This is a genomic window from Hyphomonas oceanitis SCH89, from assembly GCF_000685295.1.
Taxonomy (GTDB): Bacteria; Pseudomonadota; Alphaproteobacteria; order Caulobacterales; family Hyphomonadaceae; genus Hyphomonas; species Hyphomonas oceanitis.
Genome location: NZ_ARYL01000018.1, coordinates 1 through 57,158, shown reverse-complemented (window position 1 = coordinate 57,158; position 57,158 = coordinate 1). Strand labels below are relative to the sequence as shown.

The following is a 57,158-nucleotide window of genomic DNA, read 5'->3' as shown; positions in this document are numbered from 1 at the left end:
CCGTTGGATTTCTGCGGGCGTGCCAGAGAAGCGCGGCGCTGGCGCTGGCTGCATCACCCCCTCGACTTCGACGAATGTCTGGCGCTCGGCATTATGTGGGTGGTTCGGGGCTTCAGCCATGGAAAGGACCGGCGCAAAGCAGATATCGGTGCCCTCCATGATGGCGCACCATTCATCGCGCGTCTTCGTTTTGAACAGCGCCGTCAGCTTGGCTTTGAGATCGCCCCACTTGGAGCGGTCCATCTGCGCCTTGAATTCCGGATCGGTAATCTCGGCCTTTTCCAGCAAGAGTGCATAAAATTGCGGCTCGATCGAACCGATAGAGACCCATTGGCCATCGCCACATTCATATGTGTCGTAGAAGTGGGCACCGCCATCGAGCAGGTTCGATTCGCGGTCATCGGTCCAGACGCCCATGGCTTTCATACCAAAGAACATGGTCGCGAGAGAGGCCGCGCCATCCGTCATGGCCACATCAATCACCTGACCCTTGCCTCCATTCTTGACGTTCACGATGCCGGCGAGGAGCCCCATCGCCAGGTAGAGGGCTCCGCCGCCATAATCACCGACAAGATTCAGGGGCGGGCTCGGACGCTCGCCCTTCCGGCCCATCGCGTAAAGGGCGCCTGTAAGGGAGATGTAATTGAGATCGTGCCCGGCCGCTTGCGAGAGCGAGCCATATTGCCCCCACCCCGTCATGCGACCATAGACGAGCTTGGGATTACGACCGAGTACGACATCCGGACCAAGACCGTTGCGTTCCATCACACCGGGGCGGAATCCCTCTATCAAGCCATCAGCCCTTTCCATCAGCTTCAGGGCGGTCTCGACATCAGCGGGATCCTTGAGATTCAAGCTGATGGAGCGTCGGCCACGGCTCATGACATCTGCCGCGCGTCCCGGCTTGCCATCGCCGGGGCGGTCTATCCGGATAACGTCTGCGCCCATATCGGACAGCAACATGCCGCAGAACGGCCCGGGGCCGATCCCTGCAAACTCAACAATCCTGACACCGTCCAGTGGCCCGCTTGCCATCATTCTCTCCCGTTCAATTAGGGCCCTTTGGGCCTGATTAGCGGAACATTAAGTGTCGAACGCGCAAAAGAAAGGGGTGTCCTAGCGTCGCCCTTCGAAGCGTTTTGAGTGTTTCATGTCTGATACGTCCTATCTGGACCCACCTATCGAAATCGCTGCGACCAGTCCTCGCCTCGAAATGATCCTTGCGCGCATGCGATCAAGCGGAATGAGGCCCTATCCTGCCAGCCAACCGCTAGATTTCAATTCAACCGGCCCTCTCCTCGTCGATATCGCAAGTGTGACGCGGATGACGCTGGAACATTGCGCCCGGGCATGTGCTGCAGGTCTGTCCCGTCCGATGGCGATTCTCGATGTGGCAGATACTGGCCTCAATCTTTCAGACGTCATCACGCTGCGGCGTGACCGCGACCTTACAATGCTCAAGGGGCGGCTTGCTGCGCTGTCGCGGCGCGAATCCCGCAATATGGAAGTGTCCATCCGCGCAGAAACGGCCCGCGAATTCGGGTTGGCGCCGCCCGTCACCCCCGGTGACGCGCGTCCCGAACTTATCTATGTCGGCGAAGGTTCACCCATATTCCTGTCTCTGCAGGGCGCCCTAAAGGCGCGCGGACTGTCGCTGACGGCCGCGATTTCCCGAAGCACGGTCCGGGACTACCTGTCGAGCCGAAGGTTCGCCGCAGCGCTATTCGACCTTACTTCCGAAGAAGCGCTTGAGACGGCTTACATCGAAGGCCCACCATCCGGCGACATGCTGAACAATGTTCCGATCTTTGCCCTCGTAAACGGTGAGAGCCAGACATCCGAGGCCATGAAATCAATTCAAGCCTACGCAGACGAAATCATTGAGTGCCAGGATAAGGCCTCCCTCGTCGCAAATCGTATAGACGTGCTGGCGCGCCGCTATAATGCGATGCGGCCCATCACGCCCTCGACGGCACTTGCCCCGGCGGCCCGAGACCTGGCGACAGGGCTCTTTTCCCGCCGGTTTCTTGAATCACATCTTGAGCGGCAAATAGAAGTGGCAGAGCAGCGAGCCGAGCCCCTAAGCTTAGTCATGCTGAAACTGACCGGTGAGCGCCGCAGTGAAAGAAGGGTGCTGAAAACCCTGGCTGATTGTCTACAACCGCTACTGCGGGAAACAGACTGCGCGGCCGCTCTTTCGGCAGGTATCCTTGGCATCTCCTTGCCAACGACACCTTATCGCGGCGGAGCCCGGCTTGCGACGCGGATAGCAACTCATGTCGCAGACCTGGACACGCTGTCTGACGTTGTTCTGAACTGGCGTGTCGTCGAAAAGCGCGCCTATCATTCCGCAAAAACGTTCCTTGATTCTGGCCTGCAGGGACCGTTCATGCGTCTCGAAGCCGCCTAGGCCGATACGCGGCCCACAACGGCCTCCAGTTCCTTCAGGAATGCTTTAACGGCCACAAGACGTCGCTCGGGCTCTCCGCCCAGGCCGGAGTGGACCAGTTTTGAATCCGCCGGACGCAACTTCAGAACATTAGGGCGTGTCCGGACGAGTTCCATAAGGCGTGCGGGGTCCATGATCGTATCAGGGCGGAAAGCGAACACCGCGCCTTTAACACCTGAATCCAGCTTGGAGATACCCAGTGCCTTGCACTGAACCTTGATCGCAGTGACTTCCAGCAGCTGCCGCGTCGGCTCCGGCAACGGTCCGAAACGGTCAATCAGTTCAGCAGCGAAGGACTCGCGTTCCTCGGCCGTGCTGATGTCTGCTAGACGCCGGTAAAGCGAGAGACGGATCGTGAGATCCTCGACATAGTCTTCGGGGATCAGCACCGCGACGCCAAGATTGATCTGTGGCGACCAGTCATCCACGACTTCGTCTTCGTCCCGCGCACCGGCCTGAAGCGCCTTGACGGCATCTTCGAGCATGGACTGGTAGAGTTCCACACCCACTTCCCGGACCTGGCCAGACTGCTGGTCGCCCAGCAGGTTACCCGACCCGCGCATGTCGAGATCGTGGCTGGCAAGCTGGAAGCCGGCGCCGAGACTGTCCAGCGACTGGAGAATCCTCAAACGCTTCTCGGCCATCTCAGTCACAACCCGGTCACGCGGCGTGGTGAAATAGGCATAGGCGCGTAGTTTGGAGCGTCCGACGCGGCCACGCAGCTGGTAAAGCTGGGCCAGACCGAACATGTCGGCGCGGTGGATGATAAGCGTGTTGGCGCGAGGTATATCCAGGCCGCTTTCGACAATCGTGGTCGACAGAAGAACATCATACTTGCCCTCATAAAAGGCGTTCATGATGTCTTCGAGTTCGCCCGCCGCCATCTGGCCGTGCGCCACAACGAAGGATACTTCGGGAACCTGCGTCGACAGGAACTGCTCCAGCTTGTCGAGGTCCTGGATACGTGGTGCGACGAAGAAGGCCTGGCCACCGCGATACTTTTCGCGCAGCAGTGCTTCGCGCAAAGTGACCGTGTCCTCTTCCGTGATATAGGTCCGAACCGACAAACGATCCACGGGCGGCGTGGCGATAATGGAGAGATCGCGGATACCCGTGAGTGCCATCTGCAGTGTGCGGGGAATTGGCGTTGCAGAGAGCGTTAGCACATGCACATCGGCCTTCAGCTCTTTCAGGCGTTCCTTGTGCTTCACGCCGAAGCGCTGCTCCTCATCGACGATCAGGAGGCCAAGGCGTTTGAAGTCCATGCCCTTTGCGAGCAGCGCGTGCGTTCCCACAACGACGTCCACGCTGCCGTCTGTGAGGCCGTCGCGCGTTTCCACAGATTCCCGTTGACCCACCAGCCGTGAGAGATGGCGAACCTTGAGGGGCCAGCCAGCAAAGCGTTCGGAGAATGTCTTGAAGTGCTGACGCGCGAGCAAAGTTGTTGGCGCAATGACCGCAACCTGCTTTCCGCTCATCGCCGCCATAAAAGCGGCGCGAAGAGCGACCTCGGTTTTGCCAAAGCCCACATCGCCGCAGATAAGACGATCCATTGGGCGACCGGAGGCCAGATCCCCAAGCACATCTTCGATCGCGTTTAGCTGGTCATCCGTTTCCTCATATGGGAAGCGCGCCGCGAATTCTTCGTACATGCCCTGCCCTGCCGACAGCGCTTCTGCGCGTTTCAGGGCTCGTTCGGCAGCGACAGCCATGAGTTCAGCCGCCATCTCAAGGATGCGTTTCTTGGCCTTGGCCTTGCGCGTCTGCCAGCCCGCTCCACCGAGGCGGTCCAGCTGGCTCTCAGACTCTTCAGAGCCATACCGGCTGATCAGGTCGATATTCTCTACCGGCAGGAAGATCATGTCGCCGCCAGCATACTCGAGCTGGAGGCAGTCGTGGGGAGCGCCTGTCAGCTCCAACGTTTTCAGGCCGACATAGCGTCCAACACCATGATCGACGTGCACGACAAGATCATCAGGCGATAGCGCGGTTGCATCAGTGATGAAACTGGCAGATTTGCGCCGACGGCGCGGGGCTGCGAGGCGGTCACCGAGTATGTCGGCCTCGGAGATGACTGCAATCTCGGGGGAAACAAAACCGGACTCGAGCGGTATTTCGACAACGGTGAAGTCTGTCTTGCAGGCCGCTTCGAGCGAATGAACCTGCGCAAGATCCGGCAATCCGTGGTCCGCCATGACATTGATGAGGCGATCAGTCGAGCCAGCAGACCATGCGGCGAAGGCAACTGGCTTACCCGACGCATAGAGCGCACGGGCATGCGCTATAGCAGATTCGAAGATGTTCTGGTCGGACCGCAGCCGTTCGGGCGCAAAGTCCCGACCAATGCGGGCACCCATGTCATAGGCCCCACCTGACGCTTCAGCCGGGCTGAATTTCACGACAGCATGCGTTGCAAGCAGTTGATCTACTTCGTCTGGTTCCAAATAGAGGGTCGAGGGTGCGAGCACACGCGCTGAGTGAGCATCGCCGCCCGCAGCATCGAGCCGGGCGTTATAATAATCGAGTGCTTGAGAGAGGCGCTCAAAAGCCGATTCAGGCGCGAGGTGTCCGAGCCCTACGAGGGCGTTCTCGCCAACATAATCGAACAAGGTTTCCAGATGGTCGTGAAAAAGCGGAAGCCAGGCCTCGACGCCTTGCCGACGGATGGAAGCGCGAGCCGACTCGTACATCTGATCACCCGATGGCGGTCCAAACGTGGCCAGATAGCGCTCCCGAAAACCACTCAGGATCTTATCATCGAACAGGACTTCGCTGACAGGCGCGAAGGCGACTGAACGCGCGTCCCCTGTCGAGCGCTGGGTTTCGGTGTCGAATGTGCGCAGAGTCTCCAGCGTATCGCCGAAGAAGTCGAGCCTGTAGGGTTCTCCAGCCGTCGGCGGAAAGATATCAATAATGCCGCCACGGATCGCGAATTCGCCCTGCTCGCGCACTGTGCTCGCGCGAACGTACCCATTCACGGCGAGATAATCTGTAAGGTCTTTTTGAGCGACAGACTGTCCGATTGAAACGGAGAACGATGCGCGGCGAAGCGTGGCAACGGGAGGCGCGCGCTGGACGAGCGATGTCGCCGTTGTGACCACCAAGAGGGGCCCTTGCGAGTTGTCATGCCGGGCGACCCGGGCCAAGCCTGCGCATCGGCGTGCCGCGACACTAGGGGATGGACTGATCCGGTCATAGGGCAGTGTGTCCCAACCGGGTATGTCGATACTATCGAGGCGCGGCGTGATAAATTGTGCAAGGCGCCGAGCCGTGTTGGCGCTCTTGTCGTCGCGCGTGACGTAGAGTCCGATACCGCCCCTTGCGACCAAGGCATTACAGAATGCAATCAGGTCCGTACCGAAGGGTGCGCCGGCAAAGCTGGCGGGGCCGCTCAAGGACTTGAGAAGGTCGGCGGGTGTCATCCTGATCTTTTGCAGAGAATTTGGTTGAGGCGCAGGGACTGACTCGTTCAGCCTGCCTGCGGGGCGTAGCGGAAAGCGATCAGCTGGTCCAGCACTGGGCCCTTGTGATTGTCAGGGACTTCTTGCTGACCAATCAGCCATGCGTAAACTTCCCAATCCGGGACATCCAGCAGGCGCGCGAATTCGTCCAGTTCAGCCTCATTGAAATCCGGAAGGAATTTATCCGCGAACGAGCCCATATAAAGGTCCATTTCGCGGAAACCGCGCCGCCAGGCCCGGAACGTGAGTTTTCGGCGTCTTGTTTCCATGAATAGCTCCAGACCAGTCTGCTTCGGAGGATATAGGCGGTGGGAGGGACAGGTAAACCACGCATTGTGTGCGCGGGCGGGCACGCCTAGAGTTTTGAGATGCGAGACGAGCGACTTTTTCCCATGTTTGCAGGGCTGGAAACACTTTCCGGTGTTGGACCGAAGCTCAAGCCGCTGCTCGAAAGGCTGGTGGGGGGCGATACGCTTTGGGACCTATTGTTGCATTTGCCCGAGCGCTGGGTCGACCGGCGCGTCCGCGAAGGTTTTGATCAGGTCGTCTTTGGCGAGGTCGCGACCGTAAGCGGCGAAGTCCATGCCTATCAGGCGCCCTATTCTGACAAGGCCCCCCACAGAATCCAGCTATTCGACGGAACAGGATTCCTGACGCTGGCATTCTTCCGCGCCGATGGGCGTTGGCTTCAGGGACAATTCCCGATCGGCGCCACGCGCATCGTCTCCGGCCGTGTCGACGATTTCAATGGCGAACGCCAGATGACTCATCCCGACTACATTGTAGACCCCAAGAGGGGCGATCCGCCGCCGGAGGTCGAACCGATCTACGGACTAACTGCGGGTCTGACCAACAAGCGCGTGCATACGCTCGCTATTCAGGCACTGGAAAGCGTTCCGGATGACCTGCCTGAATGGGGCGACCGTCATCTCGTGGCTCAAAGAGGATGGCCGAGCTTTCGCAGCGCTCTGAGCGGGCTGCATGCCCCCGTGCGATACGACGAAGCCGCATTTGAATCAGCCCGGACAAGGCTGGCCTATGATGAAGCCATCGCGCGTGAATCGGCCTTTGCGCTGGCGCGTGCCAGCCGCAAGCGTCGCAAGGCGCCGCCAATACCCAAAGCCCCAGTCGAACAATCACGGCTGGCGCGCTCCCTGCCCTATCAGCAAACCGGCGCGCAGGTGCGCGCCGTGGCTGAAATCAGCGAGGATATGTCAGGCCAGTCCCCCATGCGGCGCATGCTTCAAGGTGATGTGGGCGCGGGCAAGACGCTCGTAGGAGCGATGGCGGCCGTACAGGCGGTATCCGGGGGCTTCCAGTCCGCCTTTATGGCGCCAACCGAAGTGCTCGCCCGACAGCAATATGAGACGCTTACAAATCTTCTGGCGCCGCTCGGTTATTCCGTGGCTTCGCTCACCGGGCGCGACAAAGGGGCGGCCCGTGAGGGGACGCTGATGGGCATCGCTGACGGCTCAATCCAGATTGTTGCCGGTACGCATGCCCTCTTTCAGGAATCTGTGTCTTTTCGGAATCTGGGGCTGATTATCGTCGATGAGCAGCATAGGTTCGGCGTGCAGGATCGCATGCGGCTCGTCGGCAAGGGTGTCTCCCCGCACATGCTGGTGATGAGCGCCACCCCGATCCCTCGTACCATGGCCCAAGCCGTCCATGGCGACCTCGACGTAACAATCCTTGATGAAAAGCCGGCAGGTCGGAAACCCGTTGAGACGCGCGCAATACCCGACACGCGAATTGATGAAGTCATCGACGCGGTGGGACGCGCCATTCGCCGCGGCGAACGCGCCTTCTGGGTCTGCCCAAAGGTGGATGTGGATGACGATGATTCCACAGCCGTAGGGCGCCATGCTGCCTTGATAGACCAGCTGGGCGTGCCGGTCGGCCTGGTTCACGGACGCTTGAAGCCGACCGAAAAGGATGCCGCGCTGGAAGACTTCCGCACGGGGCGCACAAAGATCCTGGTTGCGACCACAGTGATCGAGGTCGGCGTCGATGTGCCGGAGGCCACGATCATGGTCATAGAACGTGCCGAAGGCTTTGGTCTCGCCCAGCTACACCAGCTTCGCGGCCGGGTTGGGCGCGGCGACAAGCCGTCCTTCTGCCTGCTCCTCTATCGCCCTCCACTTGGGGAGACAGCGCGCGAACGACTGGAGACTCTGCGTCGCACAGAAGACGGTTTCGAAATCGCCGAAGCCGACTTCAAACTGCGTGGCCCTGGCGACATGCTGGGACTGCGTCAGGCCGGCGCCACGGACTATCGCGTGATTGAGCTGTCACGCCACGCTGATCTGCTCGCGATTGCAAAGACAGATGCAACGGCTGTCGTTGAGGCTGATCCGGATCTCGCCGGGCCACGCGGGCAAGCCCTGCGGCTGGTCCGGGAGCTTCTGACACCCAAGATCGAAACGGGTAGCGGTAGCTAGGACGCGCGTAGACCTTAAGGCAGGATTTTCTTTGGCGCTTTCGGATCGGGTTTGGGCGCAGGCGGAAATTCGGGAACAACGAGGCCGGCTGAAAGGATCATCTTCGCCCCCTCTTCGACCGTCATTTTCAACCTGATAACTTCCTTTGAATCGACGTACATAAGGAAGCCCGAGGTCGGGTTCGGTGTCGTCGGTACGAATACACCCAGATACTCCCCGCCAAGCGTCGCCCCGATCTCGCCCTTGGCTGGGGACGACACGAAACCGAGGCACCATGTTCCTGTCTTGGGATATTCAATCAGGACAACTTCGCTGAACTGGTCAGTATTGTCTTTCGCGAAGACTTCAACCAGCTGCTTGAACGCCGAATAGAGCGAACGGACGATCGGCACCTGGCTGAGAATGCGGTCACCCACACTAATAACCGACCGCCCGATCAGGTTTGTGGCGATGCCCCCGAGAATGGTCAGGAAAACGACCAGAACGATCAGACCAAAGCCCGGAACGGCGTATTTGAGATAGGTCTCAGGGTTAAGCGCAGCCGGTATCAGCGGCACGACGCGCTTGTCGATCTCGCCGATGAGGAATTGGAGGATGAGGAACGTCACCGCGATCGGCGCGGCGATCACCATGCCCGCAAAAAAGCGCCCCCTGAGCCATGCAAAGAGACTTTGCGTCGGGGCCTTGTCAGGTGGCGGCAGGCCACCCTCGGGGTCTTTCCTTCGAGCCATGAGGCATCTCCGATAGGCAATTCTCAAGGTTACTCTGGGTCAGACCTTGGCGATTCACTTGTTCCGCGTAATTGTGGCCAAGATGGGAAGTAATGAACAGATTGAAAGAGCTTTGGAAAGCTGGGCGCGCCGGGATTTCGGCGATGCGGCCCGTATAGCTGACTTGAAGCGCTTGTCCGGAGGCGCAAGTCAGGAGACTTGGGCCTTTGAAGTGGTCGTGGCCGGAAAGACCAGCCGCCTGATTTTGCGTAGAGCGCCCGGTGGGGAAGCCGTGGCGCGGTCGTCTGAGGCTATTACCTTGCGTATGGAATCCATGCTGCTGGCGTGCGCAGACGCCGCCGGTGTGCCCGTGCCGGGCGTCCTCGGTGTTTTCGAGCCCGGAAGCGATCTGGGCGAATCATTCATCATGCGCCGAATCGATGGTGAAACCATTGGGCGGAAGATTTTACGCGATGCCGTTTATGAGACGGCCCGTACCCAACTCTCCGAGCAATGTGGTGCAGCGCTTGCGGCTATCCATGCAATCGACATGGAGAAGCTGCCAGACCTGCCGCGTAGCGATGGCATGGACCAAATCCGCAAATATGAGACGATCTATCGAAACTTCGACCTGCCCCGGCCGGTCTTTGAACTGGCGTTCGCCTGGCTCAAGGAACACCAGCCTGCGCCCCAGCCGGCCGTGCTTGTCCATGGCGATTTCCGGCTGGGCAACCTGATCGTTGATGCGCAAGGTCTGGCGTCCGTCCTGGATTGGGAACTCGCTCATATAGGGGACCCTCGCGAGGACATTGCTTGGATTTGCGTGAATTCCTGGCGGTTCGGCCAGATCGAAAACCGTGTGGGCGGTTTCGGCCAGCTGGATGCTCTACTTGAAGCATATGCCGCCGCTGGCGGCACCCGGTTCGAGCCGCGAGACATCGACTGGTGGGAAATGCTGGGCAGCCTCAAATGGGGCATCATGTGCATGATCATGTACGAAGCCTACCGCTCCGGTGGTGACCCAAGCGTGGAGCGCGCCGCTATCGGGCGGCGGGTTTCGGAAACTGAAATTGACCTCCTGAATCTTCTCGAAAGGGCTGTTTGATATGCATGATGCGCCCTCCCCCACCGAACTGGTCGCCGCTGTAAAGTCCTTCATTGATGATGCGGCTGCCCCTCAATTGACAGGTCACGCTGCCTTTCATGCGAGAGTGGCCTCCAATGTGCTCGCAACGCTCTTGAGAGAGCTTGAGCAAAGGCCGGCTGCTGAAGCGTCTGAAGCCGAACGTCTTCGCAACCTGCTGGATGCCCCGGAGAATGCTGATCTCGCTGCGATGAACAGGGACCTCTGCGCCCGCATACGGGATGGTCAATTTGATGCTGCGACGCCAGGCTTGTTCAAGCATCTAAAAACAACCACAATCTCCCAGTTGGCTATAGATCAACCAAACTATTCCGGACTCAAGGCGGCGCTTTCCTAACCCCGCTAACAGTCTCGCGACAGGCAGGGAACCAACATGAAACGCACGCTTCTTATCGTCGGAATCATTGTTGCACTTGGTGTCGGACTGGGGCCGTGGGCTTACAGAACCTTCCGCGATCAAGGTGAGCTGATCGCCTTGCCCGCCTTTGACTACAGGACCAATGACAGCTGGGCTGCGCTTCCGGCGCAAATGCCTCCTGCCGTTTGGGCCGAGGGTTGGGGCGTGGACGTTATCTTGGTCGGTCCGGATGACAGCCTCGCGCCTCGGTCACAAGCCCAGATTGCCTCACAAACCGATCGTGCTGTCGAGCAATCCAAGCGGCTCGCCGAGTCGCTATCGGTTATTGGACCGGTCTATGCGCCGCTTTATCGCAACGCCAACGCTGCAACTGACCTCTCCGCCGCCTTAAAGACTTATCTTGACGATCATAATCGGGGCCGCGCCTTCGTCATTGCAACCGACCATCCACTGCCCCCGGAAATGCTCGCTCCCATCCGTGCCGACGAAAGCCTGAGAGAGAGATTTGGGGGTTTCCTTCGCCTGACACGCGCTCGGGGCGATGCCGCGTTATTCTCGTCCGTCGCCGGTGTGGAAAATTCAGCGAGCGACATCCTGGCCTATTGCCCGCCCCAATATACCGAATCTGCGACGTGCCAGCCAGTTGTCGAAATCGGACGCCAGGATGGGATGATGATCGTGTCCCAGGATACCCCTATCGCTAGCGATAATCTCACGGGGTACAAGGAATGGCTCGAGGCCAACGTCGCCAAGACAGCGGAACCTCTCGGTGCGCTGGAAGAAGTCGAGATCATCGACATTCGCCGGCCCGGGGAGACTGACCCTATGCCTGAAGCAGGCGATGACTAGGCTAGGCTAGGCTTTCTGCTGCGCTTCTGGCGCGGCGCGCGCAAAGGCATCGATCAACCGGCACGCAGCATCGACCTCCTGCAGCCGCGGAAAATTAGACAGGTCCATATCGAAACGGCGAGCATTGGAAACCTGTGGCACAAGGCAAATTTCCGCGATCGTAGGCGTATCGCCGAAGAGTAGTGTGGCCGGTGGCCGGTCCTGAGCGACACGCTCCAGCGCCGCGAAGCCGCGTCGGATCCAGTCATGGTACCAACGCGTCACAGCCGCATCATCAGCGCCGAAATCCTTCCGCAACGCGGCCAGAACCGACAGGTTGTTAAGGGGGTGAATATCGCAGGCAATCGTATCGGCAAAAGCGCGAGCCTGTAGCCGCGTCCACGGATTCTCCGGCAACAGGGCGGGCCCGGGCAAGGTTTCGTCAAGCCATTCGATGATGGCCATCGACTGGCCCGATATGCGGCCATCCTGCTCGATTGAAGGAACGCGCATCTGCGGATTTAAATGCTGATATGTTTCCGCAAATTGCTCATCTTTTCCGGGCGCAATGTTCACCGGAATGCTGTCATAGGATGCGTTCTTGAGGTTCAAAGCAATGCGTACGCGGTAAGCCGCCGACGAGCGCCAGTAGTCGTACAGTTTCAGCATGCATTTACTCCAACGTTTCAGGCAAGCGACTCAAGGTCGAGAACAGCAAGCAACTGTTCCCGCGCGGCACGGCACTCATCGGCAAAGGATGGATCGGCCAGGTCCGCAGGCGCAAGCCGGTCACGATAAGTGGCGCGGATCACGTCTTGAAGCTCATCAATGGCTTCGTCATCAAGCAGAACGCCCTGATGGCAGGAATCGATCTCCGGCTCGGTCATCACAACACGCAGGCGGAGACAGGCGGGGCCGCCCCCATTACGCATCGACTGCCGCACGTCCACAAACTCGACGTGTCCGATGGGGCCGTTACCCGCGACCATGCCCTCGCAAAACGCGCGGGTGGACTCCATCTCTTGAGCCTCAACAGGCGCCACCAGCACGAGCCGGTCCTGGCCAGGCATCTGCAAGAGCTGTGAGTTGAACAGGTAAGACTTGATCGCATCGGCAATCGGCACATCGGCATTCGAAACCATGACAGGCTTTAGTTCGAACAGTCCGTCAGCTGCGCGGCGAATGGCATCAAGCGTGCCGCGCGTGTCTTCGAACGCCAGCTCATGGAAGAAGAGCGTATCCAGGGCACCGACACACACAACATCATTGTGGAAAGCACCCGCATTGATCGCAGCGGCTGACTGGCGCGCCATGACAACTCTGGCACCATCCAGACCGTGCGACCGTGCAATGGCCTCGCTGGCGAGCAAGCTTTGACGTGCTGGAAAGCCAACTGTGCTCTCCCCTGCCTCACGGCCGTATACGAACAGCTCAACCCCCATAGCGCCGTGCTCTGCACACAGCCGCACATGATTCGCGGCGCCCTCGTCGGCAAAATCACTATGCATCGGCAGCGCCGAATGAATCGAGAAACGGTCCTCATTGTCGAACAGCGTGATCAGCGTTGCCGTCGTATCGGGATGCTCGATACTCCTGTGAAGCATCGTGGACAGGTTGGCCGTCGTCAGGTGGAGACGACCATCAGCTGTGTCGGCAGACGGGGACACCGTTGCCGCATTCGCCGTCCACATATTGCTCGCCGAATAGGCAGCCTTGAGCAGGTGCGGCGCAACTCTCGCCGCCGACTCGATGATCTGCGCGTCGGTGCCATGAAATCCGGCGGACACGAGAAAGTCGAAGTTAGGTCGCGGCAAAGGTGGCAACACGCCTTGAATAAGCCCCTGCTGGAGCAAGGTCCGCATCTTTTCCAGCCCTTGCAGCGCCGCTTCACGTGGGTTGGACACCGCGCCAGCATGCGTGGCACTCGCCAGATTGCCGTCGGACAGACCACCATAATTGTGCGACGGCCCGATCAGCCCGTCAAAGTTGACCTCATACGCGCTCATTGCGGAAAGCCTTGCGCGCCAAGGCGCTCAGCCTTGTCCGACACCTGGCTTGCCTGCGGCCAGGCGCAGTAGTCAGCCGCATAATAGGCACCCGGGCGGAAGTTGCCCGAGAGCCCCGGGCCACCAAAGGGCATGGCGCCACTTGCGCCCGCTGTTGGTCGGTTGCGGTTGAGGATACCGGCCCGCATCTCGCGGTGCGCCTGAACCCAAAGCGCATCATCATCGCACACGAGACCACCGGACAAGCCGTAGCGCGTCGCATTGGCCCGCTTGATTGCCTCGTCGAATGTCTTCACCCGGACCACCTGCATCAGTGGACCAAACAATTCTTCGTCGGGAATGTGATGGGCCTCTGTAATATCCATGACGCCCGCCGTGACAAACCCGCCACCACGATCCATGCGTTTCAAACGGCGCAGCGGTTTGCCGCCAGCCTTTGACAGCATCATCTGGAAATCAGTTGCTGCATGGGCAGCGTGTTCAGAAACAAGCGGCCCCATGAAGACGCCCTCTTCATCCCATGCACCGATTTTCAGCCCCTTGGCGCGAGCAACGATTGCATCGACCACGGCATCACCGAACTTCCCCTCTGGGAGGATAATGCGCCGCGCACATGAGCAGCGCTGCCCCGTCGTCAGGAAAGCCGATTGCGCAGCGATGTCCGCCGCAGCTTCGACATCCGCAGGGTCCCAGATAATGAGCGGATTGTTGCCGCCCATCTCAAGCGCAAGAATGACCTCTGGTCGGCCCGCAAAATGTTTGTGAAAGAATACGCCCGTCTTGGCAGAGCCGGTGAATAAGAGCCCGTCAATTTCGGCATTGAGTAGCGCGCCACCCGTCTCGCGTGTGCCGTGAACGATATTGAGACACCCCTCGGGCAATCCTGCGGCCTCGAAAGCTTCTGCCATCAATGCTGCCACGCCGGGCGCAAGTTCTGATGGCTTGAAGACGCAAGTGTTACCTGCAAGCAGTGCGGGAACAATATGTCCGTTAGGAAGGTGCCCGGGGAAATTGAATGGGCCAAACACGGCCATCACGCCATGTGCCCGATGGGTCAGGTGTGATGAGCCGAAGGGCGCCGTCTCGAATTTGGAGCCCGCACGTTCATTCTGCGCAGCAATCGAAACGGCAACCTTTGCTTTCATGGTCGCGGCTTCGGCCCGCGTCTCCCACAGAACCTTGCCCATATCTCGGCTGATCGCTTCGGCAATCGCGTCGGTACGCTTCGCGATTTCTTCTGCATAGCGCTCCAGCACGAGCGTGCGGTCGCTCTGAGGCAGCCTTGACCAGTGCCCGAAGGCCTTTCGCGCTGAGGCGATCGCAGCTGCAACATCTTCCGGGCCGGCTGCATTGCCCTCCCAAACTATTTCTGCGCTTGCCGGGCAAGCATTCGTAAAACGTGGTCCGCTGCCTTCAGACCATTTTCCGTCGATATAGACACCCAGTGCCATTACTTGCTCCGTAGCCAGATCCGCGCCTTGGCGCCGGAATCTAATTGAAGGGCTTCAATAATTGCGGGTGATATGATCGCCACATCGTCTTCCTCGACAACCACATCTGCCAGTGAAACCCGGAAATTGGGTAGCGCATCGCTCGACACAAGTCCTTGCAGTGCATCCGAACGCCCGGAAACGTCCCCTGCACGCAACGTGACAACACGGCTTTCCTGAATTGTTCGGATATGGCGCTTTTGCGCCGCTACGAGTGGGCCACCATCAAAAATATCCACAGTTCTGTCGAACTGGAATCCTTCCCACTGCAGAAGCTTGTAGGCACCCACGCCATCGGAATGACAGCGCCCGATAACTTCACGCGCCTCAGGCGGCAGAAGGTCAACATAGATGGGGTATTTCGGCATCAGGTCGAGAATGAACTGATTGTCAGTGGTCGCGGACAAACGATCGGCCTCTGTAAAGTCCATCCGGAAGAAATGGCGCCCCAAGCATTCCCAGAAGGGTGACTTGCCCGTCTCGTCGACAACACCGCGCAGCTCAGCCAGAACGTGCTCACTGAAACGATCTGGAGCGGCCGCCATCAGAAGGTATCGGGATTGTGCCGCCAGCCGCCCTGCCCCACCGCCGCGATGATCGGCCTGCAAAAACAACGTGCCTACTTCCGTATACCCCACATATTCATTCGTCAGGATAAGCGCATCCATGTCGAAGCGCATATCGCCAGCCGCATGGCTGGCTTGTGCGAGGGTAATGACACGGTAATTGAAGAAAGGCTGATCAATACCCGTGCCGGCTTTAACAGCAGAGCAACCGACGACTTCGCCGGTTCGTGTGTCTTCCATCATCAACAGGTATTTGCCGTATTCGATTCTTTTCTGGCGACTATGGAAAGCCCGCTCCGATTTTTCGAGACGCTCATACAGGATCGCCTCATCGACAGGAAGGCTCGTAAAGCCAGGGCCTGACTGCCGCGCAAGGTCCATGAGCGCGCCAAGATCGTCCAACCTCGAAGGTCGCATGACATAGGTTGCAGGCATGTCAGCGCTCCATCAATGCCTTGATACCCGGGCCATCCATACGGCCATCAGCGAGGCGATTCAGTATGAGAGCGGAAAGCGTTGCCCGCTCCGCAAAGCTGTCAATCACGACGAATTCCTCATTCGAATGGATGCGCCCGCCCCGTACGCCGAGTGTATCGACATTGGGAACGCCAGCCGCGAAGATATTGTTGCCTTCACACACGCCGCCTGTGTCCACGAACTCCAGATCCAGCCCGATGGCCTGTCCGGTTGCGCGCACGGCGTCGAATATGGCTTGCTGGGCATTATTGCGTGGCTTTGGAGGGCGATAGAACCCACCGTGCAGATGTCCTGAAATACCTGCGCGTCCAGTGGCGCGCGCAAACAGGCGTTCAACTTGCTCAGTCGTCCAACCTGCTGCCTCGGCATCGGGAGCACGCGCGCCAAATCGGACCACCGCGAGATCAGGCACGATATTCACTGCGCTGCCGCCCTCGATGGCGCCGACATTGACGGTTACGCCTTCATGCTTTCCGTTGAGGCCTTCAAGGCCAACCACGAGTTCCGCTGCAGCTTCGATGGCGCTGCGCCCCTCTTCTTTCGCCCGCCCGGCATGAGCCGCCTTGCCATGCAGCACAATGTCAAAAACCGCAGACCCTTTGCGACCGCCTGACATCGCACCCGTCTCCATGGCGGGTTCATAGGTCATACCTATATGGGCGCCGGACCGCGCTGCTTCAGTCAGCGCTCCGGAACTGGCGTGATTTCCAATCTCCTCATCGGGTGTAATGACGATCTGATAGCCTAGGCGATCAATAAGAGGGCCGGCTTCAAACGCCTTTAGCGCCTCCAGCATCACGCAGAGACCGCCCTTCATATCAGCCAGCCCAGGGCCATTGAGCATCCCGTTGCCAATGTCCTTCACGCCTTCAAACGTACCCTTTGGAAATACGGTATCGTAATGACCGGTCATCACGACCTGAATGGGCGCCGAAGGCCGGGCCGATACGCGCACAATAGGCCCGGTATAGATTGTCTCGGACTTTCCCGACGAATCAATCGTTTCAAAGCCGGGAGCTTCCTGAAGGCGTACATCGCCCTTTAATTCTGAGAATGCATTGGCGAGATCGCCTGAAAAAGCCTTCAGCCCATCCGTGTTCCAGCTGCCTGTATTTACGTCGGACCATGCGCAGGTCCGGGCCTGCATCGCAGCAGTGGCGGCCTTCAGGCGCTCGCGAGCCGCCTCGTCTTCGCGTGTCATATGGGAGAGTTCGGTCATGTGAGCTTGGTTTCATATGTTACGTTACGGGGCAAGTCTGCCGCGCGCTGGCGGCGCAAACAAAAACGGCCCGGCTGGTGAGCCGGGCCGTCTTATACTGTAGATCAGTCGATCTTATTGAACGCTGATAACGACTTCCGAACGACGGTTCAGAGGCTCGCGAACACCATCGCGTGTCGCTTTGGCAAGATCGTTCTCGCCTTTCGCTTCTTCGCTGATGATCGAAGCAGCCACGCCACGGGACACGAGGGCCGAAGCCACGATGTCTGCACGACGCTGCGAGAGCTTCTCGTTGTACGCGCTGGCACCCGACGTATCGGTGTGGCCAGCAATCGTCACTGCGCTTGGAGCACAACCGTCGCCAGCTGTGATGTTAGCGACAGCTTGGTCGATAACTGCAGCAGCCTGGCTCGTCAGGTCAGCTTTGTCCCACTCGAAGTAAACAACGAAGTTCTGATTGAGACCGGAACACACGACTTCCGGAGCAACCGTTTCCGTTGTTGGCGGAGGCGGTGGTGGCGGCGGAGGCGGTGGTGGCGGAGGCGGTGGTGGTGGCGGCGGTGGCGGAGGCGGTGGTGGCGGTGGTGTTGCACCGAACGCGTAACGCAGACCAACCGTAGCAACATGCTTGGTCAGGTCGCCATCATAAGCAATGCCGCCGTGATTGCCGTCAAGGTCAAGCTTCTCAGCCGAGAAGTACTTGTAGCCGACATCCATGGTGAGCTTTTCGCTCAGCTTGTAGCCAAAGCCGAGAAGGCCCTGGTAAGCAAAAGCCGTATCCGAACCGGAGAAGCCATTGGCAGCGGAAAGATCCGTGCCGACAGCATTAACCAGGTTGCTGCCTTTAACTTTCGCGCGGATAGCACCGACACCAACACCGATGTAGGGCTGGAAAGCGCCTGTACGGTTGAAATCATAGATTCCGTTGAACATCAGGTCAGTCGACTGCAGGTAGCCGCTTGGAAGCGACACTGTGCCTGGAGCAACACCGTTGAAGTTCGTTGGAACGCCAAGGTCGCCGCTGCTGTAGCCGAGAACGCCTTCAAGACGCACGCCATTGGCCAGACCGTAGCCGAGGCCGAGGTCGCCGCCCCATGCTTCTTCGATGTCCGAACGGCTGCCCATTGAGCCATTGACATCACTGACGACTGGATCGTGGTCCAGCGTGCCGTCAAAGGCGTACGTCGCATCAGCGCGGCCGTACCAGCCCTCTTCAGCTTGAGCGACCATACCGGCAGACGCAAATGCGGCCGCGGCTGTCGCGCACATAAGAGTTTTCTTCATACTTGATCCCCTTCTTGTGCCGATGGACGGGATTGTCCTCGACCGCAGGTTCATACGCGCTTGTCTGCGCATGGTTCCTGATAAACTTTTTTCCCGGATGCGGCGAGTGCTTTCAAACACTCAAATACCTAATTTCTAGGTATTTTTTGGTAACGCGACCCATTTGCAACAGATCGCAACGGTATGGCAAAATGATGGCCAAATTGTCATAAATCACCCACCCCGCTTGGGAAATGGTACCGCCTCTCCGGTTTGAACGGAGGACCTCTGGTTCCACAAACCAGCGCTCTAACCAACTGAGCTAAGGCGGCCTATTTCGTGGAGATACAGCCCAATCCCTGACGATTCAAGCGCAGGAAGGGGAGAAACTGCGTCTCCGAATCAGATCTTTGCGACCTGGTCGAATTCCAGATCGACCGGCGTACCGCGGCCAAAAATGGAAACGGTGACTTTCAAACGGCCATTGGCCTCGTCGATTTCTTCGACAGCGCCCTCGAAACCCTGGAATGGTCCGTCATTAACCTGAACCTGTTCGCCAATCTCGAAGGAAACCTTGGGACGCGGACGCTCCTCGGCCGAATCAGTCGACGTGCCGAGGATACGATCAACTTCGCGCTGGCGCACTGGCAGGGGCTTTTTGCCGCCATCCGATCCGAGAAACCCGGAAACCTTGGGTGTGTCCTTCACCAGGTGATAGACATCATCTGACATCTGCGCCTTCATCAGCACATAACCGGGAAAATAGCGGCGCTCGACGGTCTTCTTCTTACCACGGGCAACTTCGACAACTTCCTCAGTCGGGACCTGGATGTCTTCGATGAGCTCCAGAAGCCCCTTACGCTCAGCCTGCTCCAGAATAGAGGCTGCGACCTTCTTTTCGAAGTTCGAATAAGCGTGGACGATATACCATTTGGCTTCAGCCATGGGGCCTACGCGCTCCTTGAATACGTGTTGTTCGGCATGCATTTCACAGGCCGGTAATCATTTTGACGATCAAGTTGATCGCCCAGTCGGCGGCGAACAGGAACAGCGCGATCAGAATAGACATGATCACCACGAAAATCGTTGCCTGAATCGTTTCAGCACGAGTGGTCCATGTCACCTTGTTTCCCTCTGCGCGCACTTGGCGGAAGAAGGTTACAGGTCCAACGCGTTTTTTCTTGTCCTTGTCGGCCATTTCGACACTTTCTTGAAAGGCGGGGGGTTAGCGGTTTTGATCCGCCGCGTCCACGGTTAAAGTGCATACGCTCACTTGTGAAGGCATGTGAGGCCGAAAAGTGCAATTCGCAAGTCCCTTTTGCGCCCGGAATCCGGCCTCGAGAATGCACGAATCACCCGCCAACGCCAAAACCCCGAGCCGGAAGCCCCGGTACATCAACATGGATCGCAAACAGGCTTCCTGAGAGGGGGCGCGAATCGAGGGCAGGAAAACTCATTCCCACCCGAGCTGTTGTAATAAATAAGGTTTTCAGGTCGGCGCCGCCAAACGTGCAGGATGTCGGCCGCGGCGCCGCAAGCGTGATGACCTGGTCCACGCTCCCGTCAGGCCGATACCGCACGACCCGCGAAGCATCCCAAAGGCATGTCCACAAACAGCCTTCTGAATCCATTGCCGAACCATCGGGATAGCCGCCCAATTCATACGTTGATGCGAAAAGCCGCCGCCCTGTCAGGCTCCCCGTTTCCGGGTCATGATCGAATGCCAGAATTTCCTGTTCGGCGCTGTCGCACGTATAGAATGTGCGCCCATCGGGGGAGAACTGCATCGTGTTCGTGACCATGACGGACGGCAGACGCAGCTGGGTGAGCTGTCGGTCAGGCCCCAAACGGAAATAGCCACCCTGCGCGTCTTTCTCCCGGTCATCCATCGTCCCGAACCAGAAAGACCCGTCAGGCGCGATGCCGCCATCATTCGTCCGATTGGTTTCCGGCTCATCGTTCAGGGTACACCAGCGCTCATAAGCTTCGGTCGCGGGATCGTATAAGCCAATTTCCTGATCGCCCGCCATCAGGAGGCAACCGTCATGCAAAGCGAGTGCACTGGCACGAATCGGCAAGTCGTAGCGCCGCGTATTGCCGGTCTTGGGGTTGTAGCGGTGCAACTTGGCCCGCTTGATGTCTACCCACCAGAGAAAGCCCTCTGTCGGGCTCCAGACCGGTCCCTCCCCCAAAGCGCACCCCGTTGGCGCAACACATTCCGGCGTTACGATCATGCATCCACCCGCATTGCACTCAGGAACGGCGATCCAAATGTCATGTGTCCAGCAATCCTGCTTCTTCAGCGATGTCGAACAGGCCGTCCTGCATCGCCTCTTCTGCTGAATACTCTTCCACGCTCGCGCCCAATGCATCAAGGGCCATGCCATAGGCTTTCGCCAACTCGCCATCAGCGACAAGGATCACATCGTCACCGGGATCATAATGTGCAGCCACGTCCGCGCCTATAAGCAGGCCTGACAGGGCCGTTATCTGATGCTCAGGTCTCAAGACGCCAATCAACCGCGCAGCGCTCACCGCGAAAGGCGATGCCGCATCATCAGTATCAAGCGATCGCTCAACCCAGTCGCGGAAAATGCCCGCATCAAAACGCGGCTCAATCCCAGCAGGCACCCTAAGAGAGCCTTGCGACAAAAGAAGTTCCTGTATTTCGCCCGTCATCTCGGTCGAAAAATCCAGCACGCGCCCCTGCTCTAGGGCAACGTGCTTTGTATGCCTGCCCGGCAGGCATATTGCGCCGGACAACTGGCCGAGCCCTAAAAGCTGAACTTCCTGCCCCTGCAGGATATCAGGGGGCGACAATTGGCGAAGCCCCGGTACGACATGAATGCCATCAAGGTCTGTCAGCGCATCGTAGAGGTCGCTTAGAAGTGCTGGCACTTGCAACAGCTTGCCGGCACCTCCAGGCGTCTCACCACAAACGATGACCGGCGCCTTTTCGGATGAGCCCAGCCACTCCGTGATCAATGCGCGCGTCATGTCCTGCAAGACGCCGCCCTGATCTGCGGCGCCATCACGCGCAAAGGTCCCAAGCACTTCGCCCTCGTCGTCGAATGACCAAGCTTCGAAGCGTCCGGCTCTCCATGATGCACCGATCAGGGAAACAGGCGGACTCATGAGGACACGTCCTGTTCGGTCCTGCAGGAGACAATGAGCATAGTGTGTGGGCCGCGAGTAACCGGATATGAAGATTGCATGCCGCTCAGGTCTCTTGCGTTGCAGTGAATGTCAATCTGTTCTGCTGAGGATCGACCTCGGACAATTGCCCCTGCCCTTTTCGGCATTGTGGCTGTGGGTTAGGACAAACCATGGCTGAAACCACTCAAAATGATTCCTCCGCGCGCGCCTTCGTCAAATTGATTGAGGTCATGGCGCGGCTGCGCGCCCCCGTATCCGGCTGCCCTTGGGATCTTGAACAGGACTTCTCCACGATAGCGCCCTACACGATCGAAGAAGCCTACGAAGTCGCCGATGCGATCCAGAGGGGCAATATGGCTGATCTGAAGGAAGAGTTGGGCGACCTCCTCTTCCAGGTCGTGTTCCATAGCCAGATGGCCTCCGAGGATGGGGCCTTCGATATCGCCGACGTCACGCAGGGGATCGCCGACAAGATGGTTCGTCGCCATCCGCATGTCTTCGGGTCGCCAGATGAACGCTCTGCCGAAGAGCAGACGCGGGCATGGGAAGTGATCAAAGCGGAAGAACGCGCTGCCAAGACACCAAGCGATGCGCCGCCAAGCGCGCTGGATGGCGTAGCCCTGTCTCTTCCCGCTCTTCTAAGGGCCGAAAAACTGCAGAAGCGGGCCGCTCGTGTCGGTTTTGACTGGACGGAAGCAGAGCCCATATTCGACAAGCTGGTCGAAGAGACAGCGGAAGTCCGCGAGGCTATTGCCGCGGGTGTTCAAGACGATATCGAAGATGAGATCGGCGACCTGCTCTTTGTCGGCGCAAACCTCGCCCGCCGCCTCGGCATAGACCCTGAGCAGGCCCTGCGCCGCGCGAATGCAAAGTTTGAGCGCCGCTTCCGAGCGATGGAATCTGCCGCTGCGGGTGATGGAGCGGATTTCGCGAGTCTCGATCTCGAAGCACAGGAAGCTTATTGGCAGCGCGTCAAACGGACTGAAAAAACTTCCGGCTAGGTCTCGAATTCAATGTCCGGAAATTCGGCCTGAAATTGTCCGACGCGCTCTACTGGTAGACGCACGCTGATAGCCAGCCTGCCATCTTTCAAGCTTGTCTCGGAATTCACTTCGCCATTCTGGTGCAGCCAGGCACGGGCCCGCCCCTGCTGAGGATCAAGCGTCACAGCGACGTCAACTGCGCCACGCAACAACGCATGCTCAATTTGATCCAGCAGCGCATCCATGCCCTCGCCGCGCAAAGCAGATACCAGAACGGCCGGAATGTCGCCGGCACTTTGGGCCGAATACGCAAGTACCTCGGCGCGCTCGGGAGGCAACAGGTCTGCCTTGTTCCAGGCTTCAATCATGGGCGGCAGCGGAAGCCCGGTCTCTTTCTCGAGCCGCTCAAGAACGACGCTCACGTCATGCGCCTGCTCCCTGTCAGAAGCACTCGACCGATCGCGCACATGGACCAGCAGATCCGCCTGCATCGCCTCTTCCAGCGTTGCCTTGAAGCTATCGATCAGGTGGGTGGGCAGGTCAGTGATGAAACCCACCGTATCAATCAGGGCCGCTTCGCCCAATGTCGGCAAATCGATGCGGCGGATCGTCGGGTCAAGCGTGGCAAAGGGCATGTCCTTGGCGAACACTTTTGCGCCTGACAACCGATTGAAAAGCGTCGACTTGCCCGAGTTCGTATAGCCAACGAGCGCAATAACCGGCTTACCGCCGCGCTTGCGGCCAGCTCTCTGCACGGCCCGCGTGCGGCGCACATCTTCGAGGTCGCGACGCAGGCGCACGATCCTGTCGTCCAGCATGCGCCTGTCGGCTTCCAGCTGGCTTTCGCCCGGGCCCGACAGGAACCCGCCACCGCCGCGCTGGCGTTCAAGGTGGGTCCAGGTCCGAACCAGCCGGGATCGTTCGTAGAGTATTCGGGCAAGTTCGACCTGTAACCGGCCTTCTTTCGTACGTGCTCTCAGGCCAAAAATCTCGAGGATAAGCCCGGTTCTATCAATCACCTTGACGCCAAGGCGTGTTTCCAGATTCCGCTGCTGGACAGGCGTCAGCGCGCCATCGACAATCGCAACGGTGCAATTATGCGCTTCCAGATCCTCGGCAAAGCGATCCAGCAAACCACCGGAAAAAAGCACGGACGAGTTCACCGACCGAACATGATCCCCCCGCAAAAAGGCGAGCTCGCAGCCAAGCGCTTCAATCAGGCCTGCCGTTTCCTGCAAGCGATCTTCGGACGGCCGATTGGCTGGCGTAAACCAAGGGATGACGGCGCCCGCAATTTCGGGCTCTGGCAAGCGATCGATAAGCTTGTCAGTCAAAGGGAACTATTGCCCCTCCAACTCTTCATCGAACAGCTGAACTGGCGCGCTGGGCGCAATGGTCGAAATCGCATGCTTGTAGACAAGCTGTGGCGGACGACCGTCGCCGCGGAGCAACACACAAAAGTTGTCAAACCAGGTCACGACGCCCTGAAGCTTAACACCATTCACCAAAAAAACCGTAAGCGGTGTACGAGATTTCCTTACGGCGTTCAGGAAAGTATCCTGCAAGTTTTGTTTTTTCTCGGAAGACATGGGAGATGGCCATTCCTGCAATTGTTCTTGTTATGTGTCGCGAGCTAAATGGATTGGGCCGATTGTGCAAGTGCGAACGCTGCTTATCCCCTCCAAAAACTGGGGGAAAGCGCCGGAATTACTGCTAAAATCTCCAATCTTCCCAGAACCATGGATAATACAAGCAGGCTCGTTGCGCCTCCATCCAGCCCTTCTGTATGTCCGAGGAGAAGACCGCCGGAGTTTGTAAGGCCGCCGATAGAAAGTCTGATAGTCTCGTCAAAAGGCAGATTCAGGAAGCTGAATCCGATCATGACCATGAAGACAGCTACGATATAGGCCACAAGGTAAACCCAGACGCCAATCACGCTGCGCTCGTCAAGCTCGCGGTCCCTGAAACGGAAGCCAAGAACGGAGCGCCTATAGCCCAACTGACGGAATTCCTGTCCTGCCCGGCGGGCAAGTACGATCAATCTTGCGATCTTCACGCCCCCTGCCGCCGACAAGGCCGAGCCGCCAATCAGAGCCGGTAGCACCAGAATTGGCAAGGGTATGGACTCCCGTAAAGCAGGATTGGTCAGGGCCAATCCTGAGGTCGACATCGCAGAGACGGACCATGCAATTCCATCCACGAAGAGGACACCTGTTGGCAATACCATGACCGCGAAAACGATGATGAGGACCACGAAGGTTATCGTCTCAGGATCAAAGAGAGCTGTTCGCGGTTTCCTGTCCTTCAGTGGAAGCCACACGGCCAAGCCCAGGGCACCGACAATCATGCCAATGCCCAGAATGATGCCAGGGAAAGGCGGGAGGATGGCTCGCTTCATGGCTAGGGGGTCAACCACACCGGTTGTAATAGCGCTGACTGCATCCCCGACCGCTCGTGGGAATGGAACGCCGGCCAGTATAAGTAATCCAATGAGCACGATGAGGCATACCGCCATCATGTAAAATACAGACTTCGCGACGCGCGGAACGGCATCGAAAAAGCTCGTCTCCGGCAATGTGAACAGAACCGTACGGTGTATGCCGGGTCCTCCAAGGTTCAGCGCTGCCAGAACACTGGCGGCCATGGTGATGGATGCAAGGCAGCCCAGGATATGGAGAACCGCACGCCACACGATCAAACTGACAGGCCAAGCGTTTCCTTCGATGCGAATAACCGACTGGCCGCTTGTCGTGAGGCAAGCGGCAGCCTCATGGATTGCGTGAAATAGTGACACGTCCGCAACTCCCACCACAAATGGCAGAGCGGCAGCTACAGGCGACAGAAACCACCAGAGAATCACGACAGCCAAGGCGTCCGAAGGACGGGCTTTGCGCTTGGGTTTTGGCGTCAACAAAAGAACACTACTCGCCAGGACTGCAATGCTGATTGCCGTGACAGACAGCGCGACGACCTGATCCGTCTCGCCTGCAATAACTGCCACCAGGACAGGCAGCACCGCACTGCCCGCGAGGATGAGCATGATAAACGCGAGTACCCGAACGATCGAGGCGTAGTTCATGGCGTCAGAAGAAGTCCGGACTGACGCGGAAATATTTCTCCACCTTCCGGACCATGCTCTCTTCATAGAACACGATCAGATGGTCTTCTGCGCGAACGGTCACATCGGGCCCGGCAATAATCACGTTGCCGTCGCGAATGACTGCTGCCGCAGCTACGCCATCGGGAAGATCGTCATAGCCGAGCGTCTTGCCGATCAGCGATGAAGATTCGAGCGTAATACCTTCAGCAACTTCCGCCAGGCCGGCTTCGATCGACTGCAATCCGAGGATCCGTCCACGGCGCATCCGCAGAAGAATCTGCGACACAGTGAGCGCCCGCGGATCCAGTACTGCATCGACCCTCATGTCACGGGCAAGCCCTGCCAACTCAGTGGCATTCACAAGCGCCATGGCACGCTTTGCCCCCGCACGCTTTGCGAGATTGCAGATAAGGAGGTTTGTCTTGTCGTCATTGGTGATGGCGATGACGAAATCTGCCTTCGGTGCGCCGGCTTCGGCAAGAATATCCGGGCTGAGGCCGTCGCCCTGAATAACGATAGTACGTTTCAATTCCGCGACAGCGGCGTCCGCACGCGCGACACTGCTCTCAACGAGACGGATGCGCATTGTGCTTTCGCGTTCCAGTGTCTTGGCAACGTAAAGGCCAACATTGCCGCCGCCTATGATGACGACATGGTCGAGACGCTCATTGTCCCGGTTGAAAATGCTGGTGAGCCTGTCGGCGTGACTATCGAGGACGGCAACATAGGCGCGGTCTTCCGGCTTGAGCACATCCGTCGAGCGAGGCGCGCGAACGGCATCCTTGCGACCAATCCCCACAATCCGGGCTGACAGATCAGGGAAGAGCCCCCTGATCTGGTCAACCGGCGTGTCCAGAAGCGGGCTCTTCGCGTCAATTTCGAGCCCGAGCAGCTTGATCTTTTCCTTGCCGAACGTCGCGCTCATCACAGCGCCTGGCGTGCGTAGGCGTTGAAGGATGGCTTCGCCGACTTCGACTTCAGGCGAGATGACCATGTCTATCGGCAGGCCTTCCCGTGAAAAAATATTCTTCCAGGCAGGGTCGATATAGGACTGGTCGCGGACCCGCGCGATTTTATAGGGAACAGAGAACAATGTGTGGGCGATCTGGCAGATCACCATATTGATCTCGTCAAAATGCGTGACGGCGATGATCATCTCGCAATCGACCGCACCGGCACGCTTTAGGACGTCAGGATGAGCGGCATGTCCAGTGACACCCCGAACATCCAGATCAGTCGAGACCTGATCCACCAGGTCCGGGTTTTCATCAATAATGGTAATATCGTGCTTTTCACGCGCAAGTCGCCGGGCAATGCCGTGCCCGACGCGGCCTGCGCCGCATATAAGAACGCGCATCTCTTACTGCCTTCCGACGGTCATTCGCCGTCTTGCCGAGTCAGCCCGGAACCTACGCCCAAAGCCTTTAATTTTCTGTGCAGTGCGGATCGTTCCATTCCGATGAATTCCGCAGTTCTCGAAATATTTCCGTTAAACCTTGTGATCTGTAGCGCAAGATATTCACGCTCGAACTGCTCGCGGGCATCCCGAAGCGATAGGCCGACAAGCTCTGCCGATCCTCCTTTGGAGTTCTGCATGGCACCCGAACCTGTGTCTCGCGGCAACTCGTCGACGCTTACCGGGCGGCTGGAATCAGACGGCGACAGGATCAAAATCCGCTCCACCACATTGCGCAACTGGCGGATATTGCCCGGCCAGTCCATCGACTGCAGAACTGCCATGGCCTCTTCCGAAAATTCGCGCGGCGTAAGGCCGGATGAATCCGAAATACGATCGATGAAATAGCTCACGAGGTCGCCGATATCGTCCCGCCGCTCCGCCAGGGACGGAACCCGGAGCGGAACAACGCTCAGTCGATAGAAAAGATCTTCCCGGAAATTACCCTGCTCGATCTCTTCTTTGAGATCCTTCGTTGTGGCCGACATCACTCGCACGTCCACGCTGACGTCAGAGCGCCCGCCGACTCGCTGGAAACGCTGCTCCGTCAAGACACGCAGGATCTTGTTCTGCGTTCCGAGCGGCATGTCCGCCACTTCGTCCAGCAGCAGCGTTCCGTTGTGAGCTTTCTCGAACAGGCCAACGCGGACAGTACGGCCTTGCTGGTCCTCTTCGCCGAACAGCGCGCTTTCCATCTGGTCAGGCGCGATGCTGGCAGCGTTCACTACTACGAACGGTCCACCGGCCCGCAGGGAGTTCCGGTGAATCAAACGTGCGGCAAGCTCTTTGCCCACACCGGCGGGACCATTAATCATCACACGCGAATTAGTCGGCGCAACCTTCTCGATGGCGGCCCGCAGGTTTGCGGCAGCCTGACTGTTGCCAATCCAGTGCTCGTCTTCGCCGGCGCGGTTGCGAAGGGCCGCGTTCTCATATTTCAGCGCAGCAGATTCAATCGCCCTCTCGATAAGATGCAGCAACCTGTCAGTCTTGAAGGGTTTCTCGATAAAGTCGTACGCACCCCGCCGAATGGCGGCCACTGCTGTTTCAATATTGCCATGGCCGCTGATCACAATAACGGGGAGAAACGGATCGATGGATTTCAAATACTTGAGCAATGACAGACCATCCATCTGGCTTCCCTGAAGCCAGACGTCCAGCACGACGAGACGAGGCGTCCGTGTACGGACCTCCTCAAGCGCTCGTTCAGCAGTCTCTGCCGTGCGAACCGAATACCCCTCGTCGCTCAACACACCCGCGACCAGCTCACGAATATCGGGTTCGTCATCAACAACCAGAATGTCTAACGCCATGGCGTTGGCTCCTCTACATTTTCGAATATGGCGGTATCGGAAGTTAAACTGCCGCCCGCCTCAGAATCTTCACCAACAGAAGCAGGACCGTTAGCCGGTAGCCACACACGCACCCGCGCACCGCGCATGCCATCCAGCCTGTTTTGCAGGGAAATGGATCCGCCATGATCAGCAATAATGCGATTGACGATTGCGAGTCCGAGACCAGTGCCCTTTTCCCGAGTCGTTACGTAGGGTTCCAGCAGGCGATCACGCACGTCCTGTGGAAAACCCGGTCCATTGTCCTCGATGGTGACCTCTACGCCGCCCGCATTCGCCGACAGTACGACCCGGATGTGCCCATTGATATCGGAATCCTCAGGAAGGCCCTCAATCGCCTCTGCCGCATTTTTAAGGAGATTCCCGAAGGCCTGCCCGAGGAGACGTTCGTCGCCGCGGTAAACCGCATCATCCGTGTTCGTCTCAAACTCGATTTCGACATCCGGTGACACCATGCTTTGCGAGAATCCGGTGCCCTGCAGGAGCGAACGCATGTTGAACGGAGCGACACTCGGCTTGGGCATGCGTGCGAAGGACGAAAATTCCTCTACCATACGGCCGATATCGCCTACCTGACGCAGGATGGTCTCAATGCAGCGATCGAAAACGCCGTCGCTATCGTCAATCTTGTCTCCATAACGCCGCTTGATACGCTCGGTGGATAGCATGATGGGAGTCAGCGGATTGCGGATTTCATGCGCGATCCGCCGCGCAACATCGCGCCAGGCGAGTTGGCGCTGCGCATTCACCAGCCGCGTGGTGTCGTCGAAGGTCAGCACGCATCCGCCCGCCGGATCTGGCGCTGTCTTGAGACGAATATGGCGAACCTCGCCATTGATGCTCAGATCAAGCGACGCATCTACCGGCGCTATGCGCTCAAGCGTATCGCGCGCATAGCGCTCGAAAAGCGGCGCGACTTCTCCCAGTGTCTGGCCGGGCATGATTTCCCCAATGCCAAGCACCTCGCCTGCTGACCTGTTCGCGAGCGTCACGACCATATCACCATCCATTCGGATGACTCCGGCACTGACTTCGGCCAGCAAGGTCTCGACAAATTTACGCCGGTCCTCCTCGTCCTCGCGGGCACGGATCAATGCGTTGCGCTGTTCAGCCAATTGCTCAGTCATGGCGTTAAACGAGTTCGTCAGCGCATAGACTTCATCCTGTGGTCCCGACACCGGAACACGGACGGAGAGATCACCATCTCTGACGGTGTGCGCCGCAACGGCGAGGCGCCCGATCGGACCGGTAATCCGGCCGGCTGCTTCCAGACCAAGCCTACCAGCCAGCAGCAATATGAGCGCCGCGATTTGTGTATATCCGATAGCGAATATGTACTGAAGGCGACCGCTGCGCCTTTTGGCGTTGTTGTATTGTGCCAGCGCTGCCTCGGCCTCGCGAAGCTGGACGGCGGCATTCTTGTCGAAGTTCTTGACCGCGTAGATATAGCCGTCCAGCGGCTCCTCAATGCGGATAAGCGCGGTTGCGACACCACGGTTCTCGTAGAGCGTGGTGGCGATATTGCCGCTATTTGCTTCTTCAAAAGCCGATTGAGGTGGCGGCACGAGGATAGGTTGCTGGACGCTCTGCTCCGCAATGAGCTCGACCCCATCCGGACCAAGTACCGCAATCGTCAGAAACTCGCGAAAACCCAGTTCCGATCGCAAGCCATCAATAAAGGCCTTAGAGGCATCCTTGGCGAGACTGTCAGCGTTGATCTCATCATTCTCGCCACTCGCTGCGAGTGACGTTTTCACGTCCCGCGCAAAGTTCTCGATATCAAGAGCTGCAAGGCGCACGTCCACATCGAGCGTATTCTCGAAATTGTCGACATAATCTTGAAAGATGCGGGCATTCTTTTCCATGATCGTGTCGACACGCTCACCAAGCCAATTATCCAGGCCACGTGTGATGAACGCGCCGATGAATATGGCAACAATCATGGCGGGTATCAGAGCGGAAAAGCCAAACAGCAACACAAAGCGCTTGGCCAAGAGGCCCTTGCCTTCTCCGCGACCGCTACGCTGGATCGAAAAGTATTCGCGCGCCACGATGATCGCGAGCACGATGATCACGATGAAGTTCAGCCCGAGCAGCCAGGGCGTTGCACCGGCCGTCGGATTATCGGGGTCCGCACCCGATATGGCGATGAAGGTTGCGAAAACGGCAACAAGCGCCGCAATGATGAAGAGGCCCTCAAAAAGGGCCCAGCTCGCCTTCGTCGCCTGTTGGCTCAGTGTGTTTGACAAATCGACGTGCTCTACCGTGGCCACCCCGGCCCCGTTGCATTTACGACACGGTTAAGTGTCACATCCGCAACAGTGGTGCACTAAAACCACAGTTTCATGTGCCGTCAATCAGTCTTCTGCAATTCCAAGCGCGTTGATCTTCGCCCGCAATGTGTTCCGGTTCATGCCCAGGAGTTGCGCCGCTTTCACCTTATTACCGGCAGTTACCGAGAGAGCGAGCTTGATGAGGGGCCTCTCGACCTGATCGATAACCCGTGAATACACTGCAGAATCCTCGGAATCCCCACCCGCGATGAGGTCACCCATCACGTAGCGATGCAGAAGGGTTTCAACGTCCTTTTCAAGGCCTGCGCTGACACCCTTTTGCTCGGAGGCACCTGCACGCAGCTCACGCTCGACATCACGCAACGTAATCGCTTCGTCAGGGCTTAGAACGGCAAGACGGAGAATCAGGTTCTCGAGCTCCCGCACGTTTCCGGGCCAGTCATAGGCGGTCAGTAAATCAATTGCGGACTTGTCCAGGATCTTGGCGGAAAGACCCTGCCGCTGCGCCCGGATGAGGAAAGCCCGGGCAAGTTCCGGTATGTCTTCCTTGCGAAGACGCAAGGGCGGCATTGTGAGCCGCACGACATTTAGACGATAGTAGAGGTCTTCACGGAAACGCCCCTCTTCCACCAGACGGCCAAGATTGCGCCGTGTCGAAGCAATCAAACGCGCGCCGCTGGAGTCGCGCAGCAGTTTGACCAGTTGTGTCTGCGCTTCCGCTGGCAGATCACCGATCTCATCCAGATAGAGCGTGCCCCCTTTCAAGTGGACTGCGCCGCCCTCACCGCCTGTGCCGAAGAGTTCCTTGTTGATCTCGCTGGCTGGCAGGGCCGCCAGATCAAGCGCGACGAACTTTCCGGCTTTCGCCGCACCGAGCTGGTGGATGGCACGTGCCGCGAGTTCCTTGCCCGTGCCGCTTTCACCTTCAATCAGCACGGTCAGCTCGGTATTCATCACTTTGGCGATGATCCGATAGACTTCCTGCATGGCGTCAGACCGGCCGATAAGTGGGAGGCCCGCGTCACTGATCGCCTTTTGCGCTTCCGGATTGATCGCCCGGTTGGAGGATTTCGGGGCCGATTTCAGCGCGCGCTGCACAAGGCTGGAGAGCATGTCGATGTCAAAGGGCTTTGGGAGATAGTCAAACGCGCCATGCTCCGCAGCGGAAGCAGCCGTGAGGATCGTGTTCTGACCACTCATGACAATGAAGGGAAGTTCGGGCCGAGCCAGTTTCAGGGACGGCAGAAGATCGAAGATCGAAGTCTCACCCAGGTAGACATCCGTAACGACGACATCGCCTTCCCCATTGCGGACCCAGCGCTCAAGAGCGTCCGTCGAACTCGTTGCCCGGACATCATATCCGGCAGCAACCAGTGTCTGGTTCACAACCAGACGAATGCTCGCATCGTCTTCAGCCAGAAGTACTGTCTTGTCAGCCATGCTCTGTTCCATCTCCAAGCGGCAGCAGCACTGTGAACCGGGTTGACCCCGGCTCGCTATCTACCCTTATTTGTCCGCCGTGTGCTGTCACGACTTCACTCACTATCGAGAGCCCAAGGCCTCGTGCACCTGATTTGGAACTCTGGAAGACATCAAAGATCGTCGCTTGCCGCTCACGCGGGATGCCCTTTCCATCGTCCTCGATTGTTATCAGCATCGCCCGGCGCAGACCGGCCCCGAGGCGTGCTTGCTTCATGGCAAGTCCTGCGGCGTAGGCGGTCCGGATTGTGACATTGCCACTCGAACCATTCTCGACGGACGCCTCTACAGCGTTGCGCATGATATTGTGGAAGGCCTGTTGCAGGTGATCCGAATCCCCGACGACGTCCGGCAGGGAAGGATCGAACATCCGCTGGAATGTGACCTTCGGACCATTCGCTGCCCGTTCTGCGGCGATAATCTTGTCGAGCAGCGCGTGTATATTAAAAGGCTGCAGGCGTGGCGCCGAAAAGAGTTCAAACGCAGACAGGCGGTTGACCAGCCGCTCTATGCGGCGCGCTTCATCCTTGATGATGTCCAGCAGTTCGCTTTGGTCAGCCTGACCTTGGCGCTCAAGCAGTTGCGCAGCGCCGATTATACCCGCCAGAGGGTTTTTGACCTCATGCCCGAGGATACGGCCAAACCCGGCCGCGCCAGCCACGGAATCACTGCTCTCGCGGGAAGGTGTTTCTGCAAGGGCCAGAACAAACGCACCGCGATCTGCGCTTCTGACCCGAATGTCGCAGATAATGCGGGAATGCATGCCTGGACCGGAAATCGGCGTACCCGGCGCCATGATGTCGCCGGCTTGTCGCTGCGCGCGATCGATCAGCTCGAAGAGTGGGGAGTCATGATAGATGACCTCACTCAGAGGCCGTCCGGCAAGGGCGCGGCGAGACATTTTGAGGAGCGACTCAGCCGCAGGGTTCGCCTCCAGAATGCGGCGACGCGCATCGATCAGGACGAGAGCGACGGGAGAGAGTTCACCCAGCATTGGCGGTCTCAGGGTTGCGAGTGATGCCATCTTAAGCGGCCTCAAGCAGTTGGGGTTTCAGATAAAGTGTCTTCAGCGATTTAATGAGGTCAGCCGGATCGGCGATCTGGCAAAGGTTGGACCGAAGGGCCCTTCTGCGATCGTCCGCCAAAGGCAATTCAAGACCGTCTATTGCGGCCGACACATGTTTTCGAACGGTGCGAACGCCAAGAGCGCCTCCGTAGAGGCCGACCGAATCCCTTACCTGCTCCGCGAGGCTGTCGAATTGCTCAGCGAGGTCGGGGCGCTTGTAGGGTTTTGCGACCAGTCCGGCCGCTATTTCTCCAGCAAGCCAAGGCTTCCCCATTGCGGCACGCCCGATCATGACGCCGTGGGCGCCTGATTGGGCAAGCGCATTGCGGGCATCTTCGAGTGAACTGATATCGCCATTGACGATCACGGGGACGGATACAGCGTCGACAGTGGGTCTCACTGCGGCCCAGTTTGCTGCACCGGTGTAGAACTGGCAGCGAGTGCGCCCGTGTACCGCTATCATTTGAACGCCCAAACCCTCGGCAATACGGGCCAGTTCCGGGGCATTCAGGCTGTCATCATCCCACCCAAGGCGCATCTTGAGGGTTACGGGCGTTCCGTTGGCTCCCTCCAGCGCCGCTTCGATGATACTTGTCGCAAGCGGGATATCCTGCATAAGAGCAGACCCAGACTGGCCTCCAGTCACTTGTTTGGACGGGCAACCCATATTGATATCAATGACATCAACCCCGGCCTTACGCATCAATACGGAACCTGCAAGCATATCTACAGGACGCCGCGCTGCGAGCTGCACGATCCACTTGCCTGCCCCATCGTGGCGGCAGGTTCGCCGAACCATATCCGGTCGGGCCGAGGCCAGCGTCTCGCTGGCCACCATTTCGGACACGACAGCCGGAGCGCCGAACCGGACAGACTGGCGGCGCATCGGCGCGTCAGTTGCGCCGGACATCGGCGCGAGCCAAACTTGGGGTGCCTTAAAAACAGTCATAAGGCTATTGTTCCGACTTTTCATTTCTTCGCAAGTGCACAAAAGACGCGCATCTGTACAAAAATTCATGTTGAAAAAGGCCTATAACTCGTTTTGGCAACCTTCCAGAGAAACCCGTTTATGCCACAGGTAGCCGCAATCATTGTCGCTGGTGGAAAGGGTACCCGCGCGGGTCGCGTTGGGCCGAAGCAATATGAATCCCTTCTCGGGCGAACAGTGCTCGAATGGTCGATTGAAGCTTTCCTTCAACATCCCGATGTGGGTCATTTGGTGGTCGTTTCCGGGACCGGTCAGGGTAAGTTCGGACCATTCCCGGGTACTTCATGGGTACTCGGTGGGGATTCCCGGACCCAATCGGTACGCAACGGGCTCGCAGCACTCGACCTGCCCCCGGACACCGCTGTCCTGATCCACGATGCCGCCCGTCCCGGCCTCAGCCAGGACATGATCAGCGCCCTTATCGCAGCGCTCAAAAATGCAGACGCAGTTGCCCCCGCCCTGCCCGTTCCGGATGCCCTCAAAACGGAGCGGAATGGCAAACTTGAAACCGTGCCCCGGGAGGGCCTGTTTCGTGTCCAGACCCCTCAGGCCTTCCGGCTGGGCGCCATCCGCGCCGCGCTCGATGCGTCCGATGGTGATCTGGTCGATGACCTTGCAGCCATGGAAGCGACGGGTGCGAAGGTTGAACTGATCCCTGGCGACGAACGCCTGCACAAGATCACCTATCCGGAGGATTTCGACTTGGTGGCAAAACTGATGAGCCCAGCCGCTGCTGCACCCCGCGTGGGCAAGGGCTTCGACGTTCATGCGTTCGAGCCGGGCGATCATGTCACGCTGTGCGGTGTCGCTATCCCGCATACTGCGAAGCTGAAGGGGCATTCCGATGCGGATGCCGCCTGGCACGCGCTGACGGACGCCATACTGGGCGCCGTTGCGCTGGGCGATATCGGTGACCATTTCCCGCCTTCGGATGCCCGGTGGAAGAATGCCGACAGTGCCATCTTCCTGCAGGAGGCTATCCGGCTGGCTGGCGCTGAGGGCTATGCGGTTTCGAGCTGTGACATCACCGTGATCTGTGAAGCGCCGAAGGTGAAGCCGCACCGTGAGGCAATGCGCAGCCGTACAGCCGAGTTGATGGGCTTGCCCCTTTCGGCTGTCAGCGTGAAGGCAACCACGACGGAGGGATTGGGCTTTACCGGGCGACGCGAGGGAATAGCGGCGGAGGCCATCGCAGTGCTGGTGCCAACGAACCAGCCGCGCTAATCTCCGGCCATGTTTCCAGATCGTCTCCGAAATCTCGCCATGCTGATCCTTGATGATGCCGAGCAAGCGCGCCTCAAGATCTGCACGGCTGAAAGCTGCACCGGCGGCCTGCTCGCCGCCCTGTTTACCGACATTCCCGGCTCTTCCAGCGTCTTCGAGCGTGGGTTCGTGACCTATTCCAACCGCGCGAAGGAAGAGATGCTGGGCATTGCGGGTGATGTGCTGGCCGATTATGGCGCCGTATCAGAGCCGGTGGCGCGGATGATGGCGGAAGGTGCGCTGGAAGCCAGCCGGGCCAATATCGCCGTTGCCATTACCGGCGTCGCCGGCCCGGGCGGCGGCACGCGGATGAAGCCGGTCGGCACGGTTCATATTGCCTGCGCACGCGAGAACCGCGCTGTGGTTCACGAGATGATTCAGGTCGGCGAGATCAGTCGGCAGGATATTCGGATGGCCGCCGTGGAGACGGCCCTGAACCTCATACAGGTACAGATGCGCTAGGCGCAGGGCCGTAGCGCTTCTGCGCTTCTGCGAGAAACGCACTCATGATGCGATCAACAGCAATGTCGTGATTGGCGGCCGCCAGCATGGCGATGAGCACATTGCGGAACTCGTATTTGATTTCGAGCGCGATGTCGGAGCCACCACGCTCCAAGGGCGTAATCGTCCACTGCGCGCGCAAGGCCCGAAAGGGCCCTTTGATAAGACTTGCGACGACCGTGCCTGCATCAGGATCGGCAACCACGCCAGTCGAAAAGCGCTCAACAAATCCCTTGAACCCAACAACAGCATCGCCCTGGCAATGCGTCGCGCCGGTTTCATCAACCCGAACCTCGGAGACACGCATTGCGGTGATCCATTTGATGAAGTCGGGATAGCGACCAATATCCGATACGAGATCGAACGCCTGTGCCGGCGTATAGGGCACGCGAACCGATTTGGAGAAACGGGGCATCTTATGCCGTTTGGACTGCGAGCTTTGCTTCGCGCGCAGCGCGCATGCGGGCGAAGTCTTCACCGGCATGATAGCTCGAACGCGTCAGCGGTGTGGCCGATACCATGAGGAAGCCTTTGGCGCGCGCGATCTCTTCAAGCGCCTTGAACTCGTCCGGCGTGACGAACCGGTCAATGGCCGCATGTTTGCGCGTCGGCTGCAGGTATTGGCCGATGGTCAGGAAGTCGACGCCCGCAGAGCGCATGTCGTCCATGACCTGCATCACCTCTTCCTTCGTTTCGCCGAGACCAACCATGAGGCCGGACTTGGTGAACTGCGACGGATCGCGGTCCTTCACTTTCTGAAGCAGGCGAAGCGAATGATAGTAACGCGCGCCGGGACGGATCGAGAGGTAAAGGCGCGGGACGGTTTCGAGATTGTGATTGAAGACGTCAGGACGCGCGTCGATGACCCGGTTTTCCCAGCCATCCTTGCGCAGGAAGTCCGGCGTCAGGATCTCGATCGTCGTGCCAGGGGATGCGGCGCGAATCGCATTGATGACGTGGACGAAGTGCATCGCGCCGCCGTCTTCAAGGTCATCACGATCCACCGAGGTGATAACGACATGCTCAAGGCCCATTTCGGCAACAGCTTCACCTACGCGGCGCGGCTCATCTGCATCGAGGCCTGAAGGTGGCTTGCCGGTGGACACGTTGCAGAAGGAGCAGGCGCGGGTACAAACATCGCCCATGATCATCATGGTCGCGTGCTTCTTCTCCCAGCATTCGCCGATGTTCGGGCAGCCAGCCTCCTCACAAACCGTAATAAGGCCTTTGGATTTCACGATTTCCCGCGTTTCGGCATAGCCGGCCGATGTCGGCGCCTTAACGCGAATCCAGTCCGGCTTGCGGAGGATCGGCGTGTCGGGGCGCGCCTGCTTTTCCGGATGCCGATGCTTGCGACCGGACGGGGTGAGATCAATGAGTGTTGCCATGGGCGGAAGATGGACGCGCCGACCCGATTCATCAAGGGAAATGCAGCGCAGGCTGCATATGCAAACTTGCATTATCGGTTGCGTCGAGGCCCTTACGTGACAAAATGTTACAAAAGTGAGTGCAGCTCACGAAGTCAAAGGGCCCTTGTATGAATAGCGTGACGATACCTTCGCCAATCAGCTATCGGCCATCCCGCACACGAATCGACCTTTTCTCGGCATTGCTGCGCGCCAAAAGCGAATTTGGCGCCGACAAGGTGATCGTTGTCGATGGGGATGACCGCGAACTTACATACAAAGAGATTGTGCGGGGCGCCTTTGGGCTGGGCGCGGCGCTGAAAAAAGGGACATCACGCGGTGAGGCCGTGGGCGTCATGCTGCCCACAGGGGCCGGCGCCGTTGTGGCATTCTATGCCCTGGCCGCCTATGGCCGCACGCCCGCCATGCTGAACTTCACAGCCGGATCAGCCAACCTCAAGGCGGCCATGATCGCAGCAGGCGTGAAACGCATCGTGACGGCTCACAAATTCGTCGAGCTGGGCGGACTGGAAGCGCTGATCGCCGAACTCGGCAAGGTCGTCGAGATTGTCTATCTTGAGGACGTTCGCGAAGCCCTCTCGCTGGGAAACAAGATTGCCGCAGCTGTGGGGCCTATCGTGCCCGCCCTGTTCCGGTCAAAGGCAGCCTACAAGTCGCCGGGTGTTATCCTGTTTACATCCGGCACGGAAGGCGAACCGAAAGGCGTTGTCCTCAGCCATGAGAATGTCATGGCGAATGTCGAGCAGGTGCGTGCTCATATTGGCCTCAGTCCCGATACGGACAAACTGTTCAACCCCCTGCCGACCTTTCACTGCTTTGGTCTTACGGTTGGGGCGATCCTGCCGATCGTTGCGGGTATCCAGGTCATGTTCCACCCCTCCCCGCTTCAACCGCGCGAGATCGTCAAGCGAATCCGCAGTAATGGCTCGACCATCCTGCTCGCGACAGACACGTTCATTTCGCAGTACGCCCGTATCGGCGCCGAGGGCGATATGGATTCTGTGCGCCTCGCGGTTTGCGGCGCCGAGCGCGTTAAGGACGAGACACGGGCGCTCGTGCGGCGCAAATTCGAGATTGAGATACTGGAAGGTTATGGCGCGACCGAGGCATCGCCTGTCGTTGCGGCCAACCAATGGGAAAACAACAAGCCCGGCACAGTCGGACAGCTTATGGCCGACATGGAGTCAAAGCTGGTGCCCGTAGACGGTATTGCGGACGGGGGGCGGCTGCATATCCGGGGCCCCAACATCATGCTCGGCTATTTGCGGCCATCGCGCCCGGGCGTTCTGGAGCGGCCGGAAGGCGGCTGGCATGATACAGGCGACATCGTCTCGATAGATGCCGAGGGTTTCATCCACATCATGGGGCGCGTGAAACGCTTCGCGAAGATCGGCGGCGAAATGGTTTCGCTGGCGGTGGTGGAGAACTGCGCCAGCGCCGTGTGGCCGGATAATCTGCATGCGGCAGTTACCATGCCGGATCCGCGCAAGGGCGAGCAGATCATTTTGCTTAGCGATGCCGAGGCCTGTAACCGCGACGATATCATGGCCTGGGCGAAGAACCATGGCGTGGCGGACTTCGCCGTGCCGCGGCGCGTATTCCATGTGAAGGACATAGCTGTCCTTGGTACGGGCAAGATCGACTATGCCGCCGTCAAAAAACAGGCCGATGACCTGATGGCGGGTTAGACCTCAGGCTGCGGCGCGAGTTGGCATCTCTTCCGCTTCTTCAAGAAAGCTGCGGATAACGGCAGCCGTTTCTTCAGCGCGCGTGACGAGGAACAGGTGCCCGCCGCCCTCGACGACGTGGAGACGCGAATTCGGCAGCGCGACCTTCAGGATATGCCCGTTCGCGAGTGGCACGATCGAGTCCTTGTCGCCCATCATGACCAGGGTCGGCATTCGCATGAAGCGAATGAAGGGCAGGCTCGACCAGCCGATGAATGCGAGCAGCTGGTAGATATAGCCCTTCGGTTCAGGCGGCATGAGGTTGTGGATGTGGCCGTCAGCAGCACCATCGGCCACGTCTCCGTAGAGCGTGGCGAAGTTTTCGCGCATGTAGTCAGGATCGGTATAGCGGCGGGCATCGACCATTTTGGACAAGGACGCCGGCTTGCCTGGAATCATCGTCATACCGGCTGTTGTGGCGCACAGGATGAGTTTGCCGACGCGATTGCGATACTGGAAGGCAAACTGCTGCGCCAGTGCCCCGCCCCATGAGACGCCCATGACGTCCACTTCGTCGATGTGGAACTGGTCAAGCAGTTTGCGGGCCCAGCGCGCCAGCATCCAAGGGCGGTAGGGCCACTGCGTGACAGGGCTTTTGCCAACGCCTGGCACATCAAACGTGATGATATCGCGGTCAGGGAACATGTCGCCAAGGGCATTCGTGAGCTCAAGATTTGCCCCGATGCCATTGAAGAACAGCAACGGACGATTACCGACATCGTTTTTGGCGGCCCAGAACGCCGTGCGCAGGATAACGCCGTCGACGTCCTGCATGGTTATTCTCGGGCGTGGTTCCGTTGCGGGCATTGGTATTTTCCTTGGTCGTATAACGGCAGGAGCGTCTTATTCGTCAAAGACGTATTTGCCCGGTGCCGCATAAAGTGGTGGGAAGGCCTCGTTGCCGCAAGCTTTTGGCGCAGTCTTGAGTGCGCCGGAGCGCTCCTTCAGCCATGCGCCCCAGAGCGGCCACCATGAGCCTGCATGTTCCTCAGCCGTCGCAGCCCACTCGTCAGACGTGGGCTTGATCTCGGTATTACGGAAATACTTGGCTTTTGGATTTCCGGGCGGGTTGATCAGGGACTGTAGGTGTCCGCTTGAGGACAGGACGAACTCAACATTTTCCGATCCCAACAGACCAGGCGTCCGGTAACAGGCTTTCCATGGCGTGATGTGGTCAGTGAGACCGGCCACGACGAACGCATCGCATTTGACCTTGGACAGGTCAGCCTTGTGACCTGCAACATCGATTTCACCTGGGTGATCGAAGGGCTGCGTCAAGCCAAGATCCAGATAGTCCGAATGGAGCTGGGCGGGCAGATTGGTTGTGTCATTGTTCCAGAAGAGCACGTCATAGGGCGGTGGATCCTCGCCCATCAGGTAATTGTTGACGACATAATTCCAGATGAGGTCGTTCGGGCGCATCCACGCAAACATGCGGGCCAGATCCTCGCCCTTCAGGATGCCTTTGCGCCTGGAATACTTGCGGGCAATCTCGAGGCTGCCATCGGAGACGATCTGGCCAAGGTCGCTGTCGTCCCTCTGGGGGTTAAGGACACAGACCATGAAGGTGAGCGCATTGATACGCTTGTCGTCTGCCGCGGCGAGCAGGCTTGCGAAGGTCGCCGTCGTAATCCCGCCGGAGCAGGCACCGCCGACATTGATCTTGGGCGACTTCGTGATCTTCCGGATGACTTCGCTCGCCTGAATGAGACTGTCGACATAGTCCGACAGGCCCCAATGGGCGTGCTTCTTTGTCGGGTTCCGCCACGAAACGATAAATGGCTGCAGGTCCATCGACAGCAGGAACTGCACGATGGATGTCATGGGAGTCAGGTCATTCGCGTAGAACTTGTTGATCTGCGGCGGAATGATGAGGATGGGAGTTTTGTGAACCTTCTCTGTGGTCGGAGCGTACTGGATCAGTTCCAGCATCTCGTTCTTCCAGACGATGGACCCCTTTGATGTTGCGAGGTTCTCGCCAACCTTGAACGGACGCTTGTCGACCTGGGACGGCATACCTCCATTCTTCGTCAGGTCTGTGTAGAGATGCTGCATACCCTTGAGCAGGGAAAGGCCACCGGAATCGACGACACGCTTCGTAGCGGCCGGATTGCCCAAGAGCGTGTTCGTAGGGGCCAGCGCATCTGTGATCATGCCCATGACGAACTTGGCGCGCGCATGCTCAAGCTCAGTCATCTTGAGTTCGCCGACCCAGTCATTGAGATGTTCCTGGGTTGCCAGATAGGCCTGCATCCCGCGCTTGTAGAACGGGTTATGCTCCCACGCTGCGTCCTGAAAGCGCCGGTCCTTCCGGTCTGACTTACGGTCCGATTTGCCCATCAGGATTTTGGCGTTCTCGGCGGTGATCTTGCCGGCGGTCTTGGCCGTGGTGACGGGGTTGGTCATCGTGGACCGGAGCATCATGGCAACGGCGCCAAGCAATTCCTGCCGGTTGAAGCCGCCTGTAAGCGGGTTAAGCGCGGTCGTGCTCTCCGCAGCATTCCGGGCAATTTCTTCCTGTGGTGTCGGCATTGGCTTGTCTCCCCGTGTGCGCCGGTCTTCCGCAGACACGAGGATCTACGGCGCCAGCTTAATTTGTTTCTCTTGCGATTGTGCAAAGATAGACTTGTAAAGTTTGAAAGAAAATTCGTTCCATAGTGATAATTGCGTGTCAAACTCCAAGTTGGACCATGAAAACACGCGACCGTATCCTTCAAGTCAGCCTCCTGCTCTTCAACGAGGAAGGAGAAGCGCCGCAAACGGCCGTCGATATTTCAAATGCACTCGATATAAGCCCCGGGAATCTTTACTATCATTTCAAGGGTAAGGACGCGATTATCCGCGCCCTGTTCGGCGCTTTTGAGGACGAGATGCGCGTCATACTTCGCGGCTCAAAAGGCGGGGTCAACTCGATTGAGGACAATTGGGTCTATCTCTACATCATCCTCGAAGAGATTTACGATTTCCGGTTCTTCTATCGCGACCTTGGTGTCCTACTCGAGCGCTACCCCGATCTAGCCGTTCGTTTCCGGGCGTTGGTTAGCGAGAAACGTCAGACTATTACGCGCGTCCTGGAAGACCTGACAGAAAGCGATGTTCTTCGGCTGGACCCACGCCTCAAGACGGCGCTTACCGACCAGATCATGATGACCGTGACGTTCTGGCTGGCAAATGACAGCATAGGCACAACACACCATGACGGCCCGGCCCTGATCCACAAAACCGTGTTCCAGGTCATGTGCCTCATTGTGCCCTATATGGGAGAGGCCGGCTTTGGCGCCCTAACGCATATGATCGAGCATTATGAAGCGGTGATGGACTGATTTGAAGGGCGACCTCATTCTGAGACCGCCCTCCAGTATCGTCATCCCTACTTCTTCAGGGCTTTTGCCTGCTTCACCCAGTTGTCCCGGGTAATGCGGCCACGCGCACTGATCTTTTCATCCAGTGCAGCGACTTCAGCTTTCGTAAGCGCAGCAATCTGGGCGAAGGATGTGATGCCTTCCTTGGCCAGCTTCTTAAGAAGCGCCGGACCGACGCCCGTGATTTTCGACAAGTCGTCTGAACCGATTGCTTTGTCTTTGGCCTTTGGCGCAGCAGCCTTCGGCTCAGCCGGCTTCGTGGCCACAGCCTCTTTGACAGCAGCAGAAGTCTTCTTGGCGGCTTTCTTTGCTGTCTTGGCGACTTCGGCACCCGTCTCGCCGGCAACGGCTTCGATCTCGGCCGTCAGACGTGCAAGACGTGCTTTGAGGTTCACATCACCAGCAGCCGACTTGGCTTTGGAGGTCAGGTCGGACACTTCGTCTTCCAGCTTGTCCAGCTTCTTGTGAATCTTTTCGCCCTTGGTGCCGAGACCTTTGACGCCAAGGAGATCGCGCATGCGGTCCATACGGGCTTCAAACTGATCGCGCGCCTGCACCTGAAATTCACGGGCAGTTGCAGCAGCCTTGGCCATTTGCTGACCAGCCTTGAGCACACGCTCATCACCGCTGAGACGGGCACGCACGTCGCTCTCGATTTCCGTACCGCGCTTGACGAGGTCTTCGAAAACCTCAGCCGATTGCGTGTTCAGGACATTCGCACCAGCCAGTGCGCTGTCATAGGCTTTGCCATAGGCGCCAACGCCCGCAAGCCAGATCTTGTGCGCCATGTCGGTGGAGTTTGCCTCGATGTTCTTGCCGATCTTTTCGGCTTTCGTGCGCGACTTGGATTTCTCTTTGGATTTCGACTTTGCCATTGCTTGGCTCCTTCGGGTTATCTGATGGGACCAGAAATAAGGAAGAAGTCTAGAAAGCGCATACTAATCGCTACCGGGGTTGAAACCCGCCGGTGAATAGCGTGTATCTGACCTTAGAAACCACAAGAGGAACACGGATATGAGCGCAGTTGATTACAGCATTGATGGCAAACCCTATGAGGGCTTCTTTCTGAAACCAGCAGGCAAGTCGAATGTCCCGGTCGTTGTTATCGCGCACGCCTGGGCCGGCCTTGCGGAGAATGAGCGCCAGAAGGCGCAGCTTGTTGTCGACAAGCTAGGCTATGCTGCCTTTGCCATGGATGTTTACGGCAAGGGCAAGCGCGGCACGACGGTTGAGGAAAACCAGGCGCTGATGAACCCGCTCGCGGGCAATCGCGCCGAGCTGCAAAAGCGGCTCGCGGCCGGGCTAGCCGTTGCGAAGCAGCAGGAAGGGGTCGATGCCAACAAGGCTGCCGCCATCGGTTACTGTTTTGGCGGCCTCTCCGTTCTGGACATGGCGCGGGCCGGTATGGACGTACTTGGCGTATGTTCCTTCCATGGCCTGCTCGGCGCGCCGGAGAACATCTCTTCACCGAAGATTTCCGCCAAAGTACTGATCGAGCACGGCTGGCAGGACCCAATGGCGAAGCCGGATGATGTGCTCGCCATCGCGAAGGAGATGACCGAAGCGGGCGCCGACTGGCAGCTGCACGCGCATGGCAATTCCATGCACGCCTTCACTACCGAGGGTGCGAACAATGCCGAGATGGGCACGGTCTACAATGCCGACGCCGACCGGCGCAGCTTTGCGCACCTGAAAGATTTCCTGGCTGAACTCTTCTAGTCGCCGCGAAGGGCATAGCCGGCAGAGCGGACGGTGCGGATAGGATCCTCGCCGCCGCCCTGACGGAGCGCCTTACGCAGGCGCCCGACATGTACGTCGACCGTGCGCGCCTCAACATAGACGTCAGAGCCCCAGACAGTATCAAGCAGCTGTTCGCGGGAGAAGACCCGACCGGGATGCTGCATGAAATAATCCAGCAGGCGGAATTCCGTCGGACCGAGATGAATCTCGCCTTCGTTACGCATCACACGGTGAGCGACGCGATCAATGATGATGTCGCCGACAGTGATCTTGTCTTCCTTGAGGCCCGGACGGATGCGGCGCAGGACGGCCCGCACGCGCGCCATCAGCTCGGTCGTCGAGAAGGGCTTGGTGACATAATCATCCGCGCCCGTATCAAGCCCGCGGATACGGTCACTCTCTTCGCCGCGCGCGGTCAGCATGATGATGGGCATATTCGGATTGGCGCCGCCATTGCGAATTCGCCGACACACTTCAATGCCGCTGACCTTGGGCAGCATCCAGTCAAGCAGGATCAGGTCCGGCGCGCGTTCGTCGATCATCATGAGCGCCTCTTCCCCGTCCGCGGCGACGGCGACGTCATAATCCTCTTTCTTGAGGTTATAGAGCAGGAGTTCAGAGACGGCGCTCTCGTCTTCTGCGATGAGCACAAAGGGTTTCATGTTGTCGTCCTCGTTAGCGGCATCAGCCGTCTATCTGGGGTGTTTTGGGTCTGTCCGTTGACAGAAGATATTCTCCTGTCGCCTGGAAATATACAAACTCGGCGATATTGGTGCAGTGGTCTCCGATGCGCTCAAGGTTCTTTGCCATGAACAGCATATGCGCCCCTGCCCCGATCGTGCGTGGGTCTTCAATCATGTAGGTCAGCATTTCCCGGAACAGGGAATTGTAGTGCTGGTCGATATCATCGTCGCCTTCCCAGACTGCCTTGGCGGCTGAGGCATTGCCGGTGGCATAGGCGTCCAGCACCATGTTCAGCTGGCGCGATACGGGGCTTGCCATGCGGTAGATTCCCTTGCGCATGGAAGGTCCGACATTCTCATCAAGCCGCTGGGCGCGTTTGGCGATGTTCTTGGAAAGATCGCCGACGCGTTCCAGTTCGCCGACAACCTTGAGGGCCGAGAACACGGCTCTCAGATCGTGCGCCATGGGCTGGCGACGGGCGATAAGGCTGACGATCTGCCGCTCGACATCCGCCTCCAATTTGTCGACCTGCGGGTCACGCGCGACCACTTCACGGGCAAGCTCGACGTCATTCTTGTTCACGGAGGAGCAGGCATCGAGGATCATTGTCTCGACGATGCCGCCCATGCGCAGGATGTCTGCAGCCAGCTTGTCGAGTTCGTCCGTGAATGCGGAAACAATGTGATCAGACATGATTCAAATCCTAACCGAACCTACCGGTGATATAATCCTCGGTGCGGCGTTCGCGAGGATTGGTGAAAATCTGGTCCGTCTCACCCATTTCGACGAGTTCACCGAGATGGAAGAACGCAGTGCGCTGGGAGACGCGCGCCGCCTGCTGCATGGAGTGCGTGACGATGACGATGCAGTAGCGCTTGCGCAGCTCGTCGATCAGTTCCTCGATACGTGCCGTGGCGACCGGATCCAGCGCAGAGCAAGGCTCATCCATCAGGATGACTTCAGGGCGCACAGCGATGGCGCGGGCGATACACAGGCGCTGCTGCTGTCCACCGGAGAGACTATTGCCTGGGGAAGAGAGACGGTCTTTGACTTCTTCCCAGAGACCGGCGCGCCGAAGGCTTTTCTCGACCATTTCGTCCAGGTCTTCGCGTGTTTCGGCGAGGCCATGAATACGCGGGCCATAAGCGATGTTGTCGAAAATCGACTTTGGAAATGGGTTGGGCTTCTGGAACACCATGCCGACGCGCGAGCGTAGCAGAACCGGGTCGATATCCGGGTCGTTGATGTTTTCGCCATCCATGATGATCTCGCCGGTCACCTTGCAGGACTCGATCGTGTCATTCATGCGGTTCAGGCAACGCAGGAAGGTGGACTTGCCACAACCCGACGGCCCGATCAAAGCGGTCACGGAACGGTCTGGAATGGGTAGCGAAATATCGAAGATGGCCTGCTTGTCGCCATAGGACACATTGATATTCTTGCACTCTATCCGTGGATAAGTGAGGCCCCGTGTCTCGTCCATGCTGGTCCCTGCCGTCAGTGTTTCGCGGCTTTCAGTGATTGTGGTTTCCATTACCATCTCCGCTCGAACCGGCGTCGCAGGAATACGACAATACCATTCATCGTGATTAGGAACATGAGGAGGATGACGATCACCGCTGCCGTCATCGGCTCCCAGGCGCGCTCTGCATGCGTTGCCCAACTATACACCAGAACAGGCAAAGCCGTCGATTCATCCGTCGGGCCGGTTGGCACATCTGCCACGAACGCCACCATGCCGATCAGCAGCAAGGGCGCCGTCTCACCCAGCGCACGCGCCATGCCAAGAATGGCGCCGGTGAAGATGCCGGGCCCCGCTACGGGCAACACGTGATGGAAAACCGATTGCATCTTGGAGGCCCCTACCCCCAAAGCAGCCGCGCGAATGGATGGCGGCACCGATTTGAGCGCAGCGCGCGAAGCGATGATGATTGTTGGCAGAGTCAGAAGCGCAAGCACGAGGCCGCCAACGAGAGGCGCTGACCGTGGCAGGCCGAAGAAGCCAAGGAACACGGCTGCACCCAGCAAGCCAAAGACGATCGATGGCACGGCCGCCAGATTGTTGATGTTGACCTCAATGATTTCGGTGAGCCGGTTACGCGGTGCAAATTCTTCAAGATAGACCGAGGCGAAAATGCCTACTGGAATGGCGATGAAAGCCGTGACGAGCATTGTCAGCAGTGAGCCCACAATGGCGGCCAGCGCACCCGCCAGTTCCGGATAAGTACTGTCTGTGTGGGTAAGGAGGCTGAAGTGGGGAACGCGCGAAATGCGTCCCATATCCTTCAGGGCCAGCGTCCAGGCAATCTGGTCGTCGGACACATTGCGCTGGGATTCAGGCAAGGCAATGACGCGCGCCAGAGGACGAGCGGCGTTGAAATCAGAAGCGCTTCCCGTCAGCAGATCCATCTCCAAAGCGTCAGCGCTCATGCTGACAACGCGGCCTGTCGACTTGCCTGCCGTGACGAGAATAGAACGGGCATCAACCGCATCGCCCACTTCGGCGCGCTGCGCAGCGATAAGCGATTGCAGGCCTTTGAAAGCGTTTGCGCCCGAAAGCGTTACACGCCCCGGCGTCGTCTCAATCCCCTGCTCGACAGCGCCCAGTTTGAGGCGCGCTTCAGGCGATACCGCCCCTTTCAGATAAAGGTCCAGATCGTCATTGAGCGGCACCTTGATGGTCATCTCCTGACCGATTTGTGTCGGGTTCGCCGCAACGGACTTCGCTACCGGCAAGACGGCTAATCGCGTCAAGAGATCGCCAAGCTGGCGCGTCTCAAGCCGGTTGCCCTGCACATCAGGAAATGTCTGCAACAGGTTGTCCCGCAGCAAATCGTAAAAACCATCGATATTGCGGGCCACATCCGCCGGTTTGTCTTTCCCGGGGGGCGCGATCACAGCCGGATCAAGCACCACGTCATAGCGAACAATATGATAGGTCGCCGCCGACATCGCTTGGGACAGGATCGATATGATCAGCAGCGATAGAGCCGCCAGCGCGAACGCAATCGCGGACATCCCATAGAATTTGAAACGCATGTCGGCTGCCCGACGCTTCTTCAGGCGTTTCAACGCCTTTTCGTTCCGGAAAGGGGCTGGCGCGGCGTCAGTCATATTTTTCACGATACTTCTGAACGACCCGAAGGGCGATGAGGTTGAAGAAGAGGGTAATGACAAACAGGACAAGCCCCAGCGCGAAGGCTGACAGCGTCTTCGGGCTATCGAATTCTGTTTCCCCGGTCAGCAGGGCAACGATCTGAACGGTAATCGTCGTCAGGTCAGCCGTCGGGTCGGGCGAGATGCGCGCGCGCTGTCCCGCCGCCATCACCACGATCATCGTCTCACCGATCGCGCGGGAGACAGCCAGCAGCAGCGACGCAATGATGCCCGGCAAGGCCGCCGGCAGGACCACATGTTTGACGGTCTCGGACTTCGTCGCGCCCATGGCGTAGGCGGCATCGCGCAGCGTTTGCGGAACAGCATTGATCACATCGTCGGAGAGGGACGAGACAAAGGGGATGACCATGATGCCCATGACGAGCCCGGCCGCCAGCGCGCTGGTTGGCTGGGCCGCCAGAAGCGGCTCTGCCGTGATGCCCGCAGACATCAGGGTCATGTTGATCCAGACAGCGACCGCCCGGATCGCTGGCGCGACCACAAGCAAAGCGAAGAAGCCATAAACGACCGTCGGGATACCGGCGAGCACCTCAAGGACCGGCTTCACCCAGGCCCGCACGGTTGGCCCGGCATATTCGGAAAGGTAGATCGCCGCAAACAGACCGACAGGCGCTGCGATGAGCATGGCGATCAGCGCGATCATGAACGTGCCATAGAACAGAGGGAGTGCGCCAAACTCCGCGCTTGTCTGCGCGTTCCAGCGCGTACCGAACAGGAAATCCCAGAAGGGGATCTCCGAGAAGAACCGCAGGCTTTCGTAAAGCAGTGACGCGACAATGCCGACAGTTGTCGCGATTGCGATGCCGGCACACAGGAACAGGAAGAGCTCTATGCCCCCCTCGACCCGATTGCGGGCTCGGAAGCTAGGAGCCACCTTGCGACGCGCCAGGAAAAAGCCGCACGCTGCGCTGATCAGGGCCAGCCCGATGGCTGAAGCCTTCACCATGCCCTGCAGTTCAAGAAATCGATTGGCGATGGCTGAGAACACGCGGTCTGCGCCGCCATAGCCGTGGTCAAATGCGGCGCGCGCGATTGAGTCCAGGTAAACGTCCAACTCGACAGACGGCATGCTCTGGAAATTGGCTGGCAACTCCCCGGCAAGCAGCGACCGGACTATGCCCTCGCCCAGCATTGCGTAGGCCAGCGCCACGACAAGTGCCGGGACAAAGGTCCACATGGCAACATAGTAGCCGTGATAATTGGGTCGGGAATGGACCCGCACAGATCCTGTGGCACCGCTGAATCGTTCGGCCTGGACCCGGCCAACGAAAAAGCCGCCCGATGCCAGCATCGCGAGCAATGCCAGCAAAAGCCATCCCATGGGCAAGTGACCGAGCTGCTGAATCATCCAGTTCGAATTCCCCGTTAATGTGGCTTCCCTTAATGCTGCTCCGCGACAGTTATGTGACAATTGTGACAGGCATGACAGATGACCGCACATGTCTTGCACCAAAGGGCCTGATCGGCCACATCTTGGGACATGAAACAGCGCAATGAATCTGAAGCGATCTGGCACGGGACAACGATCCTCGCCGTTCGAAAATCCGGTAAGCTCGCCATGCTGAGCGACGGACAAGTCTCAATGGGTCAAACCATTATGAAGGGAAATGCACGTAAAGTGCGACGCATTGCAGGCGGCGAGATTCTCGCTGGCTTTGCGGGCGCGACAGCAGACGCCTTCACACTTTTCGAGCGGCTTGAAGCCAAGCTGGAACGGCACCCGGGCCAACTCCAGAGAGCCGCCGTTGAGTTGGCTAAGGACTGGCGAACTGAAAAATACCTACAAAAACTTGAAGCCCTGCTGATCGTGGCTGACAAGGAGGTCACGCTCGTGATCACCGGCGCGGGTGATGTGCTTGAGCCTGAGCACAATGTGGTCTCCGTTGGGTCAGGCGGCAATTATGCGCTAGCTGCCGCGCGGGGCCTCTATGATTATGAAGAGGATGCGGAAGTCATCGGTCGCAAGGCGATGCAGATTGCCGCTGATATTTGCGTCTACACTAACGCCAACTTCACGCTCGAAACGCTCGACCTTTAATCGCCTCCCCTTCTGGTCTGATGCAGACCTGATGGCAAAGCAGTTCCGGAATATCTGAATGCAAAACCTGACACCCCGTGAGATCGTTGCCGAGCTTGACCGGCACATTGTTGGCCAGACTGGCGCAAAGCGCGCCGTGGCGATTGCCCTGCGCAACCGCTGGCGCCGCAAGCAGGCGCCTGAAGCGCTTCGCAACGAGATTACACCCAAAAACATCCTGATGATCGGCCCCACAGGCGTGGGCAAGACTGAAGTTTCCCGCCGCCTGGCCAAGCTCGCCAATGCGCCATTCCTGAAGGTGGAAGCGACCAAGTTCACTGAAGTCGGTTATGTCGGACGAGATGTCGAACAGATCATTCGCGACCTGGTCGAAGCTGCCATCGGCATGATTCGAGAGCAGAAACGGGCTGGCGTGGCGCAGCAGGCCAAGGATGCGGCGGAAGAACGCCTTCTGGACGCCCTTGTGGGCGCTGAGTCTCAAGCGTCCACACGCGAAGCCTTTCGGCGCAAATTGCGCGCAGGCGAACTCGACGACAAGCCGGTGGATATCGACTTCACCGACTCAGGCAATGCCATGCAGATGCTCGATATTCCGGGGCAAGGCGGCTCGATGGGCATGATCAACCTGTCCGACATGCTCGGTAAGGCCATGGGCGGCGGGCGCACCAAGCGCGTTCGCACGACCGTGAAAGAGGCCCACCGCCCTCTCCTGGATGAAGAAGCAGACCGCTTGCTCGACGAGGATGCCATCATCCGCGAGGCCGTGAAGGCCGTTGAAGAAGATGGCATCGTTTTCCTCGACGAAATTGACAAGGTGGCCGCACGCAAGGACCGGGGCGGCGCCGATGTCAGCCGGGAAGGTGTGCAACGCGACCTGCTGCCGCTGATCGAAGGCACAACCGTTTCCACCAAACGCGGCGCGGTCAAGACAGATCATATCCTGTTCATCGCGTCTGGCGCGTTCCATGTCTCAAAGCCATCAGACCTGCTGCCGGAATTACAGGGCCGTCTGCCGATCCGCGTCGAACTCGAGCCTTTGTCACGTGACGACCTGAGGCGTATCCTTGTGGAACCGGAGGCGAGCCTTGTGCGCCAGTATGAGGCGCTCATGGCAGCGGAGAATGTAACACTGATCTTCGAGGATGCGGCCATCGACCGGCTCGCAGACCTCGCGGAAGCGGTGAACAACTCGGTGGAGAATATCGGCGCCCGGCGCCTGCAGACCGTGCTGGAACGGCTTCTTGATGAGATCAGCTTCGACGCACCTGACAAGTCTGGCGAAACCATCACGATTACGGCGGACTATGTGAACGAACGCGTGGCGAGCCTTGCCGGCAACGCGGACCTCTCCAAGTTCATTCTCTAATAGAGGCGATTAGCTCGCGCTGGCCCGTCGCACCGGCAAATGCTTCTTGCCCCAATCTCGCAGGGTCATGAGCGCTGGGGCGAGTTCCTGGCCCTTCTCTGTGAGAACGTAGTCATAACGCTTGGGCGCTTCTGAATACGGGTTTCGGACCAGAATACCTGCTTCGACAAGGCGCTTGAGCCGGTCAGCGAGTATGTGCCGCGTCATCCCGCTTGATTCCGCAAATTGCTCGAACCGCGAGAGGCCGAGGAGGCAGTCCCTCAAAATGAGAAGCGTCCAGCGGTCACCCAGCACGGACAGCGTCCGCGCGACCGGGCACCAGTTATCCGAGAGCTCTGACCATTTCATACGGGATCCCCTGCGCCGATTCCCAGCAAGTTCTGAAACAGCACTATGGGGCGATTCGTTCTTGTTGGGCTTACGGCGTCACGGTATCTGGTCGCGTTCTAAAGCTTGATACCTGCCGCTTCAGCGAGACCCGCAAGCGAGACTTCTGGTCTAGGGCCAAAATGGCTAATGACTTCTGCCGCAGCGATATGGCCAAGCCGTGCGCAGGTCGCCAGCGGCAAGCCGCGCGCGTAGCCAAAAAGGAAGCCAGCGGCGTACTGATCGCCGGCACCTGTTGTGTCGACCACTTTTGCCACCGGCTCAGCCGCAACCGTCAGAGGCTCGCCGCCACCGATCACAACGGAGCCTTTTTCGCTCCGCGTCACGGCGGCGATCGCCGTATCAGCCTGAAGGCGCGCAATGGCTTCGTCAAAGTCACGTGTCTGGTAGAGCGATAGAAGCTCTTCCTCGTTGGCGAAGAGAATGTCGACATGGCCCTGAACCAGATGCAGGAAGCTCTCCCGGTGACGGTCGACGCAAAAGCTGTCCGAAAGCGTCAGGGCAACGAGTCGGCCTGCGGACTTGGCAATTTCAGACGCGTGGATGAAGGCGGCCTTGGCGTCGTCCTTATCGAACAGATAGCCTTCGAGGTAGAGTATGCGACCTTCGCGCACGACCTTTTCGTCGACATCCTCTTTGGAGAAGAGAACGGAAGCGCCAAGAAATGTGTTCATGCTGCGCGCGCCGTCGTCGGTGACGAAGATGATACACCGAGCCGTTGCAGGCCCGTCCTCGAGCGGATGGGTCGCGAAAGGCACGCCTGTTTTGGTCATTTCTTCCCGAAACTGGCGGCCGAGATCATCATTGGCTGTCTTGCCTATATAAGCAGCGCTGCCGCCGAAGCTCGATACGCCCGCTATGGTGTTTGCACCACTTCCGCCTGACGTGATGATCGGGTTCTTCGCCTCTGCCGTAAGTTCCTCTGCGCGAGGCTCCTCGATCAGCGTCATGGCATCTTTCTGGATGTCCCATGATTTCAGGAACGCATCATCCGCGCTGGAAAGAACATCAACGATCGCATTGCCGAGGCCGACAACATCATAACGGGTGGAAGTCATATTTTCTTAGCCTTGAAAACCAAGCCCGCCGATTGCCAGACATGGGCGCTGGACGCAACTGCGCGCCATGCTAAACCGCTCGCCATGAAAATCGCTTACATTGCCTCCCGAGTCACGCTGCCAGGTTCACCCGTTCGTCGTAGTGATGCTTTCGAGCATGACTATATGATGCGTTCACTCGTGCCGGCTTTTGCCGAAAAGGGCATGAGCGTTATCGATGTCGCCTGGGATGATCCAGACGCGGATTGGGGATCGTTTAGCGCCGCCATCATCGGCACGACCTGGGATTATTGGGACCGGATCGATGAGTTTCTCAATACCCTGGAGGCCATTGGCAAGCACACGCGCCTATTCAACTCCGCAGACATGGTGCGCTGGAACAGCCGCAAGACGTACCTGAAAGACCTTGAAGCGAAAGGCGCAAACCTGATCCCGACCCTCTGGCTGGACAAGGTGACGTCGGATACTGCGTCTGGGGCATTCGACGTGCTTGGCAGTGACGACCTCGTCTTCAAGCGCCAGATTGGCGCCGGCGCCCGGGACCAGTTCCGCCTCAAGCGCGGAGAGACGATTCCCGCAGTTGCGCACCCGATGATGGTCCAGCCCTTCCTGAACATGATCCAGACTGAAGGCGAGATCAGCTTCATCTTTATTGACGGCCAGTTCAGTCATGCCCTGATCAAGCGTGCCGCAGACGGCGACTACAGGATCCAATCCGAATATGGCGGGCAGGAAGAACCGATTGTCCCGTCCTCACGGGACCTGGCCTCCGCGCAGGCTATAATTGGCACACTTGACCAAACGCCCCTCTACGGCCGCGTCGACATGCTGCGCGCGGAAGATGGCCAACTCCTTCTAATGGAGCTGGAACTGATCGAGCCCTATCTCTATCCCATCGAAGGGCCCGAGCTTGGCAAGCGAATGGCGGCAGCGATCGCACGGCAAATCAGGATCGAGGCCTAAAGCCCTTCGCTGAAATTCCGAGCGCATACTTTACGCTATATTTCCTCGGGTGCGGCCCTACTTCCCGAAGCCATACACGAGCGCAACTTTCAGCGCGGTGTCAGTGTCCTCGAAACCGTCAGCCGGGTTGGTGTCGTAGCGGACATTGAAGGACATGCGCGCGGAGAAGGATTTTGAAACGGAAGCCGTCAGCGCAATGCTATTTTCAATCTGCGTGGATGTTTCCCCGTACAGCACGTCCGTCTCGTTCGCGAGTTTGACATTATCGTTGAATTGATAGCCAAATTCAGAGCGCGCCACCGCACCGATAGACGTCACGGTTTCCGCTGGCGTGACGATCACCACGCCATCTGAATTCGTCACGACAGTGCGTTTCACTTCGTCAATCTTGACACCCGGGCCGCCGCGAACGGTCCAGCTTGCCTTCTCACCATTGAGGATATGATAGCCTAGGCCGCCACCCACGAAGGTACGGCTATCGAATCCTGTGAACTGATCGACCTCATAAGAGGTCCGACCAAAGCTGAAGAGTTTTTCGTTCAGAAGGCGATCAACATCACCCGAGAAGAAGTAGCGGTTCCGGCTTTCGATGCCATCCTGTTCGCCATATTCGCCGTCCGCGACCAGTTCGACTCTCCAAAGACCCGCCGTGCGCGCGACATCAACGCCGAGGCCCAGATCAGTCGTTTCAGTGTTGCCGGTCGTGTAACCCGCATTTAAGGCCGCTTCGCCGCTCCAGCCATCCTTTTCCTGAGCGTAAGCCGGCGCAACGGCCACAAGAGCAGCGCCGACAGATGCAAGGATGAATGATGACTGGTTCAGTGGACGCATTGCGAAGACTCCTGGATTTATCGGATAAGTTCTGGTGGCAAATTCAGACCATCGACTCACGGAACCATGGCCACTTGATGGCGCGTATACCTTGAGAATAATCTGCGACAAGCCTGCCTAAACAGGTGGCGTTTAATGACGCGGACCGAGACGAGAGACAGTCGCAGGGTCCGGCGTTTTGGGCTTGTGACGGCACAGATCTGCAATGGCGCAGTGCCAGCATTCCGGCGTCTGCGCCTTGCAGACGTAACGGCCATGCAGAATCAGCCAGTGATGGGCACCATGCTTGTATTCGGTCGGCGTCGCGCGCTCGAGCCCCGCCTCGACCTGCTCAGGCGTCTTGCCTGGCGCCAAGCCTGTCCGATTGGCCACCCGAAACACATGGGTATCCACGGCAATCGTCGGTACGCCAAAAGCCTCGTTCAGCACTACATTGGCTGTCTTGCGGCCGACGCCCGGCAGGCGCTCAAGCTCATCTCGCGTTTCCGGCACAACGCCGCCGAATTCGTCCAGGAGCATCTGGCTCAGTGCGATGACGTTCTTGGCCTTGTTGCGCCAAAGCCCGATGGTGCGGATGTATCCAGCCACCCCCTCTTCGCCCAGCGCCAGCATCTTTTCAGGCGTGTCTGCGACAGCAAAGAGTTTGGCGGTGGCCTTGTTCACCCCGACATCGGTCGCTTGCGCAGACAGGGCGACCGCGACAACCAGCGTATAGGGGCTCGTGAAGTCCAGTTCGGTGCGGGGTTCCGGTCTGTCTTCAGCGAGCGCCTTATATAGCGCATGCGCTTTTTCCGGACCGAATGTTCTTGGAGCCCGCTTTTTCCGGGTCTTCGGCTTGGAGGGTGCGTCATTTGGCATGCAGGACTGTCTAAGTCGCACTTTGCAGCATGCAAGGGCGTGCTAGATATTCCTGCATGAGCGAAATTGACGAAGTCGTTTATCTGGATGCGCTGCTGACCCCGAACAGGTCGCTGAGCCCGCGTGGCTTTGCCATCATCATGAGTGTCGTCGGCGTCGCGAGTTTTATCAGCGGAATGGCGTTTCTCTCCATGGGCGCGTTCCCTGTCGTGGGATTCTTCGGCCTGGATGCTCTGGCGATCTACCTGGCCTTTCGCTGGTCCTTCCGTCGTCAGCGGGAAGAAACTCGCATCACCATCACCGGGAAGTCGGTGCATCTCTTCCATCGCAAGGCGGATGGCTCCGAGCGACGTGTGGAACTTCCCTCGGCCTTCGCCCGGGTCGAACTCGATGAGCCCGTCGAATCGACCAGTTGGCTGCGAATCGAGCACGGACGGACAGCATATGTCATTGGACGTTTCCTGACACTTCCGGAGCGCAAATCACTTTTGACGGCCATCCGGGCGGCCCTGATCAGCGCCCGTAGCGAACGGTATCTGGCCTGAATTCGGGTTACCAAAAATAAATGACGCCTGCGTCATGGTTTTTTTATCCGGGCTATGTTAAATTCTTCCAGACATCAAAACTGGCATCCGGTTGAAGGATGCTCCGGAGGAAAAGAAATGGCTGCAGATACTGCACAGAGCATTGATCATCCCGCGCTGAAGCGCCCTAAAGTTTCGGACCGTGAACCCTTGCATCCCGGCTATCTCCGCGTTGGCGAAGAGGTGCCGCCTGCGTCCAGCGTCGACATCAAAACCGTCGACATTGTTGATCCGGAGATCTGGCGTCAGGGCAAATATTGGGAGCTGCTTGAGCGCCTTCGCAACGAAGACCCCATCCATTTCACCCCGGACAGCTTCGTTGGGCCCTACTGGTCCATCACACGCTATGAAGACATCATGGCCATCGACACGGACCACAAGCGCTTCTCGTCGAGCTGGGAGCACGGTGGCATCACACTCGGCGAGCCGCTTGAAGATTTCGAGATGCCGATGTTCATCGCGATGGATGAGCCGCGCCACTCCGAACAGCGCAAGACAGTCCAGCCGGCCGTCGCGCCGAACATGCTCAAGGAATACGAATCCCTGATCCGTTCGCGGACACAGGGCCTGCTGGACAGCCTGCCCGTCGGAGAACCTTTTGACTGGGTCGATACCGTCTCGGTCGAACTGACCACGATGATGCTGGCGACCCTGTTTGACTATCCTTACGAGCGTCGCCGCGACCTGACTCGCTGGTCTGACGTCGCGACGAACATGAACAATCCTGACATTTGCCCCGGTGGGGAAGAACAGTGGAAGCAGGAGATGATGACCTGCCTCACCACGTTTATGGGCCTGTTCCAGGAACGCGGCGCGATGGACGAAAAGAACGATCTCATCAGCTTGCTGGCGCATGGTGAGAAGACCCGCAACATGACGCCAATGGAGCTGCTGGGTAACGTCATC

Annotated in this window: 53 protein-coding genes and 1 tRNA gene (1 of these 54 running past the window's edge); 16 read left to right on the top strand and 38 right to left on the bottom strand. The window is 58.5% G+C overall.

Annotation, left to right across the window (positions count from 1 at the left end; all coding sequences use genetic code 11):
- Positions 1 to 1,035 carry the 5' portion of a CaiB/BaiF CoA transferase family protein gene (locus HOC_RS12515; RefSeq protein WP_035539096.1) on the bottom strand. The gene continues 63 nt to the left of window position 1, outside the view, so only the first 1,035 of its 1,098 coding nucleotides appear in the window; its start codon is at positions 1,033 to 1,035; its stop codon lies off the left edge, out of view.
- Positions 1,036 to 1,150: 115 nt separating this feature from the next.
- Between HOC_RS12515 and HOC_RS12510 the strand changes: the two genes are divergently transcribed.
- Positions 1,151 to 2,410 carry a diguanylate cyclase domain-containing protein gene (locus tag HOC_RS12510; protein ID WP_035539095.1) on the top strand — a complete coding sequence of 420 codons (1,260 nt, stop codon included), beginning with the start codon at positions 1,151 to 1,153 and terminating at the stop codon, positions 2,408 to 2,410.
- Here the strand turns inward: HOC_RS12510 and mfd are convergent.
- Entirely contained in the window at positions 2,407 to 5,871 is a 3,465-nt protein-coding gene (mfd, locus tag HOC_RS12505) for a transcription-repair coupling factor (RefSeq protein WP_035539094.1), read from the bottom strand. The genes HOC_RS12510 and mfd overlap by 4 nt on opposite strands.
- Positions 5,872 to 5,918: 47 nt before the next feature.
- Positions 5,919 to 6,179 (bottom strand): FAD assembly factor SdhE, encoded by a 261-nt coding sequence (locus tag HOC_RS12500; RefSeq protein WP_034743032.1) that lies wholly within the window; start codon positions 6,177 to 6,179, stop codon positions 5,919 to 5,921.
- Positions 6,180 to 6,278: 99 nt separating this feature from the next.
- On the opposite strand from HOC_RS12500, the gene recG reads away from it, so the two are divergent.
- The gene (gene recG / locus HOC_RS12495) at positions 6,279 to 8,351 is read left to right on the top strand and encodes an ATP-dependent DNA helicase RecG (RefSeq protein ID WP_035539093.1); all 2,073 of its coding nucleotides are present in this window, start codon (positions 6,279 to 6,281) and stop codon (positions 8,349 to 8,351) included.
- 14 nt (positions 8,352 to 8,365) lie between these two features.
- On the opposite strand, the gene HOC_RS12490 is transcribed toward recG, so the two are convergent.
- Positions 8,366 to 9,082 (bottom strand): DUF502 domain-containing protein, encoded by a 717-nt coding sequence (locus HOC_RS12490; RefSeq protein WP_051624835.1) that lies wholly within the window; start codon positions 9,080 to 9,082, stop codon positions 8,366 to 8,368.
- Positions 9,083 to 9,140: 58 nt separating this feature from the next.
- On the opposite strand from HOC_RS12490, the gene HOC_RS12485 reads away from it, so the two are divergent.
- From HOC_RS12485 to HOC_RS12475, 3 genes are read left to right on the top strand one after another with little or no spacing between them, the layout of a single operon-like run.
- The gene (locus HOC_RS12485) at positions 9,141 to 10,166 is read left to right on the top strand and encodes a phosphotransferase family protein (RefSeq protein ID WP_241767005.1); all 1,026 of its coding nucleotides are present in this window, start codon (positions 9,141 to 9,143) and stop codon (positions 10,164 to 10,166) included.
- Position 10,167: 1 nt separating this feature from the next.
- On the top strand, positions 10,168 to 10,542 hold the full coding sequence (locus HOC_RS12480) for a DUF6285 domain-containing protein (protein ID WP_035539092.1): 375 nt from the start codon (positions 10,168 to 10,170) through the stop codon (positions 10,540 to 10,542).
- A gap of 36 nt (positions 10,543 to 10,578) precedes the next feature.
- Positions 10,579 to 11,412 (top strand): hypothetical protein, encoded by an 834-nt coding sequence (locus HOC_RS12475; RefSeq protein WP_035539090.1) that lies wholly within the window; start codon positions 10,579 to 10,581, stop codon positions 11,410 to 11,412.
- Positions 11,413 to 11,418: 6 nt separating this feature from the next.
- On the opposite strand, the gene maiA is transcribed toward HOC_RS12475, so the two are convergent.
- From maiA to HOC_RS12420, 11 genes are all read right to left on the bottom strand, one after another.
- Positions 11,419 to 12,060, bottom strand: coding sequence for a maleylacetoacetate isomerase (gene maiA, locus HOC_RS12470; protein WP_035539088.1), 642 nt, complete (start codon positions 12,058 to 12,060; stop codon positions 11,419 to 11,421).
- A 17-nt stretch (positions 12,061 to 12,077) separates the two neighbouring features.
- Positions 12,078 to 13,397 carry an N-succinylarginine dihydrolase gene (locus tag HOC_RS12465; RefSeq protein ID WP_035539086.1) on the bottom strand — a complete coding sequence of 440 codons (1,320 nt, stop codon included), beginning with the start codon at positions 13,395 to 13,397 and terminating at the stop codon, positions 12,078 to 12,080.
- Positions 13,394 to 14,848, bottom strand: a complete 1,455-nt coding sequence (astD, locus tag HOC_RS12460) for a succinylglutamate-semialdehyde dehydrogenase (RefSeq protein ID WP_035539085.1) — start codon at positions 14,846 to 14,848, stop codon at positions 13,394 to 13,396. Before astD ends, HOC_RS12465 begins: the two co-directional genes overlap by 4 nt.
- Complete coding sequence (locus HOC_RS12455) at positions 14,848 to 15,888, bottom strand: arginine N-succinyltransferase (RefSeq protein ID WP_035539083.1); 1,041 nt, start codon at positions 15,886 to 15,888, stop codon at positions 14,848 to 14,850. Before HOC_RS12455 ends, astD begins: the two co-directional genes overlap by 1 nt.
- Position 15,889: 1 nt before the next feature.
- Positions 15,890 to 17,149: a hydrolase gene (locus HOC_RS12450; RefSeq protein WP_035539081.1), complete on the bottom strand. Its 1,260-nt coding sequence runs from the start codon at positions 17,147 to 17,149 to the stop codon at positions 15,890 to 15,892.
- Between the two features lie 114 nt (positions 17,150 to 17,263).
- Complete coding sequence (locus HOC_RS12445) at positions 17,264 to 18,433, bottom strand: OmpA family protein (protein WP_035539078.1); 1,170 nt, start codon at positions 18,431 to 18,433, stop codon at positions 17,264 to 17,266.
- A 234-nt stretch (positions 18,434 to 18,667) separates the two neighbouring features.
- Positions 18,668 to 18,744, bottom strand: a tRNA-His gene (locus tag HOC_RS12440).
- 70 nt (positions 18,745 to 18,814) lie between these two features.
- Positions 18,815 to 19,357 (bottom strand): transcription termination/antitermination protein NusG, encoded by a 543-nt coding sequence (gene nusG, locus HOC_RS12435; RefSeq protein ID WP_035539166.1) that lies wholly within the window; start codon positions 19,355 to 19,357, stop codon positions 18,815 to 18,817.
- A gap of 43 nt (positions 19,358 to 19,400) precedes the next feature.
- On the bottom strand, positions 19,401 to 19,610 hold the full coding sequence (gene secE / locus HOC_RS12430; RefSeq protein WP_035539076.1) for a preprotein translocase subunit SecE: 210 nt from the start codon (positions 19,608 to 19,610) through the stop codon (positions 19,401 to 19,403).
- 154 nt (positions 19,611 to 19,764) lie between these two features.
- Entirely contained in the window at positions 19,765 to 20,646 is an 882-nt protein-coding gene (locus tag HOC_RS12425) for an SMP-30/gluconolactonase/LRE family protein (protein WP_035539073.1), read from the bottom strand.
- A 40-nt stretch (positions 20,647 to 20,686) separates the two neighbouring features.
- Positions 20,687 to 21,547, bottom strand: coding sequence for a 2-dehydro-3-deoxygalactonokinase (locus HOC_RS12420; RefSeq protein ID WP_035539070.1), 861 nt, complete (start codon positions 21,545 to 21,547; stop codon positions 20,687 to 20,689).
- A 191-nt stretch (positions 21,548 to 21,738) separates the two neighbouring features.
- Between HOC_RS12420 and mazG the strand changes: the two genes are divergently transcribed.
- A complete protein-coding gene (gene mazG / locus HOC_RS12415; RefSeq protein ID WP_051624833.1) occupies positions 21,739 to 22,569 on the top strand; it encodes a nucleoside triphosphate pyrophosphohydrolase in 831 nt (276 codons plus the stop codon).
- Here the strand turns inward: mazG and hflX are convergent.
- From hflX to HOC_RS12370, 9 genes are all read right to left on the bottom strand, one after another.
- Complete coding sequence (gene hflX, locus HOC_RS12410) at positions 22,566 to 23,885, bottom strand: GTPase HflX (RefSeq protein WP_035539067.1); 1,320 nt, start codon at positions 23,883 to 23,885, stop codon at positions 22,566 to 22,568. The two genes, mazG and hflX, sit on opposite strands and share 4 nt — an antisense overlap.
- A gap of 6 nt (positions 23,886 to 23,891) precedes the next feature.
- The gene (gene hfq / locus HOC_RS12405; RefSeq protein WP_034743071.1) at positions 23,892 to 24,140 is read right to left on the bottom strand and encodes an RNA chaperone Hfq; all 249 of its coding nucleotides are present in this window, start codon (positions 24,138 to 24,140) and stop codon (positions 23,892 to 23,894) included.
- A gap of 83 nt (positions 24,141 to 24,223) precedes the next feature.
- On the bottom strand, positions 24,224 to 25,630 hold the full coding sequence (locus HOC_RS12400) for a TrkH family potassium uptake protein (protein WP_035539064.1): 1,407 nt from the start codon (positions 25,628 to 25,630) through the stop codon (positions 24,224 to 24,226).
- Positions 25,631 to 25,634: 4 nt separating this feature from the next.
- A complete protein-coding gene (gene trkA, locus HOC_RS12395) occupies positions 25,635 to 27,008 on the bottom strand; it encodes a Trk system potassium transporter TrkA (RefSeq protein ID WP_035539062.1) in 1,374 nt (457 codons plus the stop codon).
- A gap of 20 nt (positions 27,009 to 27,028) precedes the next feature.
- Positions 27,029 to 28,420, bottom strand: a complete 1,392-nt coding sequence (gene ntrX / locus HOC_RS12390) for a nitrogen assimilation response regulator NtrX (RefSeq protein ID WP_035539058.1) — start codon at positions 28,418 to 28,420, stop codon at positions 27,029 to 27,031.
- Positions 28,411 to 30,708: a sensor histidine kinase gene (locus tag HOC_RS12385; protein ID WP_051624832.1), complete on the bottom strand. Its 2,298-nt coding sequence runs from the start codon at positions 30,706 to 30,708 to the stop codon at positions 28,411 to 28,413. Before HOC_RS12385 ends, ntrX begins: the two co-directional genes overlap by 10 nt.
- 108 nt (positions 30,709 to 30,816) lie before the next feature.
- Positions 30,817 to 32,193, bottom strand: a complete 1,377-nt coding sequence (locus tag HOC_RS12380; protein WP_051624831.1) for a sigma-54-dependent Fis family transcriptional regulator — start codon at positions 32,191 to 32,193, stop codon at positions 30,817 to 30,819.
- Positions 32,186 to 33,256, bottom strand: a complete 1,071-nt coding sequence (locus HOC_RS12375) for a two-component system sensor histidine kinase NtrB (RefSeq protein WP_035539054.1) — start codon at positions 33,254 to 33,256, stop codon at positions 32,186 to 32,188. Before HOC_RS12375 ends, HOC_RS12380 begins: the two co-directional genes overlap by 8 nt.
- Position 33,257: 1 nt before the next feature.
- Positions 33,258 to 34,208: a tRNA dihydrouridine synthase gene (locus tag HOC_RS12370; protein ID WP_241767003.1), complete on the bottom strand. Its 951-nt coding sequence runs from the start codon at positions 34,206 to 34,208 to the stop codon at positions 33,258 to 33,260.
- Between the two features lie 159 nt (positions 34,209 to 34,367).
- On the opposite strand from HOC_RS12370, the gene HOC_RS12365 reads away from it, so the two are divergent.
- Both HOC_RS12365 and HOC_RS12360 read left to right on the top strand, forming a co-directional pair.
- A complete protein-coding gene (locus HOC_RS12365) occupies positions 34,368 to 35,510 on the top strand; it encodes a bifunctional 2-C-methyl-D-erythritol 4-phosphate cytidylyltransferase/2-C-methyl-D-erythritol 2,4-cyclodiphosphate synthase (RefSeq protein ID WP_035539050.1) in 1,143 nt (380 codons plus the stop codon).
- Positions 35,511 to 35,519: 9 nt separating this feature from the next.
- Positions 35,520 to 36,011 (top strand): CinA family protein, encoded by a 492-nt coding sequence (locus HOC_RS12360; RefSeq protein ID WP_034743090.1) that lies wholly within the window; start codon positions 35,520 to 35,522, stop codon positions 36,009 to 36,011.
- Here the strand turns inward: HOC_RS12360 and HOC_RS12355 are convergent.
- Both HOC_RS12355 and lipA read right to left on the bottom strand, forming a co-directional pair.
- Entirely contained in the window at positions 35,989 to 36,465 is a 477-nt protein-coding gene (locus tag HOC_RS12355; protein ID WP_035539048.1) for a type II toxin-antitoxin system RatA family toxin, read from the bottom strand. The two genes, HOC_RS12360 and HOC_RS12355, sit on opposite strands and share 23 nt — an antisense overlap.
- A 1-nt stretch (position 36,466) precedes the next feature.
- Positions 36,467 to 37,438 carry a lipoyl synthase gene (lipA, locus tag HOC_RS12350; RefSeq protein ID WP_035539046.1) on the bottom strand — a complete coding sequence of 324 codons (972 nt, stop codon included), beginning with the start codon at positions 37,436 to 37,438 and terminating at the stop codon, positions 36,467 to 36,469.
- 149 nt (positions 37,439 to 37,587) lie between these two features.
- On the opposite strand from lipA, the gene HOC_RS12345 reads away from it, so the two are divergent.
- Positions 37,588 to 39,165 (top strand): AMP-binding protein, encoded by a 1,578-nt coding sequence (locus HOC_RS12345; RefSeq protein ID WP_051624829.1) that lies wholly within the window; start codon positions 37,588 to 37,590, stop codon positions 39,163 to 39,165.
- 3 nt (positions 39,166 to 39,168) lie between these two features.
- On the opposite strand, the gene HOC_RS12340 is transcribed toward HOC_RS12345, so the two are convergent.
- Together HOC_RS12340 and HOC_RS12335 are read right to left on the bottom strand one after the other, a co-directional pair.
- Entirely contained in the window at positions 39,169 to 40,011 is an 843-nt protein-coding gene (locus tag HOC_RS12340) for an alpha/beta fold hydrolase (protein WP_035539044.1), read from the bottom strand.
- Positions 40,012 to 40,047: 36 nt separating this feature from the next.
- Positions 40,048 to 41,736, bottom strand: a complete 1,689-nt coding sequence (locus HOC_RS12335; protein ID WP_035539042.1) for an alpha/beta fold hydrolase — start codon at positions 41,734 to 41,736, stop codon at positions 40,048 to 40,050.
- A gap of 158 nt (positions 41,737 to 41,894) precedes the next feature.
- Between HOC_RS12335 and HOC_RS12330 the strand changes: the two genes are divergently transcribed.
- Positions 41,895 to 42,527 (top strand): TetR/AcrR family transcriptional regulator, encoded by a 633-nt coding sequence (locus HOC_RS12330; RefSeq protein ID WP_051624828.1) that lies wholly within the window; start codon positions 41,895 to 41,897, stop codon positions 42,525 to 42,527.
- A 47-nt stretch (positions 42,528 to 42,574) separates the two neighbouring features.
- Here HOC_RS12330 and HOC_RS22585 read toward each other — a convergent pair whose 3' ends face one another.
- Entirely contained in the window at positions 42,575 to 43,441 is an 867-nt protein-coding gene (locus HOC_RS22585; protein ID WP_051624827.1) for a phasin family protein, read from the bottom strand.
- A gap of 139 nt (positions 43,442 to 43,580) precedes the next feature.
- Here HOC_RS22585 and HOC_RS12320 point away from each other — a divergent pair, with 139 nt between their 5' ends.
- On the top strand, positions 43,581 to 44,285 hold the full coding sequence (locus HOC_RS12320; protein WP_035539040.1) for a dienelactone hydrolase family protein: 705 nt from the start codon (positions 43,581 to 43,583) through the stop codon (positions 44,283 to 44,285).
- On the opposite strand, the gene phoB is transcribed toward HOC_RS12320, so the two are convergent.
- From phoB to pstC, 5 genes are read right to left on the bottom strand one after another with little or no spacing between them, the layout of a single operon-like run.
- Positions 44,282 to 44,968 carry a phosphate regulon transcriptional regulator PhoB gene (phoB, locus tag HOC_RS12315; RefSeq protein ID WP_034743109.1) on the bottom strand — a complete coding sequence of 229 codons (687 nt, stop codon included), beginning with the start codon at positions 44,966 to 44,968 and terminating at the stop codon, positions 44,282 to 44,284. The genes HOC_RS12320 and phoB overlap by 4 nt on opposite strands.
- A gap of 22 nt (positions 44,969 to 44,990) precedes the next feature.
- A complete protein-coding gene (phoU, locus tag HOC_RS12310; protein WP_035539038.1) occupies positions 44,991 to 45,683 on the bottom strand; it encodes a phosphate signaling complex protein PhoU in 693 nt (230 codons plus the stop codon).
- A 10-nt stretch (positions 45,684 to 45,693) separates the two neighbouring features.
- Complete coding sequence (gene pstB, locus HOC_RS12305; protein WP_035539153.1) at positions 45,694 to 46,473, bottom strand: phosphate ABC transporter ATP-binding protein PstB; 780 nt, start codon at positions 46,471 to 46,473, stop codon at positions 45,694 to 45,696.
- A 50-nt stretch (positions 46,474 to 46,523) separates the two neighbouring features.
- Complete coding sequence (gene pstA, locus HOC_RS12300; protein ID WP_035539036.1) at positions 46,524 to 48,104, bottom strand: phosphate ABC transporter permease PstA; 1,581 nt, start codon at positions 48,102 to 48,104, stop codon at positions 46,524 to 46,526.
- On the bottom strand, positions 48,097 to 49,515 hold the full coding sequence (pstC, locus tag HOC_RS12295; RefSeq protein WP_084146292.1) for a phosphate ABC transporter permease subunit PstC: 1,419 nt from the start codon (positions 49,513 to 49,515) through the stop codon (positions 48,097 to 48,099). Before pstC ends, pstA begins: the two co-directional genes overlap by 8 nt.
- A 132-nt stretch (positions 49,516 to 49,647) precedes the next feature.
- Here pstC and hslV point away from each other — a divergent pair, with 132 nt between their 5' ends.
- Together hslV and hslU are read left to right on the top strand one after the other, a co-directional pair.
- The gene (gene hslV / locus HOC_RS12290; RefSeq protein WP_035539034.1) at positions 49,648 to 50,205 is read left to right on the top strand and encodes an ATP-dependent protease subunit HslV; all 558 of its coding nucleotides are present in this window, start codon (positions 49,648 to 49,650) and stop codon (positions 50,203 to 50,205) included.
- A 58-nt stretch (positions 50,206 to 50,263) separates the two neighbouring features.
- Complete coding sequence (gene hslU, locus HOC_RS12285) at positions 50,264 to 51,571, top strand: ATP-dependent protease ATPase subunit HslU (RefSeq protein ID WP_035539032.1); 1,308 nt, start codon at positions 50,264 to 50,266, stop codon at positions 51,569 to 51,571.
- Positions 51,572 to 51,580: 9 nt separating this feature from the next.
- On the opposite strand, the gene HOC_RS12280 is transcribed toward hslU, so the two are convergent.
- Positions 51,581 to 51,919, bottom strand: a complete 339-nt coding sequence (locus HOC_RS12280; protein WP_035539030.1) for a winged helix-turn-helix transcriptional regulator — start codon at positions 51,917 to 51,919, stop codon at positions 51,581 to 51,583.
- 98 nt (positions 51,920 to 52,017) lie between these two features.
- Positions 52,018 to 53,016, bottom strand: coding sequence for an adenosine kinase (locus HOC_RS12275; protein WP_035539028.1), 999 nt, complete (start codon positions 53,014 to 53,016; stop codon positions 52,018 to 52,020).
- Positions 53,017 to 53,181: 165 nt separating this feature from the next.
- On the opposite strand from HOC_RS12275, the gene HOC_RS12270 reads away from it, so the two are divergent.
- Entirely contained in the window at positions 53,182 to 53,979 is a 798-nt protein-coding gene (locus HOC_RS12270; protein WP_241767002.1) for an ATP-grasp domain-containing protein, read from the top strand.
- A 57-nt stretch (positions 53,980 to 54,036) separates the two neighbouring features.
- Here HOC_RS12270 and HOC_RS12265 read toward each other — a convergent pair whose 3' ends face one another.
- Together HOC_RS12265 and nth are read right to left on the bottom strand one after the other, a co-directional pair.
- Positions 54,037 to 54,810 carry a DUF481 domain-containing protein gene (locus HOC_RS12265; protein WP_035539026.1) on the bottom strand — a complete coding sequence of 258 codons (774 nt, stop codon included), beginning with the start codon at positions 54,808 to 54,810 and terminating at the stop codon, positions 54,037 to 54,039.
- 132 nt (positions 54,811 to 54,942) lie between these two features.
- Positions 54,943 to 55,668, bottom strand: a complete 726-nt coding sequence (gene nth / locus HOC_RS12260) for an endonuclease III (protein WP_035539023.1) — start codon at positions 55,666 to 55,668, stop codon at positions 54,943 to 54,945.
- A 56-nt stretch (positions 55,669 to 55,724) separates the two neighbouring features.
- Between nth and HOC_RS12255 the strand changes: the two genes are divergently transcribed.
- On the top strand, positions 55,725 to 56,213 hold the full coding sequence (locus HOC_RS12255; RefSeq protein ID WP_051624826.1) for a DUF2244 domain-containing protein: 489 nt from the start codon (positions 55,725 to 55,727) through the stop codon (positions 56,211 to 56,213).
- A gap of 117 nt (positions 56,214 to 56,330) precedes the next feature.
- Positions 56,331 to 57,158 (top strand): cytochrome P450 family protein (locus tag HOC_RS12250; protein ID WP_162174840.1); only part of this gene is annotated, 828 nt, incomplete at its 3' end.

Bases quoted from the DNA above. Each gene is read 5' to 3' on its own strand.
- maiA (WP_035539088.1), bottom strand. From the start codon at position 12,060: ATGCTGAAACTGTACGACTACTGGCGCTCGTCGGCGGCTTACCGCGTA.
- HOC_RS12280 (WP_035539030.1), bottom strand. From the start codon at position 51,919: ATGAAATGGTCAGAGCTCTCGGATAACTGGTGCCCGGTCGCGCGGACG.
- HOC_RS12490 (WP_051624835.1), bottom strand. From the start codon at position 9,082: ATGGCTCGAAGGAAAGACCCCGAGGGTGGCCTGCCGCCACCTGACAAG.
- phoB (WP_034743109.1), bottom strand. From the start codon at position 44,968: ATGAAACCCTTTGTGCTCATCGCAGAAGACGAGAGCGCCGTCTCTGAA.
- HOC_RS12340 (WP_035539044.1), bottom strand. From the start codon at position 40,011: ATGCCCGCAACGGAACCACGCCCGAGAATAACCATGCAGGACGTCGAC.
- HOC_RS12275 (WP_035539028.1), bottom strand. From the start codon at position 53,016: ATGACTTCCACCCGTTATGATGTTGTCGGCCTCGGCAATGCGATCGTT.
- HOC_RS12425 (WP_035539073.1), bottom strand. From the start codon at position 20,646: ATGATCGTAACGCCGGAATGTGTTGCGCCAACGGGGTGCGCTTTGGGG.
- pstC (WP_084146292.1), bottom strand. From the start codon at position 49,515: ATGATTCAGCAGCTCGGTCACTTGCCCATGGGATGGCTTTTGCTGGCA.
- HOC_RS12480 (WP_035539092.1), top strand. From the start codon at position 10,168: ATGCATGATGCGCCCTCCCCCACCGAACTGGTCGCCGCTGTAAAGTCC.
- HOC_RS12320 (WP_035539040.1), top strand. From the start codon at position 43,581: ATGAGCGCAGTTGATTACAGCATTGATGGCAAACCCTATGAGGGCTTC.
- lipA (WP_035539046.1), bottom strand. From the start codon at position 37,438: ATGGCAACACTCATTGATCTCACCCCGTCCGGTCGCAAGCATCGGCAT.
- HOC_RS12500 (WP_034743032.1), bottom strand. From the start codon at position 6,179: ATGGAAACAAGACGCCGAAAACTCACGTTCCGGGCCTGGCGGCGCGGT.
- trkA (WP_035539062.1), bottom strand. From the start codon at position 27,008: ATGCGCGTTCTTATATGCGGCGCAGGCCGCGTCGGGCACGGCATTGCC.
- astD (WP_035539085.1), bottom strand. From the start codon at position 14,848: ATGGCACTGGGTGTCTATATCGACGGAAAATGGTCTGAAGGCAGCGGA.
- secE (WP_035539076.1), bottom strand. From the start codon at position 19,610: ATGGCCGACAAGGACAAGAAAAAACGCGTTGGACCTGTAACCTTCTTC.
- pstA (WP_035539036.1), bottom strand. From the start codon at position 48,104: ATGACTGACGCCGCGCCAGCCCCTTTCCGGAACGAAAAGGCGTTGAAA.
- HOC_RS12450 (WP_035539081.1), bottom strand. From the start codon at position 17,149: ATGACCGAACTCTCCCATATGACACGCGAAGACGAGGCGGCTCGCGAG.
- HOC_RS12375 (WP_035539054.1), bottom strand. From the start codon at position 33,256: ATGGCATCACTCGCAACCCTGAGACCGCCAATGCTGGGTGAACTCTCT.
- HOC_RS12400 (WP_035539064.1), bottom strand. From the start codon at position 25,630: ATGAACTACGCCTCGATCGTTCGGGTACTCGCGTTTATCATGCTCATC.
- HOC_RS12355 (WP_035539048.1), bottom strand. From the start codon at position 36,465: ATGCCCCGTTTCTCCAAATCGGTTCGCGTGCCCTATACGCCGGCACAG.
- HOC_RS22585 (WP_051624827.1), bottom strand. From the start codon at position 43,441: ATGGCAAAGTCGAAATCCAAAGAGAAATCCAAGTCGCGCACGAAAGCC.
- HOC_RS12345 (WP_051624829.1), top strand. From the start codon at position 37,588: ATGAATAGCGTGACGATACCTTCGCCAATCAGCTATCGGCCATCCCGC.
- nusG (WP_035539166.1), bottom strand. From the start codon at position 19,357: ATGGCTGAAGCCAAATGGTATATCGTCCACGCTTATTCGAACTTCGAA.
- HOC_RS12380 (WP_051624831.1), bottom strand. From the start codon at position 32,193: ATGGCTGACAAGACAGTACTTCTGGCTGAAGACGATGCGAGCATTCGT.
- HOC_RS12370 (WP_241767003.1), bottom strand. From the start codon at position 34,208: ATGTCCGGCGCAACTGACGCGCCGATGCGCCGCCAGTCTGTCCGGTTC.
- hslV (WP_035539034.1), top strand. From the start codon at position 49,648: ATGAAACAGCGCAATGAATCTGAAGCGATCTGGCACGGGACAACGATC.
- HOC_RS12360 (WP_034743090.1), top strand. From the start codon at position 35,520: ATGTTTCCAGATCGTCTCCGAAATCTCGCCATGCTGATCCTTGATGAT.
- phoU (WP_035539038.1), bottom strand. From the start codon at position 45,683: ATGTCTGATCACATTGTTTCCGCATTCACGGACGAACTCGACAAGCTG.
- pstB (WP_035539153.1), bottom strand. From the start codon at position 46,473: ATGGACGAGACACGGGGCCTCACTTATCCACGGATAGAGTGCAAGAAT.
- HOC_RS12465 (WP_035539086.1), bottom strand. From the start codon at position 13,397: ATGAGCGCGTATGAGGTCAACTTTGACGGGCTGATCGGGCCGTCGCAC.
- HOC_RS12335 (WP_035539042.1), bottom strand. From the start codon at position 41,736: ATGCCGACACCACAGGAAGAAATTGCCCGGAATGCTGCGGAGAGCACG.
- HOC_RS12455 (WP_035539083.1), bottom strand. From the start codon at position 15,888: ATGCCTGCAACCTATGTCATGCGACCTTCGAGGTTGGACGATCTTGGC.
- ntrX (WP_035539058.1), bottom strand. From the start codon at position 28,420: ATGGCGTTAGACATTCTGGTTGTTGATGACGAACCCGATATTCGTGAG.
- HOC_RS12445 (WP_035539078.1), bottom strand. From the start codon at position 18,433: ATGAAGAAAACTCTTATGTGCGCGACAGCCGCGGCCGCATTTGCGTCT.
- HOC_RS12365 (WP_035539050.1), top strand. From the start codon at position 34,368: ATGCCACAGGTAGCCGCAATCATTGTCGCTGGTGGAAAGGGTACCCGC.
- recG (WP_035539093.1), top strand. From the start codon at position 6,279: ATGCGAGACGAGCGACTTTTTCCCATGTTTGCAGGGCTGGAAACACTT.
- hslU (WP_035539032.1), top strand. From the start codon at position 50,264: ATGCAAAACCTGACACCCCGTGAGATCGTTGCCGAGCTTGACCGGCAC.
- HOC_RS12420 (WP_035539070.1), bottom strand. From the start codon at position 21,547: ATGAGTCCGCCTGTTTCCCTGATCGGTGCATCATGGAGAGCCGGACGC.
- hfq (WP_034743071.1), bottom strand. From the start codon at position 24,140: ATGTCTTCCGAGAAAAAACAAAACTTGCAGGATACTTTCCTGAACGCC.
- mazG (WP_051624833.1), top strand. From the start codon at position 21,739: ATGGCTGAAACCACTCAAAATGATTCCTCCGCGCGCGCCTTCGTCAAA.
- HOC_RS12265 (WP_035539026.1), bottom strand. From the start codon at position 54,810: ATGCGTCCACTGAACCAGTCATCATTCATCCTTGCATCTGTCGGCGCT.
- HOC_RS12255 (WP_051624826.1), top strand. From the start codon at position 55,725: ATGAGCGAAATTGACGAAGTCGTTTATCTGGATGCGCTGCTGACCCCG.
- HOC_RS12475 (WP_035539090.1), top strand. From the start codon at position 10,579: ATGAAACGCACGCTTCTTATCGTCGGAATCATTGTTGCACTTGGTGTC.
- nth (WP_035539023.1), bottom strand. From the start codon at position 55,668: ATGCCAAATGACGCACCCTCCAAGCCGAAGACCCGGAAAAAGCGGGCT.
- mfd (WP_035539094.1), bottom strand. From the start codon at position 5,871: ATGACACCCGCCGACCTTCTCAAGTCCTTGAGCGGCCCCGCCAGCTTT.
- HOC_RS12330 (WP_051624828.1), top strand. From the start codon at position 41,895: ATGAAAACACGCGACCGTATCCTTCAAGTCAGCCTCCTGCTCTTCAAC.
- HOC_RS12270 (WP_241767002.1), top strand. From the start codon at position 53,182: ATGATGCGTTCACTCGTGCCGGCTTTTGCCGAAAAGGGCATGAGCGTT.
- HOC_RS12510 (WP_035539095.1), top strand. From the start codon at position 1,151: ATGTCTGATACGTCCTATCTGGACCCACCTATCGAAATCGCTGCGACC.